At 71.5% G+C, this 57671-nt stretch carries 51 protein-coding genes and 1 pseudogene (2 of these 52 only partly in view); 28 read left to right on the top strand and 24 right to left on the bottom strand.

What is annotated here, in order from left to right:
* Positions 1-422: the 5' end (the start) of an MFS transporter gene (locus JD77_RS14680; RefSeq protein WP_145774898.1), read on the bottom strand. It extends 1183 nt beyond the left edge of the window; the window shows 422 of its 1605 coding nt (coding positions 1-422); the start codon lies at positions 420-422; its stop codon lies off the left edge, out of view.
* Between JD77_RS14680 and JD77_RS14685 the strand changes: the two genes are divergently transcribed.
* Positions 412-1341 (top strand): DUF3027 domain-containing protein, encoded by a 930-nt coding sequence (locus JD77_RS14685; protein ID WP_387226140.1) that lies wholly within the window; start codon positions 412-414, stop codon positions 1339-1341. The two genes, JD77_RS14680 and JD77_RS14685, sit on opposite strands and share 11 nt — an antisense overlap.
* A gap of 45 nt (positions 1342-1386) precedes the next feature.
* Here the strand turns inward: JD77_RS14685 and JD77_RS14690 are convergent, their stop codons facing one another.
* The gene (locus JD77_RS14690) at positions 1387-1635 is read right to left on the bottom strand and encodes a DUF2530 domain-containing protein (RefSeq protein ID WP_145774900.1); all 249 of its coding nucleotides are present in this window, start codon (positions 1633-1635) and stop codon (positions 1387-1389) included.
* Between the two features lie 91 nt (positions 1636-1726).
* Between JD77_RS14690 and JD77_RS14695 the strand changes: the two genes are divergently transcribed.
* From JD77_RS14695 to JD77_RS14715, 5 genes are all read left to right on the top strand, one after another.
* Entirely contained in the window at positions 1727-3205 is a 1479-nt protein-coding gene (locus JD77_RS14695; protein WP_145774901.1) for an NCS2 family permease, read from the top strand.
* Between the two features lie 129 nt (positions 3206-3334).
* On the top strand, positions 3335-3784 hold the full coding sequence (locus tag JD77_RS14700) for a MarR family winged helix-turn-helix transcriptional regulator (protein WP_211372563.1): 450 nt from the start codon (positions 3335-3337) through the stop codon (positions 3782-3784).
* Between the two features lie 67 nt (positions 3785-3851).
* Positions 3852-5132 (top strand): MFS transporter, encoded by a 1281-nt coding sequence (locus JD77_RS14705; RefSeq protein ID WP_145774903.1) that lies wholly within the window; start codon positions 3852-3854, stop codon positions 5130-5132.
* Positions 5133-5473: 341 nt separating this feature from the next.
* Positions 5474-7429: an AfsR/SARP family transcriptional regulator gene (locus JD77_RS14710; protein ID WP_145774904.1), complete on the top strand. Its 1956-nt coding sequence runs from the start codon at positions 5474-5476 to the stop codon at positions 7427-7429.
* On the top strand, positions 7420-8475 hold the full coding sequence (locus JD77_RS14715) for a tetratricopeptide repeat protein (RefSeq protein WP_145774905.1): 1056 nt from the start codon (positions 7420-7422) through the stop codon (positions 8473-8475). Before JD77_RS14710 ends, JD77_RS14715 begins: the two co-directional genes overlap by 10 nt.
* On the opposite strand, the gene JD77_RS14720 is transcribed toward JD77_RS14715, so the two are convergent.
* Positions 8435-9280: a helix-turn-helix transcriptional regulator gene (locus JD77_RS14720; protein WP_145774906.1), complete on the bottom strand. Its 846-nt coding sequence runs from the start codon at positions 9278-9280 to the stop codon at positions 8435-8437. The genes JD77_RS14715 and JD77_RS14720 overlap by 41 nt on opposite strands.
* Before the next feature lie 243 nt (positions 9281-9523).
* On the opposite strand from JD77_RS14720, the gene JD77_RS14725 reads away from it, so the two are divergent.
* The 3 genes from JD77_RS14725 to JD77_RS14735 are packed head-to-tail and all read left to right on the top strand — an operon-like array spanning position 9524 to position 14770.
* Positions 9524-12679, top strand: a complete 3156-nt coding sequence (locus JD77_RS14725) for a non-ribosomal peptide synthetase (protein WP_145774907.1) — start codon at positions 9524-9526, stop codon at positions 12677-12679.
* On the top strand, positions 12669-13496 hold the full coding sequence (locus JD77_RS14730) for a thioesterase domain-containing protein (protein ID WP_145774908.1): 828 nt from the start codon (positions 12669-12671) through the stop codon (positions 13494-13496). Before JD77_RS14725 ends, JD77_RS14730 begins: the two co-directional genes overlap by 11 nt.
* Positions 13493-14770, top strand: a complete 1278-nt coding sequence (locus tag JD77_RS14735) for an MFS transporter (protein WP_211372565.1) — start codon at positions 13493-13495, stop codon at positions 14768-14770. The genes JD77_RS14730 and JD77_RS14735 overlap by 4 nt, the downstream gene beginning before the upstream one ends.
* Positions 14771-14796: 26 nt before the next feature.
* Here JD77_RS14735 and JD77_RS14740 read toward each other — a convergent pair whose 3' ends face one another.
* The 8 genes from JD77_RS14740 to JD77_RS14775 form a co-directional block, all read right to left on the bottom strand.
* Entirely contained in the window at positions 14797-15630 is an 834-nt protein-coding gene (locus JD77_RS14740; RefSeq protein WP_211372566.1) for an SDR family oxidoreductase, read from the bottom strand.
* A gap of 62 nt (positions 15631-15692) precedes the next feature.
* Positions 15693-16130, bottom strand: coding sequence for a DUF2000 domain-containing protein (locus JD77_RS14745; RefSeq protein WP_145774910.1), 438 nt, complete (start codon positions 16128-16130; stop codon positions 15693-15695).
* 168 nt (positions 16131-16298) lie between these two features.
* Positions 16299-17774, bottom strand: a complete 1476-nt coding sequence (locus JD77_RS14750) for a PqqD family protein (RefSeq protein ID WP_145774911.1) — start codon at positions 17772-17774, stop codon at positions 16299-16301.
* A gap of 117 nt (positions 17775-17891) precedes the next feature.
* Positions 17892-18581, bottom strand: coding sequence for a thioesterase II family protein (locus JD77_RS14755; RefSeq protein WP_170286446.1), 690 nt, complete (start codon positions 18579-18581; stop codon positions 17892-17894).
* Between the two features lie 41 nt (positions 18582-18622).
* Entirely contained in the window at positions 18623-20389 is a 1767-nt protein-coding gene (gene asnB / locus JD77_RS14760) for an asparagine synthase (glutamine-hydrolyzing) (protein ID WP_211372567.1), read from the bottom strand.
* Between the two features lie 14 nt (positions 20390-20403).
* Positions 20404-22104 carry a non-ribosomal peptide synthetase gene (locus tag JD77_RS14765; protein WP_211372568.1) on the bottom strand — a complete coding sequence of 567 codons (1701 nt, stop codon included), beginning with the start codon at positions 22102-22104 and terminating at the stop codon, positions 20404-20406.
* 34 nt (positions 22105-22138) lie between these two features.
* The gene (locus tag JD77_RS14770) at positions 22139-22975 is read right to left on the bottom strand and encodes a fumarylacetoacetate hydrolase family protein (protein ID WP_211372569.1); all 837 of its coding nucleotides are present in this window, start codon (positions 22973-22975) and stop codon (positions 22139-22141) included.
* Positions 22972-24027 carry a beta/alpha barrel domain-containing protein gene (locus tag JD77_RS14775; protein ID WP_145777593.1) on the bottom strand — a complete coding sequence of 352 codons (1056 nt, stop codon included), beginning with the start codon at positions 24025-24027 and terminating at the stop codon, positions 22972-22974. Before JD77_RS14775 ends, JD77_RS14770 begins: the two co-directional genes overlap by 4 nt.
* Before the next feature lie 658 nt (positions 24028-24685).
* On the opposite strand from JD77_RS14775, the gene JD77_RS14780 reads away from it, so the two are divergent.
* Together JD77_RS14780 and thpR are read left to right on the top strand one after the other, a co-directional pair.
* A complete protein-coding gene (locus tag JD77_RS14780; protein WP_145774914.1) occupies positions 24686-25195 on the top strand; it encodes a hypothetical protein in 510 nt (169 codons plus the stop codon).
* Positions 25196-25209: 14 nt separating this feature from the next.
* Positions 25210-25788, top strand: a complete 579-nt coding sequence (gene thpR, locus JD77_RS14785; protein WP_145774915.1) for an RNA 2',3'-cyclic phosphodiesterase — start codon at positions 25210-25212, stop codon at positions 25786-25788.
* A gap of 19 nt (positions 25789-25807) precedes the next feature.
* Here the strand turns inward: thpR and JD77_RS14790 are convergent, their stop codons facing one another.
* From JD77_RS14790 to JD77_RS14805, 4 genes are all read right to left on the bottom strand, one after another.
* Positions 25808-26788, bottom strand: a complete 981-nt coding sequence (locus tag JD77_RS14790; RefSeq protein WP_145774916.1) for a hypothetical protein — start codon at positions 26786-26788, stop codon at positions 25808-25810.
* 161 nt (positions 26789-26949) lie between these two features.
* Positions 26950-28032 (bottom strand): septation protein SepH, encoded by a 1083-nt coding sequence (gene sepH / locus JD77_RS14795; RefSeq protein WP_145774917.1) that lies wholly within the window; start codon positions 28030-28032, stop codon positions 26950-26952.
* 186 nt (positions 28033-28218) lie between these two features.
* Positions 28219-29346: a phosphoserine transaminase gene (gene serC / locus JD77_RS14800; RefSeq protein ID WP_145774918.1), complete on the bottom strand. Its 1128-nt coding sequence runs from the start codon at positions 29344-29346 to the stop codon at positions 28219-28221.
* A 170-nt stretch (positions 29347-29516) separates the two neighbouring features.
* Positions 29517-30623: a citrate synthase 2 gene (locus JD77_RS14805; RefSeq protein WP_145774919.1), complete on the bottom strand. Its 1107-nt coding sequence runs from the start codon at positions 30621-30623 to the stop codon at positions 29517-29519.
* A 279-nt stretch (positions 30624-30902) separates the two neighbouring features.
* Between JD77_RS14805 and pdxH the strand changes: the two genes are divergently transcribed.
* The 7 genes from pdxH to JD77_RS14840 all read left to right on the top strand — a co-directional run bounded on the left by pdxH (position 30903) and on the right by JD77_RS14840 (position 36786).
* Positions 30903-31553, top strand: a complete 651-nt coding sequence (gene pdxH / locus JD77_RS14810) for a pyridoxamine 5'-phosphate oxidase (RefSeq protein WP_145777594.1) — start codon at positions 30903-30905, stop codon at positions 31551-31553.
* Complete coding sequence (locus tag JD77_RS14815; protein WP_145774920.1) at positions 31550-32851, top strand: MFS transporter; 1302 nt, start codon at positions 31550-31552, stop codon at positions 32849-32851. The genes pdxH and JD77_RS14815 overlap by 4 nt, the downstream gene beginning before the upstream one ends.
* Positions 32852-32873: 22 nt before the next feature.
* Positions 32874-33803 (top strand): aldose 1-epimerase family protein, encoded by a 930-nt coding sequence (locus tag JD77_RS14820; protein WP_145774921.1) that lies wholly within the window; start codon positions 32874-32876, stop codon positions 33801-33803.
* A 22-nt stretch (positions 33804-33825) separates the two neighbouring features.
* On the top strand, positions 33826-34428 hold the full coding sequence (locus tag JD77_RS14825) for a nitroreductase family protein (RefSeq protein WP_145774922.1): 603 nt from the start codon (positions 33826-33828) through the stop codon (positions 34426-34428).
* A 62-nt stretch (positions 34429-34490) separates the two neighbouring features.
* Positions 34491-34796, top strand: coding sequence for a type II toxin-antitoxin system VapB family antitoxin (locus JD77_RS14830; RefSeq protein ID WP_145774923.1), 306 nt, complete (start codon positions 34491-34493; stop codon positions 34794-34796).
* Between the two features lie 30 nt (positions 34797-34826).
* Positions 34827-35987, top strand: a complete 1161-nt coding sequence (locus JD77_RS14835) for an acyl-CoA dehydrogenase family protein (protein ID WP_145774924.1) — start codon at positions 34827-34829, stop codon at positions 35985-35987.
* 103 nt (positions 35988-36090) lie between these two features.
* The gene (locus tag JD77_RS14840) at positions 36091-36786 is read left to right on the top strand and encodes a DUF4230 domain-containing protein (RefSeq protein ID WP_246140670.1); all 696 of its coding nucleotides are present in this window, start codon (positions 36091-36093) and stop codon (positions 36784-36786) included.
* Between the two features lie 72 nt (positions 36787-36858).
* On the opposite strand, the gene JD77_RS14845 is transcribed toward JD77_RS14840, so the two are convergent.
* Positions 36859-37065 (bottom strand): PspC domain-containing protein, encoded by a 207-nt coding sequence (locus tag JD77_RS14845; protein ID WP_145774926.1) that lies wholly within the window; start codon positions 37063-37065, stop codon positions 36859-36861.
* Positions 37066-37670: 605 nt separating this feature from the next.
* Here JD77_RS14845 and JD77_RS14850 point away from each other — a divergent pair.
* The 9 genes and pseudogenes from JD77_RS14850 (at position 37671) to JD77_RS14890 (ending at position 50051) form a co-directional block, all read left to right on the top strand.
* The gene (locus tag JD77_RS14850; protein WP_145774927.1) at positions 37671-39038 is read left to right on the top strand and encodes an L-serine ammonia-lyase; all 1368 of its coding nucleotides are present in this window, start codon (positions 37671-37673) and stop codon (positions 39036-39038) included.
* Positions 39039-39098: 60 nt separating this feature from the next.
* Positions 39099-39926 carry an ABC transporter permease gene (locus tag JD77_RS14855; protein ID WP_145774928.1) on the top strand — a complete coding sequence of 276 codons (828 nt, stop codon included), beginning with the start codon at positions 39099-39101 and terminating at the stop codon, positions 39924-39926.
* Positions 39926-40672 carry an ABC transporter ATP-binding protein gene (locus JD77_RS14860; RefSeq protein ID WP_145774929.1) on the top strand — a complete coding sequence of 249 codons (747 nt, stop codon included), beginning with the start codon at positions 39926-39928 and terminating at the stop codon, positions 40670-40672. Before JD77_RS14855 ends, JD77_RS14860 begins: the two co-directional genes overlap by 1 nt.
* Positions 40669-42696: a DUF5941 domain-containing protein gene (locus JD77_RS14865; protein ID WP_145774930.1), complete on the top strand. Its 2028-nt coding sequence runs from the start codon at positions 40669-40671 to the stop codon at positions 42694-42696. The genes JD77_RS14860 and JD77_RS14865 overlap by 4 nt, the downstream gene beginning before the upstream one ends.
* A 15-nt stretch (positions 42697-42711) precedes the next feature.
* A complete protein-coding gene (locus tag JD77_RS14870) occupies positions 42712-44901 on the top strand; it encodes a bifunctional glycosyltransferase/CDP-glycerol:glycerophosphate glycerophosphotransferase (protein ID WP_145774931.1) in 2190 nt (729 codons plus the stop codon).
* A 140-nt stretch (positions 44902-45041) separates the two neighbouring features.
* Positions 45042-46342, top strand: a pseudogene (locus tag JD77_RS34735) (ABC transporter ATP-binding protein).
* Positions 46343-46414: 72 nt separating this feature from the next.
* A complete protein-coding gene (locus JD77_RS14880; protein ID WP_145774932.1) occupies positions 46415-46882 on the top strand; it encodes a DUF4442 domain-containing protein in 468 nt (155 codons plus the stop codon).
* Between the two features lie 47 nt (positions 46883-46929).
* Positions 46930-47682, top strand: a complete 753-nt coding sequence (locus JD77_RS14885; protein ID WP_145774933.1) for a beta-phosphoglucomutase family hydrolase — start codon at positions 46930-46932, stop codon at positions 47680-47682.
* Positions 47679-50051: a glycoside hydrolase family 65 protein gene (locus tag JD77_RS14890; protein WP_145774934.1), complete on the top strand. Its 2373-nt coding sequence runs from the start codon at positions 47679-47681 to the stop codon at positions 50049-50051. The genes JD77_RS14885 and JD77_RS14890 overlap by 4 nt, the downstream gene beginning before the upstream one ends.
* 69 nt (positions 50052-50120) lie before the next feature.
* Here the strand turns inward: JD77_RS14890 and JD77_RS14895 are convergent, their stop codons facing one another.
* From JD77_RS14895 to JD77_RS14905, 3 genes are all read right to left on the bottom strand, one after another.
* Entirely contained in the window at positions 50121-50300 is a 180-nt protein-coding gene (locus JD77_RS14895) for a hypothetical protein (protein ID WP_145774935.1), read from the bottom strand.
* Between the two features lie 113 nt (positions 50301-50413).
* Entirely contained in the window at positions 50414-50761 is a 348-nt protein-coding gene (locus JD77_RS14900) for a thioredoxin family protein (RefSeq protein WP_145774936.1), read from the bottom strand.
* Complete coding sequence (locus JD77_RS14905) at positions 50731-51123, bottom strand: MerR family transcriptional regulator (RefSeq protein WP_145774937.1); 393 nt, start codon at positions 51121-51123, stop codon at positions 50731-50733. Before JD77_RS14905 ends, JD77_RS14900 begins: the two co-directional genes overlap by 31 nt.
* A 126-nt stretch (positions 51124-51249) precedes the next feature.
* On the opposite strand from JD77_RS14905, the gene JD77_RS14910 reads away from it, so the two are divergent.
* The gene (locus JD77_RS14910; protein ID WP_145774938.1) at positions 51250-51933 is read left to right on the top strand and encodes a dienelactone hydrolase family protein; all 684 of its coding nucleotides are present in this window, start codon (positions 51250-51252) and stop codon (positions 51931-51933) included.
* 25 nt (positions 51934-51958) lie between these two features.
* On the opposite strand, the gene JD77_RS14915 is transcribed toward JD77_RS14910, so the two are convergent.
* From JD77_RS14915 to JD77_RS14935, 5 genes are all read right to left on the bottom strand, one after another.
* A complete protein-coding gene (locus tag JD77_RS14915; RefSeq protein ID WP_145777595.1) occupies positions 51959-53071 on the bottom strand; it encodes an AI-2E family transporter in 1113 nt (370 codons plus the stop codon).
* Positions 53072-53343: 272 nt separating this feature from the next.
* Complete coding sequence (locus JD77_RS14920; RefSeq protein ID WP_145774939.1) at positions 53344-54276, bottom strand: TniQ family protein; 933 nt, start codon at positions 54274-54276, stop codon at positions 53344-53346.
* Positions 54273-55319 (bottom strand): TniB family NTP-binding protein, encoded by a 1047-nt coding sequence (locus JD77_RS14925; protein ID WP_145777596.1) that lies wholly within the window; start codon positions 55317-55319, stop codon positions 54273-54275. The genes JD77_RS14920 and JD77_RS14925 overlap by 4 nt, the downstream gene beginning before the upstream one ends.
* A complete protein-coding gene (locus JD77_RS14930; protein ID WP_246140672.1) occupies positions 55273-57375 on the bottom strand; it encodes a Mu transposase C-terminal domain-containing protein in 2103 nt (700 codons plus the stop codon). Before JD77_RS14930 ends, JD77_RS14925 begins: the two co-directional genes overlap by 47 nt.
* Positions 57372-57671 carry the final stretch of a TnsA-like heteromeric transposase endonuclease subunit gene (locus JD77_RS14935; protein WP_246140673.1) on the bottom strand. Its footprint extends 429 nt past the window's final position, so the window shows 300 of its 729 coding nt (coding positions 430-729); the start codon falls outside the window, past its right edge; its stop codon occupies positions 57372-57374. Before JD77_RS14935 ends, JD77_RS14930 begins: the two co-directional genes overlap by 4 nt.

Consider the following 57671-nt stretch of genomic DNA (forward strand, 5'->3'; position numbering starts at 1 on the left):
AAGCCGTGGATGTAGTCGGAGATCAGCCAGGCGAGGAAAGCCCGGCCGAGCATGGTGGCCGCGAGCGCGTGGCGGCGGCCGTGCCGGAAGTGGTCCAGCAGCGGGCCGACCACCGGGGCGAGCATGGCGAACGGCACCATCGTGACCAGCAGGTAGAGCGCCACCTTGCTGCGCGCCTCGCCGAGCGGCACGTTGAAGAAGATCGTCCCGGCCAGCCCGATCGCGATCAGCGTGTCGCCCGCACAGGAGACCGCGTGCAGGTCGAACAGGCGCACCATGCCGACCTCGCCGCCGGCCCCCCGCGCCCGGGCCAGCCCGGCCCGGCGGGTCATCCAGCGGCCGCCGCGCGCGGACCCCCGGAGCAGCAGGCGGACGGCTCGGATGCCGGTGCCGACGGCTCGCCCGAGTACCATGTGCACCATCCTCGCCCATCAGGCCCACGCCCGTGTCCCCACCGTCGCAGAACACGCTTCGGGGAGTGCCTGTCGGCCGCCGCCGCGCATGGGGAACAATGGCGGAGTGACCAGGCCCGCCTCCGCCCGCGCCGCCCGCCTCGACCAGGTCTGCGCCGCCGCCGTCGAGGTGGCCCGCGACGCCATCACGGAGGTGGATCCCGCCGAGGTCGGCGACCACGTCCAGGCTGTCGCCGAGGGGGATCGCCTCGTTACGCACTACTTCGAGTGCCGGCTCGGCGGGTACCGGGGCTGGCGGTGGGCCGTCACCGTGACCCGGGTGCCGCGCAGCCGCAAGGTCACCATCTGCGAGACCGTCCTGCTGCCCGGTCCGGACGCGCTGCTCGCCCCGGGCTGGCTGCCGTGGCAGGAGCGGCTCAAGCCGGGCGACCTGGGCCCGGGCGACCTGCTGCCCACCCCGCCCGACGACGAGCGGCTCACCCCCGGCTACCTGCTCTCCGACGACCCCGCGGTCGAGGAGACCGCCTGGGAGTTCGGCCTCGGCCGGCCCCGGGTGCTGTCCCGCGAGGGGCGCAGCGAGGCGGCCCAGCGCTGGTACGACGGCGACCACGGCCCGTCGGCGCCGATCTCCACCGCCGCCCCGGCCGCGGCCCGCTGCGGCACCTGCGGCTTCTACCTCCCGCTCGCCGGCGCGCTGCGGCAGTGCTTCGGCGTCTGCGGCAACTTCTACGCCCCCGACGACGGCCGGGTCGTCAGCGTGGACCACGGCTGCGGCGCGCACTCGGAGACCCTGGCCGAGACGGGCGAGACCCCGGTCGACGAGTTGCCCACGGTCTACGACGACAGCGCCGTGGAGGCGGTGTCGGTGAGCCGAGCCCCGGGCTCGGTGGAGGCGGCGGAGCCGGCCGAGCCGTACGGTCACTCCTGACGCCGACGGCGCCGGCCTGAGCGGGCCGGCGCGGCGCCCGGCGCGTCAGCGCCCGGCGCGGCGGCGACGCCGGTTGGCGTCGTGACGCATCATCACGGCCAGACCGGGAAAGCCCCAGAGGAAACCGGCCAGGCACGTCCAGAGCCAGTCCTGGTGCCCGTGCTCGATGAGCCAGCCACGGAAGAAGATCAGCAGCACCAGACCGGCCACCGCCCAGGCCACCAGCCCGGCGACCGCGAACGGCACCATCGGCGGGTCGAGCGGCTCGGGCCGCGGCGGTTGCTCCTGTCGCACGGGGGCAAGCGTACGCGATCAACTTTTGCCGCGTGGCCCGTGATCTGCGACGATGCGCGCGACAGACGGAAGATCACCTGCGAGGACCCTGATGGCCATTGCGCCGCCCGACAAAGGCACTCCACCCGATCCCGCCCACCCCCGCAACGGGTTCGACCGCTTCTTCGAGATCACCGCCCGCGGTTCGACGACGAGCCGTGAGGTGCGGGGTGGATTCGCGACCTTCTTCACGATGGCGTACATCGTGGTGCTCAACCCGCTCATCCTCGGTGGAGCCGTCGACGGCGACGGAAAGAAGTTGGCCATTCCGGCGATCGCCGCCGCGACCGCGCTGGTCGCCGGCGTGATGACCCTCCTGATGGGGGTCGTCGCCCGGTTCCCGATCGCGCTCGCCGCCGGCCTCGGCGTGAACGCGCTCGTCGCGTACGAGATCGCCCCGCAGATGAGCTGGGCGGACGCGATGGGTCTGGTGGTGATCGAGGGGGTGATCATCGCGATCCTGGTGCTCACCGGCCTGCGTACCGCGGTGTTCCGCTCGGTGCCCACCCAGCTCAAGACCGCGATCGGTGTCGGCATCGGCCTCTTCCTGACGATCATCGGCCTGGTCGACGCCGGCTTCGTCCGGCGCATTCCGGACGTGGCGAACACGACCGTCCCGGTGGGGCTCGGCGTCAACGGCCGGATCGTCAGCTGGCCGATGCTGGTCTTCGTGGTGGGCCTGCTGTTCACCATCGTGCTGGTGGTCCGTCGGGTCCGGGGCGCGATCCTGATCGGCATCCTCGCCTCGACCGTGCTGGCGATCATCGTGGAGGCGGTGGCCAAGGTCGGCCCGTCCTTTGTCGACGGCAAGCCCAACCCGAAGGGCTGGTCGCTGAACGTGCCGGAGTTGCCGAAGACGATCGTGGACGTCCCCGACCTGTCCCTGCTCGGTCAGTTCAACGTGCTGAACTCCTGGAGCCGGGTCGGCTGGCTGATCCCGCTGATGTTCGTGTTCACGCTGCTGATCACGGACTTCTTCGACACGATGGGCACGATGGTCGCCATCGGCCAGGAGGGGAACATGCTCGACGAGCGGGGCACCCCGCCGCGGGCCAAGGAGATCCTGCTGGTCGACTCGATCGCCGCGGCGGCGGGTGGCGCGGCGAGCGTCTCCAGCAACACCTCCTACATCGAGAGCGCGGCCGGGGTCGCGGAGGGCGCGCGTACGGGTGCCGCCAACCTGATCACGGGCGTCCTGTTCCTGCTGGCGATGTTCCTCGCCCCGCTGTCGGTGGTGGTGCCGTTCGAGGCGGCCTCGACGGCGCTGGTGGTGGTCGGCTTCCTGATGATGACCGCCGTGCGGACGATCGACTGGACGGACTACGAGATCGCGATCCCGGCGTTCCTCACCATCGCCCTGATGCCGTTCACGTACTCGATCTCCAACGGCATCGGCGCGGGCGTCATCACGTACGTGGTGGTCAAGCTGGCGAAGGGCAAGGCGCGGGAGATCCACCCCCTGCTGTACGGGGTGGCGGCGCTGTTCGTCGTCTACTTCGCGCGCAGCCCGATCGAGTCCCTGGTCTACTAGCCACCTACCGTGGTCCTGTGGGCCGGCGCGTCGGATCCGGGCACTCCGGCCCCACAGGGCGGAAGTTCCGCAGGTGAGCATGGTCATATCGCATGTCGTTAGCCAGGCTCATTAGTTAGGCTAACTATCGTGACGGAGCGGACGGTGACTGCGAAACGCGTGCCACCGGCGCAGCTGGCCCCCCAGTTGCGTGATGCGATCACCCGGCTCAACCGGCGGGTCCGCCAGGCCCGGCCGGTCGGCGACCTGACGGTCACCCAGCTCTCGGCGCTCACCAGCCTGAATCTGGCGGGCGCACTGACCCCCAGGGAGCTGGCCGACGTCGAGCGGGTGCAACCGCCCACGATGACCAAGATCGTCGCGAAGTTGGAGGAGCGCGGCCTCGTGCAGCGCACCCCCCACCCGACCGACGGCCGGCAGGTCATCCTCGCGGCGACCGAGGGGGGCCGGGCCGTGCTCGACCAGTTCGAGCGGGCCCGTAACGAGTGGCTGGCCCACCGGCTGGCCGAGCTCGGCGAGTCCGACCGGGAGACCCTCCAGCGGGCTGCGGAGATCCTCCAGCAGCTCGCCCGCGCCTGACCGCGCCCGCAGCCGGTCCGTGCCGTCCATCGTCGATGACGCGTACGACCGAGGAGGCGCTACCAGGGTGCAGGCGAAGCTGAACACGATGTTCCAGTCACTGCGTGTCCGTAACTACCGGCTTTTCGCGTCCGGGCAGCTGATCAAACTGATCGGCGTCTGGATGATGTTCATCGCCCAGGACTGGCTCGTCCTTCAGCTCTCGGACGACTCCGCCACCGCGCTCGGCGTCGTCACCGCGCTCCAGTTCACCCCGGTGCTGCTGCTCACCCTGATCTCCGGGCGGCTCGCCGACCGGTACGACAAGCGTCTGCTGCTGTTCGTCGCCAACGCGTTCTGGACCGTGCTCGCGTTCGGGATGAGCCTGCTGGTGCTCACCGGGCTGGTCCAGCTCTGGCACGTGTTCGTCTTCGCCGCCCTGCTGGGCGTGGCCAACGCGGTGGAGACCCCGGTCCGGCAGGCGTTCGTCTCCGAGCTGGTCGGCACCGCCCTGCTGCCCAACGCGCTCTCGCTGAACGCGGCCGTGTTCAACTGCGCCCGGATCGTCGGCCCGGCCTTCGCCGGCCTGGCCATCGCCGCGGTGGACGTCGGCCCGGTCTTCCTGTTCTCGGCGGTCAGCTCGCTGGGCCCGCTGGCCAACGTGGTCCGGATGCGCGCGTCCGAGCTGCACCGCCCGGAGCTCCCGCCGCTCGCCGAGCGGGGCTCGGCCCGGGTGGTCGACGGGCTGCGCTACGTCGCCCGCCGCCCCGACCTGCTGCTGCCGATGGCGGTCATGTCGGTGATCGGGATGAGCCTGTTCAACTTCCAGCTCACCCTCGCCGCGCTGGCCAAGACCGTGTTCAACACCGGTGCGGCGTCGTTCGGCCTGTTCAGCACGGCCCTCGCCGTCGGCGCGCTGGGCGGGGCGCTGGCCGGTACCGGACGCCGCGCCCGCCCGTCGGTCTGGGTGGTGCTCGGCGCCGCGGTCGGTTGCGCCGTCTTCGGCACCCTGGTCGGGCTCGCCCCGGCGTACTGGATGGTGGTGGCGCTGCTGCTGCCCGCCGGCTTCTTCATGGTGTTCTTCGCCCAGGCCGCCAACCAGCGGGTCCAGCTCGGCACGGACGCCGCCTTCCGGGGCCGGGTGATGGCGCTGTGGGTGCTCGTCTTCCTCGGCACCAACCCGGTCGGCGCGCCGCTGATCGGCTGGGTCGCCGAGACGTTCGGCGCCGGGGCGAGCATCTGGATCGGCGGGCTGATCTCCCTGGCCACCGCGCTGCTCGCGCTCACCTGGCAGCTGCGCCGCGCCGGAGCCCGGCTCCGGCTGCGGATGCTCCCGATGCCCCGCTTCTACGTCGTCTCGCCCGAGTGAAGGAGAAGGCCCCTTGTCGCCCGTGCCATTAGGCGATGCATATTGCGGGCGCCGGGAATTCCATTGGACGCCGGCCTGAGGGTGTCCGGCCAGCGGTGATCCGATCAATACGACACCGATCGACGTGTGACATCGAACCGGATCCGCGATAGCCGTCTCTTATACCATCACCGCGGCGCGACCGTAATCCAGGACACGTTACGCATTCCAAGCTCATCCTTTGAGTGGCTCTTGCCGTCGGAACCACGGCGGGACACAATTGGCCGTCGATCTGCGTCGCCAGGGTGGACCGCGTTTGGTTGCAGGAGGGGTGCGGCATATATATCAGGCTGCTCGGACCGATGACTGCAAGCGTGGGGGACCGCCATGTGGAACTCGGTCCAGCACAGCAGCGGGCTGTATTGGCGGCGCTGCTTGTCGATGCCGGCAGGCCGGTCCCGCTGGAGGAGTTGGCGGCCCGGATCTGGGACCGACCGCCAAAGGGGGTGCGCAGCGCGCTGTACGCCCACGTGTCACGGCTTCGCGGGCTGCTGGCCGACACGGCGTCGAAGCAGGTTGGCCTGGAACGGCTGGGGACGGGTTATGCGCTGCACATGCCCCGCGACTGTGTAGACATACTGCGCTTCCAGGACCTCGTCAGGGAGGGCGGCGGAGCGGACGTCCCGCAGCACCGCCGCGCGACGGTCCTCGGCGAGGCGTTGCGCTTGTGGCATGGGACCCCGCTGACCGACCTGGACACCATGTGGGCCGGCAATGTCCGGCACTCCTGGGAAATCCAGCGGACCACCGCTGCGGCGATGTGGGCGGCGACCGAACTCGACCTCGGGCGACCGGAAGCGGTGATCTCCCAGCTGACCATGATGATTCCCTCCCGGCCCCTCGCCGAATCACTCGTCCATGAATTGATGCGCGCCCTTTACATCACCGGCCGTACGGCCGAAGCCCTGGACTGGTTCGATCGCACGCGCAAGCATCTGGCCCAGGAACTGGGCTCCGATCCCGGCAAATCGCTGCAGGACCTGCACATGGCCATTCTGCTGGGCACCGCCGACGGGCGACGCCGACCGGCAGACGACAAGCCGGCCACGCGGCCGCAGGCCGCGTTACCGGCCCAGCTACCCGCCTATGCCCCCGGGTTCACCGGACGCGCCGATCATTTTCGGCGTCTGAACCAGCTTCTCGACTCCGGACAGCGGACAATCGTGATCTCCGGCGCGGCCGGCGCCGGCAAGACGACCCTCGCGGCGCACTGGGCTCAGCACGTCCGGGATCGGTTTCCCGACGGCCAGCTATACGTCAACCTGCACGGCTTCTCCGGCCAGATGCAGTTGCAGCCGGCAGAGGTGCTTGCGCGGTTCCTGCAGGCACTGGGCGTGCCGCAACAGGAGGTGCCGATCGACGTCGACGACGCCGCGGCCCTGTTCCGGTCGATCGCCGCCGACAAGCGGATCCTCGTGTTGTTGGACAACGCAGCCTCCGCCGACCAGGTCAGACCCCTGCTGCTCGGCTCGGCGCGCTGCCTGGTCCTGGTGACCAGTCGCAATCGCCTGAGCCGGCTGGTGGCGCGGGACGGGGCACGGCGGGTCAGTCTCGACATCATGACCGAGCCCGAGGCGGTCGAGCTGCTGTCCGGTCTGCTCGGCGACGACTGCGCGGTCGACGACCAGGCGCTGCGTGACCTCGCAGCCGCCTGCGGCGGCCTTCCGCTCGCGCTGCGGATCAGCGCGGCGCGCTTGTCGGACCGGCCGAACCAGCGGCTTTCCGACTTCGTCAAGGCGCTGTATGCCGGGGACCGGCTGACCGCGCTGGCCGCGACCGACGACGACCAGATCGCCGTGCAGGCGGCGTTCGACCTGTCCTACCAGGCGCTACCCGAGACGGCCCGCCGGCTGTTCAGCCTGGTCGGTTCGTTCGCGGGCCCGGACTTCGCCACCGGCGCTGTCGCGGCGCTCACCGGCCTATCCAACGAGGACGCCGACCGGGTTCTGGACCAACTCGCCGCGATGCACATGATCCAGCCCGTCGCGGACAACCGGTACACGTTCCACGACCTGTTGCGGCTCTACGCACAACGGCGCTGCGCGGCGGAGGTCGGCGAGGTCGAGCGGCGCCAGGCCCTCCGCCGGCTCTGCGACTTCTACCTGACGGTCATCGACGCCGCCGCCAGGATCCTGTATCCGCAGGTCTTTCGGCTGCCGATGCCCCCGATCGCCAGGAGAACGTACCGATCACCTTCACCGACCACCGCCGGGCGAAAGCCTGGCTGGACGAGGAGCGAGGGAACCTGGTGGCCGTAGCGCAACGCGCCATGGCCGACGGCTCGTACGAACCAGCCTGGCTGATCGCGGACTGGCTACGCGGCTATCTCGGGATCCAGCAGCCGTTCCGGGACTGGTTCGTGCTGGCCGAAACGGGCCTGGCCGCGGCGGCGATCAGCGGTGACCTGCTCGGGCAGGCCGCCGCGCACCACAACCTCGCCCAGGCGTGCCACAGCATGAGCCGGTTCGAGGAGGCGCTCGAACACCTGGCCAAGGCCAGAGCCCTGAGCGCGGAGGGCAACTGGCTCGAAGGGCATACCGCGGCGTTGTGCAACCTCGGCGTCGTATACGCCGACGTCGGCAAGCTGGGGGAGGCCCTGGAGAAGTTCACCCAGTCCCTGGAGGACAACCAGCGGGCGGGGAGCCTGGTGGGCACCGCGGTGAACCTGGAGAACCTCGGCGACGTCCACCGGCTGATGCACAGCCTGGACGAGGCCGTCGGCTGTTACAAGGCCGCGCACGCGTTGTACACGGAGATCGGCTCACCACCGGGGCAGGCGAGCACCCTGACGAGCCTGGGCGGTGTCTACCACGCCCTAGGCGACCCGGCCGCTGCGGCCTATCACGCCGAACGCGGTCTGGCGATGCACTGCGAGAGCGGCAACCAACTGGGCCAGGCGACCGCGTTGGCCGAACTGGCGCGGATCCAGTGCGCCGCCGGCCGAGTGGAGGCGGCGACCGAGTCCGCCCGGGCCGCCGTCGACATCAGCCGCGAGTTCGGCGACCACCGTGCCAAGGCCGACGCGCACACTGCGCTCGCTGGCGCCCTCGACGTCGGGATGCGCGGCGACGAGGCGTTGCGGCAGTACGAGATCGCGCACGCGATCGCGTCCGCGGCCCGGATCCCGTACCAGGAGACGCTGGCGGCACTGGGGCTGATCAAGATAAGGGCCGACTGGGGTAGCTCCGCGGAGCGGACACTGGCCGAGAAGTCGCTCCGGACCGCGCGGCAAGCCGGGTTCCGCGGCCTGGAGCACAAGGCGCTCAGTCTGCTGGCGGAGTTCGACGTGGACGAGGTCGAGTAACGCCGTGGCTCAGCCGCGCGAAGTACGCGGGGCTGACCCCCACCAGCTGCTTGAAGTGCCGGCACAGATGCGACTGGTCATAGAATCCGGCCGCCGTCGCCACGTCGGCCGGCGGAATCCCGGCGAGGAGCAGCCGCCGGGCGTGCTCCACCCGGCGGCCTGTGAGGTAACGGTGCGGTGGCAGGCCGTACTCCCTGCGGAACGCCCGGATCAGGTGGACCGGGTGCGCCTGGAGCAGATCGGCGGCCTCGTCGAGCCGTACGCCCTCGGCGGTGTGCTCGTCCAGCAACTCGCGTAAACGACGGGCCAGCCCTGGTTCGCGACGTACGCGCGGTTCGGTGGATCCGCCGCCCAGGTGGGCGCGCAGCCGCTCACCGATCAGGGCCAACCGACAGTGCGCCTCCAGGGTCTCGCCCCCCTCGGCGAGCAGGTCGTGCAACTGACCGACCCGGGTCCGCAACAGTGGATCACGCAGGTCGGGATGGCCGGCGGCCGGACCGACCAGGGTGTCGTCCAGCAGGGTCCGGTCCAGGTACAGCACGCGTTTGCGCAGGCCCTCGGGTGCGGCGACACGCCCGTCGTGCGGCAGGTACGGCGGCAGCAAAGTGATCGTGGCGCCGCAGGCGGTGTGTTCCCGATGGTCCAGCTGGTAACGCACCGCACCCCCGTCGATGATCAACAAAGTCCACGCGTCGTGCGTGTGTACGGGGTATTCGTGCCTGGCATATTCGGCGTGGAAGACCTCGATGATCCCCGCCACCGGCGGCTGCCAGGCCGCGACGGTGGTGTCAGACGGAAGCCTCATCCGCTGGTCCCTGTGTCGTGCCGCCGCAAGGCGCGTACGGCTGTTCAAAGCGTCGACGATACCGGAGCAACGCTTGCAAGGACCCTTCGGCGGCGTGCGAAGCCCCGGCGAGGGAGGCTGGCCGACCAGGTTAGGAACGTCCAATAAGAATCCCCCGCCGGCTGGACATACTCACGGCCAGCCGCCGCAGGATTGGGAGCAAACGCCATGACCATCAACCATGCTTCGATGCCCCCTGGGCGCATGCCGCTGTCCGTGGGCCAGGAACAGTTGTGGTTTCTCGATCAGATGGTGCCTGGCCTGCCGACGTACAACGTCGCGACGGCGCACCGGATCCGGGGACCGCTGGACGTCGTCGCGTTGCAAGCGGCCCTGACGGCGCTCGTCGCCCGTCACGAGGTGCTGCGGGGCAGGGTGTCGGGCGGGGACGGCACGCCGACGATGGTGATCGCGCCGGTGTCGACGGTGCCGCTTCCCGTGGACGACCTGGAGGCCGAGCCCGCGGAGACGCGCGAGGAACGGCTGCGTGAGGCCCTGGCCGCACACGCCGCCGCGCCGTTCGATCTCGCCGCCGGGCCGCTGCACCGCTTCACGCTGTTCCGGCTCGGTTCCCAGGAGCACGTGCTGTCCCAGGTCTTCCACCACATCGTGACCGACGGCTGGTCCACCAGCCTGCTGCTGGCGCAGCTTCCCGACGCCTACGACACCGCGCTGCGCGGCGAGCCGGTGCCCACCGAGACGCCGTACGGCAGTTTCGGGGACTATGCCGCGCGCCAGCGTGACAAGCTGCTCACCGGTGGGCTGGACGACCAGCTGCGGTACTGGGAGAAGCAGCTCGACGGGCTGCCTCCGCTGGAGTTGCCCAGCGACCGGCCGCGACCGGCCGAGCCGAGCTTCTCCGCGGCCTCGCTCAAGATGGACCTGCCCGCGAACGTCCTGATGGCGGCGCGCCAGCTGGCCGAGAACGAGCACGTCTCGCTGTTCATGGTGCTGGCGACCGCGCTCACCGTGGTGCTGTCCTCCTACACCGGTGAGCAGGACGTCCCGATCGGTACGGCCGCGTTGGGCCGCAGCGATCCCGATCTGGAGGATGTGGTCGGCTACTTCACCAACATGGTGGTGCTGCGGGCCAGCCTGGCCGGCGATCCCTCGTTCGACGAACTGCTGGCCCAGCTCGCCGACACGATGCTCGACGCCTACGACAACCAGGACGTCCCGTTCGAGCGGGTGGTCGACCGAGTCCGTCCGCACCGCGACCCGGGCCGTAACCCGTTGTTCGGCGTGTGCGTGCAGCTGTTGAGTGAGCGCACCTCCGGAACCGTCCTCGACCTGCCCCACCTGGACGTCGCACCGATGGACCCCCCGGCGCTCGGTGCGCGCTTCGACCTGTCCCTGACCTTCGTGGAGTCGCAGGACCGGCTGCGGCTCTTCGTCGAGTACGCGACAGACCTCTTCGACGCCTGGCGGATCGAGGCCTTCGTCGGTCACCTGGAGCGGGCCCTCACCGCCGCGTGCGCCCAGCCGAGCCTGCGGGTCTCGGAGCTTCCGATCCTCAGCGACGACGAGTGTGCCGCCCTGCTGGCTGCCGGTACCGGCGAGATGCTGGCCCACCGTGCCGAGCCGGTCCACGCCGCGATCGCCAGACGGGCCCAGGAGCAGCCGGACCACATCGCGGCCGTGTACGGGGGCACGAGCCTGACCTACCTGGAGCTGGACCGTAAGGCGGCCTCGGTGGCCGCCTACCTGCGCGGCCGCGGTGTAACGCACGAGCAGATCGTGGCCGTGGCGATGGAACGCGACCTCAACGCGCTGGTCGCGCTGCTCGGCGTCCTGAAGGCGGGGGCCGCGTTCGCTATCCTGGACCCGACCCACCCGGCCGACCGCCTGGAGTACCTCCTGCGGGACACCGCGGCGTCGATCGTGCTGACGCAGAGCCGGCTGCGGGACCGTATCCCCGAGGCGCAGTCCCGGTCGGTCGTGGAGGTCGACGCGGAGTGGGACGCGATCGCGGCGGCGGGAGTCGATTCCACGTCGTGGGAGGAATGGGCGGGGCGCGACTCGCTCGCGTACGTCATCTACACCTCGGGCTCGACGGGCCAACCCAAGGGTGTCCTGATCGAGCACCGGGCGCTCCAGTCCTTCATCGCCTCCTACCGGCGCGTCTTCGACCTCGGGCCGCACGACCGGATGTTGCAGTTGGCCGCGCTGGCGTTCGACATGTCGCAGGGCGAGATCTTCGCGGGCCTCACCGCCGGTGCCACGTTGATCCTGGTCGACAAGGAAGCCGGGTCTGCGCCCGACGCGCTCGCGGCGCTGATGCGCGCGCAGCAGGTCAGCTACATCTGCATGTCGCCCACCATGCTCGCGCTGGTCGAGAGCGGGCCGTACCCGCATCTGCGCAAGATCATGGCCGGCGGTGAGGCGGTGACCGCCGAGACGGTCAACAAGTGGAACCTGCCCGGCCGCCAGCTGATCAACTGTTACGGACCGACCGAGGCCGCCGTCGGCTGCACCTCATACGAGTGCCCGCACCGCCCGGCTCGCACCGCGCCGCCGATCGGCGCGCCGTTCACCGACCGCCGGATGTACGTGGTCGACGCCGCCGGACGGTTGGCGCCCCGGGGCGTGGCCGGCGAACTTCTGATCGGCGGCGTAGAGGGGCTGGCCCGGGGCTACCTGAACCAGCCGGAGCTGACGGCTGCGGCGTTCGTCGAGGACCCGTTCCACCCCGGTGGCCGGGTCTACCGCAGCGGTGACATCGTCCGGTGGACCCACGACTACCAATTGGAGTTCCTGGGCCGTCGTGACGGCCAGGTGAAGCTGCGCGGACTGCGAATCGAGCTCGAGGAGATCGAATCGGCGCTCATCGCACACCAGGATGTCGGCGTCGCCGCGGTCGCGCTGCGGCCGGACCGTCGTGGCGACAACCAACTCGTCGGCTACGCCTCGCCGGCCGGCAAGCGGATCCCCGACCCGGCCGACCTGCGCGCTCACCTGGCGCAGCAGTTACCCGAGTACATGATTCCCACGGCCTGGGTGATCATGGACCGGCTGCCGATGACCACGGCGCGTAAGGTCGACCGGAAGGCCCTGCCGGATCCGGTGCTGGCCGACCCGGCCGACGAGTACGTCGCTCCGGCGACCGAGACCGAGGAGGCCGTCGCCGGCATCTATGCCGCCGTGCTGGACGTGGAGCGGGTCAGCGCCACCGCGGCGTTCTTCGCGGTCGGTGGCAACTCGTTGCAGGCGATGCGTGTGGTCAGCCGACTGGACAAGGTGTTCGGCGTCAAGGTGCGGCTGCGCACGATGTTCGCGGACGCAACGGTACGGGTGATCGCGGCCGAGGTGGACCGCCTGCTGGCGGCACGCGCCGGGACGGTGCCGGGCAATGCTTCCTGACGTCCTCGTACCGCTTGGTGCCGACGGCGACGGGCCGCCGCTGTACTGCGTACACTCCGCCACCGGGTCCTGCTACACCTACCTGGCTCTCGCCGGGGCGCTCGACCACCGGCCGGTGGTCGGGATCGAAGCCGTCGGCTACGACGGCGACGAGGTGGTGCCGGCCAGCTTGGCCGATCTCGCGGACCACTACGCCCAAGTGGTCGACGCGGACCGCAAGGGTCGGCCGGTGTGCCTGCTCGGCTGGTCGATGGGCGGCGTCGTGGCCCTGGAGATGGCCGAGCGGCTGCGGGCGCTGGGCTGCCTGGTTCCGTTGGTCGTGCTCGTCGACGCCCGGGTGCCGGAAGAGGAGCCCATGCCGGCGGACCGGCTGATACGCGCCCGATTCGTGGCCGCCTTCGCGCCCGGCGCCCTCGGTGACATCAGCGCCCGGAGCACGGAGACGCTGCGGGTCTGGGCGGAGAACGGGTCCGGGGAGGACGGCTGGGAGCCGCTACGTGCCCGCGGCTGGCTCCCGGACGAGTTGGACTCCGAAACGTTGAACCGTCGCTTCGAGGTCTTCCGTAACAACGTGCGGGCGTTGAACCAGCATCGGGTCGCGCCCGGCCATCCGGGCCCCGTGTTGGTGATCAAGGCGAAGGACTCGCCGCCGGAGAGCCGACGGTGGTCGGAGCTGGCCGACGACGTTCGCGAGGTGACGGTGCCGGGCGACCACCACTCGCTGTGGCATGACGCCGGCCTGTCGGAACTCACCCGGAGCATCCGGGACGCGCTGCGGCAGGTGTCCGCGACCCGGGCGCGGGGGTATGCATCGTGACCACGCAGGACACAGCCGTTGCCAGGACCAGACCGAGCCTGTGGCACAACAGCGACTTCCTCAAGTTCTGGTCCGGCGAGACGCTGTCGCTGTTCGGTACCCAGATCACCGTACTCGCGCTGCCGCTGACCGCTGTGATCACGCTGAACGCGCAGCCCGAGGAACTGGGTATCCTGCGCTTCCTGCAGATGGTGCCGTACCTGCTGTTCGGTCCACTGTTCGGGGTGTGGGTCGACCGGCACCGGCGGCTACCAGCGATGATCAGCGCGAACGTCACCCGCATGATCCTGATTGGGCTCGTCCCGCTGCTGGCGGCGTTCGACGCGCTGAACGTCCCGCTGCTCCTGGCGATCACCTTCGGGGTGGGCATGGCGGCCGTGCTGTTCGACGTCAGCTGGATGTCCTTCGTACCCACTCTGGTTCGGGAGCCCGAATACCTGGTCGAGGCGAACGCCAAACTGACCACCACGGCCGCGACGGCCGATGCCGCCGGTCCCGGCGTGGCGGGTTCGCTGGTCAACCTGCTGACGGCTCCGGTCGCGATCGCCGCGAACGCCGTCACCTTCCTCGGCTCGGTGCTGTCCCTCCTGCTGATCCGCACCCGCGAGCCGGTGCCGAGCACACCGGCCAAGCGGCGGCCCGGCACGGAGCTGGTGGAAGGGCTGCGCTTCGTCGTGGGGAACCAGTACGTCCGATGGGTTGCCGTGGTCGGCGGCATGGCGAACTTCTTCATGTCGGCCACCCAACCCATGTTCATCCTCTACGCGGTGCGCATCCGGGACGTTCCACCCTCCGTGCTTGGTCTGATGCTGACGATCGGTGCGTGCGGCGGCATCCTGGGTGGCTTGATGTCCCAGCGTCTGTTGAGCCGGCTGCGACTCGGCTACGTCTACGCCGGTGGCCTGATCATGGCCTTCGTTCCGTCGCTGCTGCTGCCGGCGGCCTCCGGCCCGGCTTGGGTGGTCTACGCACTGTTCACCGCCGCGTGGTTCCTGGCCTTCGTCGGGCTCAGCATCGTCAACATCCTGATCATGAGCCTTCGGCAGACGGTCACACCACCGGCGATAATGGGCCGGATGAACGCCGCGGTGCGTGCCGTCATGTTCGGCCTCGGCGCACTTGGCGGCCCGATCGCCGGGGCGATCGCGGCACAGGCCGGGGTACGGGGCGCGCTGTGGGTGTCCACGTCCGCCAGCGCCCTGTTCGTGCTCAGTGTGCTGGTCTCACCGGTCAGCAGGCTCAGAACGATGCCGCCGCCCGTCGGGACCGACTGACCTGGCCCCGGCGGAGGCCGCCGGCGTCAGAGGCTGCGGACGAGGCCGCCGTCGCAGCGCAGAGCCGTCCCGGTGATGTACGACGCCGGCCCGCTGCAGAGGAACGCGGCGGCCGCGGCGAATTCGGCGGGACGCCCGTAGCGTCCGGCCGGGATCGTCGCGACAGACGCTTGCTCGACCTCGGCGACGCTACGGCCCGAGCGTTCCGCGTTCGCGGCGTCGACCGCGGCGGTCCGATCGGTCCTGATGCGACCCGGCAGCAGGAGGTTCACGGTCACGCCGTCGGCGGCGACCTCCGCGGCCAGCGTCTTCAGGTAACCGGCGAGCGCGGCTCGCCCGAGGTTCGACAGCGCGAGGTTGGGCAGTGGAGCGGTGACGCCGCTGGAGCCGACCGCCAGGATTCGGCCCCAGCCGCCCGCCCGCATGGCCGGCAATGCCTGCGAGACCAGCCGGATGTGCTGGCGCAGCAGCCCCCCGAGCGCGACGTCCACGTCATCGGTATCGATGGCTGTCGCCGGAGCGGGTCGGGGGCCTGGACCGTTGAGCACGAGAATGTCCGGTGGGCCGAAAGCGTCCACCGTTGCCGAGACGAGCTCGGCCGGGCCGTTTTCGCTGAGGAGATCCACGTCGACCCCGATGGCACTGGGAAGACTTGCGGCGATTTCCTTGGCCCGGCCCGCCCGGCGGCCACAGATCACCGTGTTCGCGCCCTCTTCGGCCAGCGTCCGCGCGATCGCCTCACCGAGGCCACCGGTCGACGCGCAGACCAATGCGGTACGCCCCGAAAGACCGAGGTTCATTACCCATCTCCCGAAGAATTCGAGGTACGCGGGCGCGGCCATGATCGGTTGCGCCCGCACCGTTCGACTCGATCAGGGCGCGGCTACGGAAGGCGTCACCGCTGGATGTGACGCCTCGGCCGTCATCGGTACATCGACGCGCCCTTGACCACCTTGTCCACCTGGTTCTTGGGCCCGTAGAGGGCCAGCCCCACCAGGTCCAGCTTCGCGGTGGCCACCGCCCGAACCGCCGCCCGGTTGTCCACGTCGTTACCGGTCGCGAACAGGTCCGCAGTAAAGATCGACAGCGGAATGCCGCGGGTCAGCGCGCGGCCGTGCACGGTGGTGAGCACCTCCGCGCTCCCACCGAGCACCAGTACCGGCTGGCGGAACATCGGCAGGTAGGTCACCCCATCCGCATCGCGGTAGTCCTCCCCGAGGATTTCCGGATTCGCGTGCGGCAGACCGCTGACCAAGAATGCCGTGACATTGACTGCCTGCCAGCTTTCGAGGTTGTCCCGAAGGACCACGACAATCTTGTTCTGGTGCCGTACGGGCGCATCGGCCTGTTCGTTTTCCATGGCCGTCCATCCTACTCGCTTAACCGAGCGCGCCGACATGACGGCCCGAGGTTCGCCCGGCGGTTCCGAGATCCTGAGACAGGACCCACCGGGCAGCCTCGGCGTCATGAACCACATTCACGCTGTGCGTGGTCGACGGTGGTCAAGGTTGTCGCCGACCAACCGGTTCTAGCGGCCGGCGACCCGGTCGATAACCTCGTCCCCCTCGGGATTGCGCTTCGCGGTGATCACCTTTTGGTGCGGGTCGGTGGACATGACCTGCTGGAATACCGGCGCCTGCGCGGAGATATCCGTTCTGGGCGACCACAGCGGGCCGTCATGGAGGATCCGCAGATCGGTGATGCTCAGCCCGCTGATACGTTCCAGGCGGGCGGCCAGTTCCCCGTCCTCCGCGCCCGCCAGGAGTCGGCGGATCCGGTCCTCGTCCAGCAGCAGCCCCGGATGCTCGCCAGCCAGGAAATCGTGCAGGTTGGCCGCGCGTCCGGCAAAGGGGGAGTACACCATGCAGATCATCTGCGTCGTGGTCAGCCCGAACGCGTCCTCCGCGTACTGGGCCGCGATCTTACGCATCGACTCGACACCGGCACTGGTGGCGTAGCGATCCCGCATCTGCTCGATCAGGTGCTGCGGGAAGTGCTTACGCTCCATCAGGCCCAACGCGAAGTCGACGTACTGGGCGATCCCCTCGTCATAGGTCCGCTTGTACGCACGCTCCGTCCGCAGCCCCCGTAGGTGGGCCATGAGCGCCGGGTTCGCGCAGTCGGATTCGGTGAAGTTGAATGCGATCTCGTCGAAGACGAATCCGAGAAAGTCCGTCAGGAGTTGCCAGTGCGCCCCCGAGGCGTAGCTCGTGTAGTCGTAGATCGAGAAGAACTTCAACATGGCGGGGACGTCCACCGTCACCCCGCGTTCCTGGATCCGCTCCACGTTGTCGGTGCCGTGGATCTCCTGGAAGTACGCCCGCGCGAGCCCGTTGAGCGTCTCCAGCGTGCCCTTGAACCCCTTCCCGCCGCCGTCGGCGGGCTTCAGGCCGGCGTCCCGGGCCAGCTTGCGGATCCACAGCGCATAGTCACGCTGTTCGCGGGGAGAGTCCCCCGTGATGATCAGGTCCACGCCGTCGCCGTGCCGGGCCAGTACGCCGAAGGAGTTCGCCACGTTGAGGTTGCATGCGTTGCAGAACGCGGCCCGCCCGTCGCCGTAGGCCCGGTGGCCGGACATCAGCATGTCGATCCGGTTGAACTCGAGGAGCCGGTACGGCATGCTGCGGTCCCGCTCGAAGGGGCGAACCTGGTCGCCCTCCACCAGCAGCAGTTCGACATTCGGATCGTCATAGAGACCGAGCGCCTGATAGGTGCGGTCGATGTTCAGCATCACCTGGTACGGCATGCCACCATGACGCATGGTCGCGATCCGTAACCGGAAGGTCTCGCCGTATCGCTCCGCGAGCGCCAGGTGGACCGCGCGCACGAACGCCACCGCATACGCGCTGTCCTTGCCGCCGCCGTAGGCGACCATCACGAGGTTCTTTCCCAGCTCGTCCTGTCGGGGCAGGGCGTCGTAGAGGGTGGTGGCGCAGCGCTCGACCGCCGGCACATCCTGCTCCGGCAGCGCCTTTCGTAATTCGTCCAGCACAGAAGGGCTCATCTGATACTCCTTGCCTCACGATTTTGACCAGCCGCAGCGAAATTCAGCCGGTCGGGCCGCCTCGATGGGGCCCGCTCCGGGTAGGGCTGGTGTCCGTCAACGGGCGGAACGGACCCGTCACTCTCGGGCGACTTCCACCCCCGAGCCGATCTCACGCAGCCACGAGATGAACTCGGAGCCGTGCAGAACGTGCGAGTGGCCGCCCACGAAGACCCGGTAGGTGAATTCACCGGACGTGGTGGGCCGCCAGGCCCTGATTCCGTCCGTGGTCGCCAGCTGATCCCCGTCGCCGCGGGCGGCGCGGATCGGGGAGCGCAGTCGCGGGTATGTCGATGGCACAAATTCCCTGAGCAGCCGGAGATCCTGCATGGCCAGGTCGAGGGTGGCATCCCGCCAGTCGTCGGAGACATCCGCGTCCGGAGCGAGGTCCGCCAGGTAGACGGCGAGGTCCGACCGGCTCCGCGTGACCGTTTCGGGCACCGCGAGCAGGCTCGGCGCGGTCGCGCCGACGACCACCAGGGAGACGACCCCCGTCCCGACTTCCTCCAGCCGCGCCGCCACCGCGTACGCGACGTACGCGCCGAAACTGTGTCCGACGAGTACGGGCCGATTCGGCTTCCGGCGGACGATCTGGGCAACGCAATACTTGACGACTGCGGTGAACGACTCGGCCGGCTTGCCGAAATCTCGGCCGAACCGACCGGGGTAGTGAGCCAGCCACGCCGAGGGTTGGAACTCTCGGACCACGGCCCGAAGTTCGCCGCCGAACGAACCGGCGCCCGGGAAGACGATGAGGTCGAGGCTCACAGGCGCATCGCTTCCTCCCGCGGTCTGAGCTCGCCGGGGGTTCACAGCCGGAGCCCCAGTTCATCCATCACCATGGCGATGCTGATGGCACTGAGCCGGAAGTCCCATTTCTCCGACTGGGTTGTCCGCGGGTCCGCGTCGAGACAGTCCTCGGCGAAGACGCCCGAGGCGGCGACCAGGTCGCGCCAACTGGCCCACGTCCGCGCGTCCATGCCCGACCGCAGGTCGTACGCGGTGAATCCGTGCTTGCCGCGCCGCAGAACCGATTCGGGGACTATCCCCTGATAGGCCGTTCTCAGGCACGACTTGCCCTCGAAGTCGACCACCTTGGCGTCGTCCTCGGTTCGCAGGGCGAGTGAGACGACCGAGTTCCCGAGGAAGGGGTATCGTCCCTCGATCGAATTGGCCATCAGCATCGAGTCGCCGTGGTCGCCGAGCAGGTGGCCGGACAGTTGGACGTACACGTCGGCGATGGAGCGCAGTTGCATCGCCGAGAGCTGTTCCACCTCCTCGTCGGTGAACGGGATGAGCCGCGACCGCCAGAACTCGTTGCCGGCGACCGCGTCGCGTGCCTCAGGCGTGAGGTACGCGTTCCGCCGTCGCTCCACCCGCCGCCAGTCGACCTCCCAGCCGAACTCTGCCCGTCCCCATGCCTGCTCGTTCTCGGCTCGGGAACTGCGGCTGGACCTTGCCGCGCTGTCGAAGGCGTAGGAGTCGTAGCCGAAGAACAGTTCGTCCGCGCCCTCCCCGGCGACGACCCCCTTGATGCCGTCGGCTCGGACGGCGTCGGCCAGCATCATGGCGGCCACGTTGTACGTCTCACGCTGGGGATAGCAGCAATGCCGGACCATCCGCTCGAACTTCGATGTGATGTCGGTCTGCCGGCAACGGATCCGCTCGTGTTTGCTCCCGACGAGCTCGGCCACTTCGGTCTGGAAGCGGCCCTCGTCCAGTTCCCGTTCGTCGAACACCACGGAGTACGTCCGCACGGGCCGGTCGAGCAACGCGGCCGACTCCATGACGATCGCCGTCGAGTCGAATCCTCCGCTCAGGTACGCGCCGATCTCCACGTCGGCCCTCAGCCGATCGCGGGTCGACTGGCGCAGCCCATCGCGAAGCGCTTCGGCGGACACCGGCTCCGTGCCGGTCCAGAACTCGCCGTAGCGCCAGTAGCGCAGGGTCTCCGGCTCACCGGCGCCAAACCGTACGGCGCAACCGGGCGGAACGGCCGCCACGCCGGCCACGAGGGTCTGCGGGGCGACGACGTTGCCCAGCGAGAGGTACTGGTCGACGCCACCGATGTTCAGCTTCCAGTTGTTCGCGACACAGAGCACGAGCGGCTTGATCTCCGAACAGAAGTGAACCGTCGATCCGGCGACCGTGTAGTACATCGGGCAGATCCCGAATCGGTCCCTGGCCAGATACAGCGCGTTCTCGGCACGGTCGAGGATGACGCTGGCGAACTGCCCATCCACCAGGCCGAGCCCGTCAACGCCGTACTGCGCGACGAGTTCCGGGATCACCGCCACATCGACACCGTTTCGCTGCCGGTCCTGGCCCACCCTCGCCCGCAACGCCCGCGCGTTGTAGACCTCGCCGTTCGTCATCGCCACGTAACGGCCACCGCGGTCCTCCGCCGGCTGCCACCCGTCGACGAGGCCGGTCATGCCGAGGCGACCGAGCTTCGCACAGATCGTCTCGGTGTTCAGTGAATAGGTTTCATCAGGCCCGCGGTGGACCAGCCGGGAATGCATGGCGGCGGCGATGCCGCGATCAAGCCGACCGTCCGGGGCGAACGTGCCACACACACCGCACACCGTGATCACACACCCTGGTCCGGCAGTTGGGCGACGAGCGCCTTCAGGTTTTCCGCGCGCAGGACGTCCCGGACACCGACGTCCATCCAGCCGAGCTGCTTCAACGTGCCCACCAGCTGCACCGTGGAGGCCGAGTCACCGCCGACCTCGAAGAAGTTGTCGTCGAGGCTGACGTCAGCCGTTCCGGTGAGGCGGCGTACCGCGCCGAGAACCCGATCCGCGGGGGAGTCGTCGCGACCCGCCGGCGCCCCGCGACGACGGCTCGCCCGGAGCGCACTCCGGTCGACCTTGCCGTTGCGCGTGTAGGGCATCCTTTCGATCTGCAGGATCACCGAGGGGACCTTGTAGGAGTCCAGGACCCGCTCCAGGTGCGCGCGGACATCACGAGGAGTGGCGGCACCCAGGTAGTAGCAGACCAGGGCATCGGCGTCGGACGTATCCGCGTCTTCGTGGGACTCGGCGGTCACCACGGCCTCCTCGACCCCGCTGAGGCGACAGGCCGCACTCTCGATCTCGCCGGGATCGAGGCGGTAACCACGGACCTTCATCTGCCGATCCAGTCGTTCGACGTAGAAGATCTGCCCGCCACGAAGTTCGACGATGTCACCGGTTCGATAGACACGGTCGCCGTCGTCACCGACGAAGAGTCGGGTGCCATGGGGCGCCAGGTAGCCCAAGGCAACGCAGTCGCCAGTCATCACCAGTTCCCCGCGGGTCCCTGCCGAGCCGATGGGTGTGGCCTCAGCCGCCTCCGGCAACGGGGCGAGCTGGTAACCGCCCTCGCCCACCAACTCGCCGAGCGGGACCGAGTCGGCACAGTCGTCCGGGTCCAGCGCGCCGCTGAGGAAGTTGCAGATCGTGGTTTCGGTTGTCCCGTAGGCGTTGTGGAACGCCGCGACCGACGACCACTTCCGGACCACCGCCTGGCGGCATGCTCCCCCGCCATTGATCACGTGTCGCAAGCTCATGGCTCGGGTCGGCGCGGTCGCCGTCAGTGCGAACGGGGTGGTCTTCACGTGGGTGACATGGAACCTCTCCAGCGTGTTCTGTAGCGCCGGCCCCGGACCGAGGTGTTCCTCGTCCAGGACCACAAGGCACGCGCCGGAGGTCAGCGTCCAGAGGATCTCGGTGATGCAACCATCGAAGGTCAGGCGCGCGAACTGCAACGTGCGGGACGTCGTGTCCAGTGCCAGGCGTTCGGCATGGTCGCGGATCACCCGCCCCAGTGGGTCGACGCGTACCAGCACGCACTTGGGCTCGCCGGTGGAGCCCGACGTGTAGATCGCATAGCCGATCCGGTCGGAGGCGGCGAACGGTTGCTTCCAGGGTGGCCTGATCCGGTCTTCCGCGGCACCCCGCCACTGGGCCGGCACCTCGCCGAGCACCGGCGCGTCCGAGCGTGCCGGGGTCCTGGCCAGCGTGGCGATCCCGAGCATATTGATCTTGACAGAGTACGACGCGCTGTCGCGTGGATCGATGAACAAGAACGGGCGGCCGGCCTTCAGTGCGCCGACCATGGCGACGATCGAGCCCGGCGTCCGCGTAGCCTCGATGCCGATGAACTCACCGGGCGCGGTACTCGATTCGAGTTGTGCGATGAAGTCACTGACCTGCTCGCCGAAGCGCCGGTAGCTGATGACCCCGTTTGCGGTCGCGATGGCATCGCACTCGGGATGGGCGCGTACGGCGTTGTCGATGTCAGACACTACGGAAATGTGATTCATGGACGAGTACCCACCCTTAAGCCACGGTGTGAGAAAGAGTGCCCACGCCTTCGACGACGGCTTCGATCGAGTCGCCGGAGCGGATGACGGCGGCGCCCGGAGTTCCCGTGCAGATGACAGTCCCGGCGGATATGGTCCGCCCTGCGGTGAAATACTCGACCAGGTAGCCCAGGTCGTACTTCATGTCGGACGTGAGTGCGGTGGCGACGACTTCGCCGTTACGGACGGTCGACACACGGATCGACTTCAGGCTCACGTCGTCGAACTCGTCCAGGGTCACCAACTGCGGACCCACGCTGCAGAACGTGTCGAACCCCTTGGCCCAGGGAATGTACCGGGGGTTCTCGCGGATGACGTCTTCCGCGGTCATGTCGAGCACTGCGGTGACCCCCGCGACGACCGACCGCCAGGAGTCGCGCGGCACGTTCTTGCAGTCCCTGCCGATGACCAGGCCCAGCTCGGCCTCGGCGGTCACCCTCCCGCTCTGCGTCGGCAGCTCGATCTGTTGGCCGTTGCCAATGAGGCAGCCACTTGGCCGCAGATACGATCCGGGCCCGGAAACGGGCTGCTCGGCGTCCAGATCCCGAGAATGACCCCAGTAGTTCAGGCCGGCGCCCCAGATGTCGGCGCCGTCGATGACAGTCGCGGCCCCGTCCAGCCGGATGTCGACCTGCCCGGTGGCCGGCAGGCGGTCGACCAGGCGGGCAAGCTCCTCCCTGCGGGAAGAGCCGAGCAGGTCCGCGAACCGGGCCGGTGTCTCGAACCCTTCGACCTCCGACAGCGAGACCCAACTCTCGCCGCGGCTGACGAAGACCTGGTGGCCGTCGGGCGTCAGGAATCTGGCGAGTCTCACTGCGTGCCTCCGAAAAGCGCGTCGGCCATGGGGCTGTTCCCGGTCATCGCGGCGCGCTGTGCGATAAGCTGCGCCGCCGCACGGATGTCGTTCTTGCCGACGCTGTGCTCGGCCAACTCGACAGCAGTCGCCATCAGGTATCCCGGGTCGAGGTAGAACTCCTCGCAGATCTCCTCGATGAGCGGGAAGAACCCGGAGTGCACGCCGATCACGCCGCCGAGGACCTGGAGGTTCCGATTGTCCGGCCGCGCATCCAGACCGCCGCGGGAGAACTCCGCGAGCTTCGCCAACTTCTGGTAGGAGTAGACGTCGTCGCCGACCATGCTCAAGATTCCGGCCAACGACTCGGTCTCCGCATTGCCGGCGCCTCGGCCGATGCCCGCCAAGGTGCCGTCGATGATGGCCGCACCGGAATCGAGCGCGGCCAGACTGTTGGCGTTCGCCATGCCGAGGTTGTCGTGGCCGTGAAATCCAACCACGGAGCAGCACTGCTTGGCGGCTTCGATATAGCGACCAATGTCGCCCGGAAGCATCGAACCGTAGGAGTCAACGATGTACAACCCGGCGATTTCCTGAGGAATGCCGTCCAGCAGGCTGGGCATACGATCGACTGAGGTGGCGCTCGACTTCATCAGGTTGAGATACACCTGGCCGCAGATCTCGATAGCACGCTTGATGTAGTCGAGATTCTCCGGAACCTGCTCGGCGGGCATGCCGATGCGCACGAACGACATTCCCTGATCGCACAGGTCGCGGAGGGTCGAGAGTTGACTGAATTCCGGCTGCGCAAACATGCCCCATTCGGAGGATGCCAACTCCGCGCGCGCGATCTCGCACCATCTCTTGAGATCGATGTTGCAGGGGCGGATTCCTGCCCTTTCAGCCTCGAAGCCGACGCCGTGTCCGATCTCGATCTTCGTGATCGGCGTTTCGTCCATGCGGTTGAGCAGGTCGACGACAAATTTCTCGTCGAGTTGGAAATCGACGACGTATGACCCTTCGCGCAGAGTTGTGTCGAGGACCTCAACTAGTAGGGACCGTGCTGCCAGCATGCTCACTCTCCGAACTTGGACGGCTAGGAACTCGCGGTCGCAACGCTGCTCCGGAGTGCCCAGTTACGGCAGTCAACGTGGATCGGCAACGTCCTGGTGGTCTCAGGGTCGCATCAGGAAATCCATTCCAGAATTCTGGATCTGCCGGGAAATGCGCACCGCTGTAGTCTTGCGGCGTGAGCTTGGCGGAACCTTGTCGCCATCTTGCCCAATGCACTCCTGCTCGGATATCCGTGGCACTGGGCGGACTTGCCGCCCCCATCCTGAATTTTCCTTGTCGATACGCTTTTCGCGTTCATCGCGTTCGATGCCCGTTCCCGGCGTCGGTGGATGCTTCCGCCGCGCCGGGAGCGACAGGCGTTGACGGGCCAGCTCGGCCCAGTGCGGCGGGTGATCCCGCGGGTTGGGATAGGCCGTTGGTGCGGGGTGTCCCGATGGTGATGGTCTGCCAGCGCAGGGGCGGCTGAGCGTGAAGCGGTGTGGCGGTAGGCGGCCGGATGGTCGGCGGTGGAACCTGGTGCGGGTCGGGTCTGATCGCCCGAATGTTTCGCACCTGGTACATGCTGCGTGGTACGTCGTATCCGTTGCTCCGCGAACAGCCGGCATGAATATCGCGGAACGGTGGCGGTGAGGACACGCCAGGGCTTAGCGTCAATGCGTGGAGGTGGGCCGCGGGGTGCTGCTAGCGCTGGCGATCACCGGTGTGGCGAGCCTGCCGGTGCTGTTCGCGCTGGTCTTCTGCGCCGACGAGATCATCGACCGGCTCGCCTGCGGGTACGCCGAGTGGCGCGAGCGGCGCCGCGAACGCCGTACCATCGCCCGGCTGGACCGGGCCGTCGAGGCCGACGCGCTCACCCGGAACGTCGACCTCAGCGAGTTCGACCGGCCCGGCCGCCGCTCCCTCCAGCAGATCGCCGCCGACCTGCGCCGCTTCGGCGGTCACCGGGTCAACCAGGGCGGCCGGGCCGTCATCTGGCACCCGGCCGTCCTCGACGCGTACGACCGGCACCTGCGGGCGGCCTGCCGCTGCCTGGGGCTGGCGGAGCACCTGGGCGAGCTGGAGGGCGTCGATCGGGAGATCGAACGGGTGCGGGTCGAGGGGCTGCTGGATGCGGCCGGGCTCACCCTGCCGGCCGCCCGGGCACCGCGCCGCCAGCGGCACCGCTGAGCGGCGTACCCACGGTGCGGCTCTTCGTCGCGGTCTACCCGCCGCGCCCCGCGGTGGACGACCTGTCCGCGCGGGTGGCGGAGTTGCGCGTCGGCCTGGCCGCGGCGGGTGGCATCAACGTACGGCTGGCCGACCCGGCGAACGCGCACCTCACGCTCGCCTTCCTCGGCGAGGTGGAGACGGATCGGCTGGTCGACGTGGAGAGCGCGCTCGGCCTCGCCGCCGAGACGTTCCGGGGCGGCCGGGACGGCTCGCCGGTGCTGCGGCTGGGCGGCGGCGGGAGCTTCGGGCGGGGCCGGTTCACCGTGCTCTGGGTGGACGTGCGCGGCGACATCGAGGCGTTGGCGGTCCTGGCCCGGCTCGTCCGGCTCCGGCTCCGGCGCGGGCGACTGCCGTACGACGAGAAGCCGTTCCGCCCGCACCTGACGATCGCCCGCCCCGGCGACCGGATCGACCGGGCGGACGTCCTCGCCGACCGGGAGGCCCTGCACGAGTACCTCGGGCCGGAGTGGCCGGCCGCCGAGCTGGTGCTGATGCGCAGCCACCAGGGCCCCCGGCCGACGTACGACCGGCTGGCCGCCTGGCCGATCTAGGGCGGTGGGCCCAGCCGGGTCACCCCGCCCAGGGGGCCACCGGATACCAGGGGATGATCTCGCGGCGGGCGAGCAGCCGCACGTCCCAGTAGAGGAACGTGAACGCGCCGGCGACGATGAACGCCACGGCGGTCAGGGCCGCCAGGCGGCTCGGCCGGGCGGCGAACCACCGTTGCAGGCGCGTGCCGGCGAGCCAGGCCAGCAGCAGGAACAGCGCCGCCATGATGACGATGTTGCCGACGGACTGGAGGGTGAACGCCGCCGCCCCGTAGAGCGGGTTGCCGCTCTCCGCGGCGTCGCGGAACATCGCCCGGAACAGCGGGAAGGGCCGCCCGATCAGGAAGCCGCCGATCAGCGCGCCCATGAAGACCATGGGCGCGTTGGGGTGCCGCCGGGCGATCCGGGCGAAGGGGTCCGGCACGACGCCGAGCGAGGCCAGCCCGAGGTAGATCATCACCAGCCCGATCACCCCGAAGACCACCATGGACTGGACGCTCCGCGACGACAGGCTGCCGGGCTCGGTCGGCGCGGTGGAGAACTGCGGCATCGACGTGCCGACGAGGCCGACGACCGCGCCGTACGTGGCTGACACGGCGACCATGCCCACGGACATCCAACCAAGCGGCTTCAGCGGCTGCACCAGCCTGCCGAACCTGCTGCCGGTGGTGCCGCTCAAGGGGGCGAGGGCGCCGAAGGCGGCGATGTTGCAGGCCGTGAACGTGCCGGCGATCCCCGAGACGAAGGCGAACAGGACGCCGGCCGCGATCCCCTGGATCGGCGTCTCCTTGGCGTCGTGGCCGAGGAGGGTGTTGGCGACGTTGTCGCCGATGGTCTGGTCCACGAACTCCGCTGACCAGACCACCGTCAGCAGGAAGCCGCCGAGGACGCCGAGCAGGACGAGCAGTGCTCGCCGTCGGGGGAAGTGCCCGTTGACGAAGGCCGAAGTTCCGGTCGGGACGGGGGTGCGGGCCCGCCGGGGAGGTCGGTGCGTCTGCGTCACGCTGCGCTCCTCACAGAGGGGAAAAGATCGGTCACCCTCAGTGTGGCGTTTTCGTGGGCGCCCGGGTTCTTCCAGCCTGCGCAATCGGGAGGCCGCCGGCGTGGGCCTGATCCACCCGGGCTGACCGGCCCGCGGGGCGGCGCACGCCGCCCCGCGACGGGTCAGGAGGACTCGCGGGCCGCCGGGCCGCTGCCGAAGAGGACGTCGTCCCAGCTCGGCAACCGCTTGCGCGGCTTGCCGGAGGTGTCGGTCGACTCGCCGCCGGCCGCCGCCGCGGCACCCGTGCGCCGGGGCCGGAGCACGGCCAGCGACGGCACGGCCGGGACCTCCTTCGGCGCGTCCGAGTCGTCGTCGAACGCCGAGCCCTGGCCACCGCCGAGCAGGGCCGCCGCCCCGCCGGCGACCGCCCGCTGCCGGGGCGCCTCGGGGCCGGCCAACGCGGCCGGCGTACGCGGCTCCAGGCCGCGCCCCGACGTGCCGCCGAGCGGCCGGTCGAGCGAGGCCAGCAGGGCGTCCCGCCCCGCCCGGATCGGGTCCCGGCCCGGGCGGCCGGGCTCGCCGGCCGCGGCGGGCAGGCCGTGCCCGCCCCGGCTCGGCTCGGTGCGCGACGGACCGGGCAGCGCGTGGCCGCCCCGCTCCGGCGCCGGCTCCTGGCCGAGGATGGGCGTCGGACGCTCGGCGCACAGGTACTGCGCCATGTCGTCGTGCGGCGTGACGTGCTGCCGGGTCTTGTCCAGATCCCAGATCGCCTGGGCCGTGGCCTTGCCCGACGGCCAGGTGGCGATGATCCGCCAGGTGCCGTCCTCGCGGCGGTACGCGTCCCAGGAGATCTTCTCCGTGTCGATCCCGTGCTGGGCCAGCCGGCCGTTGACCACCTCGGCCAGCGGGGTCGGCTTCTCCGCGCCCTTGAGCCGGGTACGGCGGGCGTGCTGGGCCAGCATCGCCCGCTCCTGCAGGACCGGGCCGGCGTAGCGCAGCACCCGGTCGACCGGTACGCCCGCGATGCGGGCCACGTCCTCGGCGGACTCGCCGGCGCGGATTCGGGCCTGGATGTCCCGGGGGGACAGTGACGGCACCAGGCCGGCGGTCGGCGCCACGACGGCGAGCGGAGTCGCGCCCGGCTCGGCGTGCAGCGCGCCGGCGACGCGCTCGTCGATCGGCAGGGCGAGAAGGCGCCCGACCTCGTCCGTGAGCACCAGGGCCTGGCCGTCCTCGGAGAGGGCGACGAAGCGTACTGGGCGCATCAGTCTGCCTCCGTCCCGCTTCGCTGGCCGCACGCCACGAGTCAGCCACCCGGGCGTCTGAAGGACCACGGTACGCCCATCCGTAATCAGGTGGGGGATCCGACACCCGCATGTCGCGGATGACCTGGGCGTACGGTCACAGTGGGTGGTCGCGGGTGCTACCGTGGCCACCCACCGTGACGGCGTCTAGAGCCGCTCGACCACGTAGTCGATCGACGCGGTCAGCGCCTCGACGTCGGCCGGCTCGACCGCCGGGTAGAGCGCGATCCGCAGCTGGTTGCGGCCCAGCTTCCGGTACGGCTCGGTGTCGACGATCCCGTTGGCCCGCAGGGCCTTCGCGATCGCCGAGGCGTCCACCCCGTCGGCGAAGTCGATGGTGGCGACCACGTTGGACCGCAGCTCCGGGTCGGTGACGAACGGCGTGGCGACGGCCGAGCGCTCCGCCCAGCCGTACACGATGCCGGCGCTCTCGGCGGTGCGCTTGGCCGCCCAGGCCGAGCCGCCCTGGGCGTTCATCCAGTCCGTCTGCTCCGCGGCCAGGAAGATGGTGGCCAACGCCGGGGTGTTGTACGTCTGCTCCAGCCGCGAGTTGTCGATCGCGGTGACCAGGTCGAGGAACGCCGGGATGTAGCGACCCGACGCCTTGATCTCGGCGGCCCGCTCCAGCGCGGCCGGCGACATGAGGGCCAGCCAGAGCCCGCCGTCGGAGGCGAAGCACTTCTGCGGGGCGAAGTAGTAGACGTCGGTCTCGGCCACGTCGACCGCGAGGCCGCCGGCGGCCGAGGTGGCGTCGACCAACAGCAGCGAGCCCGGGTCGGCGCCGGCCACCCGGTTGACCGGCACGGCCACGCCGGTGGAGGTCTCGTTCTGCGGGATGGCGTACGCGTCCACCCCGGCCTCGGCGACCAGCGCCGGGGCGCTGCCCGGCTCGGACTTGCGGACGGTCGGCTCGCCCAGGAACGGCGCCTCCTTGACGGCCTTCGCGAACTTCGCGCCGAACTCGCCGAAGCTGGCGAACTGGGCCCGGTCACGGATCAGCCCGAACGCCGCGACCTCCCAGAAGGCCGTCGTGCCGCCGTTGCCGAGGACCACCTCGTAGCCCTCGGGGAGGGAGTAGAACTCGGCGATGCCGCGCCGCAGCCGGGCGACCTGGTCGCGCACGGTCTTCTGCCGATGTGAGGTGCCCAGGTAGCTCGTCGCCACGTCGGCGAGGGCGGAGACGGCCGCAGGACGGACCTTGGACGGCCCGCAGCCGAACCGCCCGTCGGCGGGCTTGATGTCGTCGGGAATCCGGATGGTCGGTGCGTCAGCCACGATTGTCGAGATCCTTCCGGGTGCGCGAGGGGGGCCCGAGCCCCATCCTCGCACCCGTGGCGGTCCGGACACCCGACGGTCCCACCGCTGGCCCTGAGGCGTGCGACACACCCGCCCCAACAGGCGCGGGGCCCCACCGTCCGGTGGAGCCCCGCGACCTTCCGCACACCTCAGACGCCGTGGGGGATGGCGTCCCAGCCCTCGACCTGCTGCGGCTTGCGCGGGCTGTGGCCGACGTACCGGGCCGACGGGCGGACCAGCCGCTGGAGCTTCTTCTGCTCCAGGATGTGCGCGCTCCAGCCGCCCATCCGGGCGCAGGTGAACATCGAGGTGAACATGTGCGCCGGCACCTCGGCGAAGTCCAGCACCACGGCCGACCAGAACTCGACGTTGGTGGCGAGCACCCGGTCGGGGCGGCGGGCCTGGAGCTCGGCCAGGGCCGACTTCTCCAGCGCCTCGGCGACCTCGAAGCGCGGCGCGCCCAGCTCCTTGGCGGTGCGCCGCAGCACCCGGGCGCGCGGGTCCTCGGCCCGGTAGACCCGGTGGCCGAAGCCCATCAGCCGCTCGCCCCGGTCGAGGACGCCCTTGACGTAGCCCTCGGCGTCGCCGCTGCGCTCGACGGCCTCCAGCATGCTGAGCACCCGGGAGGGGGCGCCGCCGTGCAGCGGGCCCGACAGCGCCCCGATGCCGGAGGAGATGCAGGCCGCCGCGTCCGCGCCGGTGGAGGCGACGATGCGGGCGGTGAAGGTGGAGGCGTTCAGGCCGTGCTCGGCCGCGGAGATGAAGTACGCGTCGACGGCCTTGACGTGCCGGGGGTCGGGCTCGCCGCGCCAGCGCTTCATGAAGCGCTCGACGATCGTCTCCGCCTTGTCGATCTCCTTCTGTGGAACGGCCGGCAGGCCCAGGCCGCGGGCGGACTGGGCGACGAAGGACAGCGCGGTCACCGAGACCCGGGCCAGATCCTCGCGGGCCTGCTCGTCGGAGATGTCCAGCAGCTGGTCGAGCCCCCAGTACGGGGCGAGCATGGCGACCGCGGACTGCACGTCGACGCGGATGTCGCCGGAGTGCACCGGGACCGGGAACGGCTCGGCCGGCGGCAGGCCCGGGCCGAACCGGCCGTCGACCAGCAGGGCCCAGACGTTGCCGAACGAGACCTGGCCGATCAGATCCTCGATGTCGACGCCGCGATAGCGCAGCGCGCCACCCTCCTTGTCCGGTTCGGCGATCTCGGTCTCGAAGGCTACGACGCCCTCCAGTCCGGGTTTGAAGTCGGCCATCGCTCTCTCCTGGCTCAGCTCGGGTGCGCCCGCCCGGGGCCTCCGGCCCCGTCGGCCGAGCGCCTTAGGCGATCCTCAGGGTTGTGTTCGTGACATCTTGCCTGGCGAGTAACCAACCGCGCGACCCACCGCGACTGTGCTGCACGCGACATCCCCGCCGGTGGACATTCGGCCGCACAGGGTGAGACTGGGGCGTACGGGCTGGCCAGCGCCGGGGGCGCGCGCGGCCCGGCGAGGGGGAGAACGACTGTGACGGGTGACACACCCCAGCGGGGCGGCATGCGTAACGAGTACGCGGACGAGCTGGGCCTTTCCGAGGCGGACCTCGCGGCCGACTGGCACGCCCAGTTCGCCCGCTGGTTCGCCGACGCGGTGGCCCTCGGCCTGCCCGAGCCGAACGCGATGGTGGTCGGCACCGCCGACGCCGCGGGCCGGCCCAGCGGCCGCACCGTCCTGCTGAAGGCGTACGACCGGCAGGGCTTCGTCTTCTTCACCAACCACGGCTCCCGCAAGGGCGTCGAGGCGCTGGCCAACCCGTACGCCAGCCTGGTCTTCCCCTGGTTCGCCATGCACCGGCAGGTGGTGGTCGCCGGCCGGATCGAACCGGTCGACCGGTCCGAGACCGAGTCGTACTTCGCCAGCCGGCCGCGCGGCTCGCAGCTCGGCGCCTGGGCCAGCGCCCAGTCCCGGGTGATCCCCGACCGGGCCGCGCTGGAGGCGAGCTACCGGGCGGCGGCCGAGCGGTTCGGCGACGCCGAGCCGATTCCCGCCCCGGCGCACTGGGGCGGGCTGCGGGTGCGGCCGGAGTCCGTCGAGTTCTGGCAGGGCCGGCCCAACCGGCTGCACGACCGGCTCCGGTTCCGCCGCACGGCCGACGCGGGCGGCACGGCCGACGACGGCCACTGGGCCGTGGAGCGGTTGGCGCCGTGACCGCTGTCAAGGAGGCCCGGCCGCGCGCGGCGCGCCGCTGGGCGATCGACCTGCGCCCGCTCGGCGTGCCCGCGTACCGGCGGGTGTGGCTCGGCAACGGCGTGGCCATGTTCGGCTTCCAGTTCACCGCCGTCGCCGTGCCCGTGGAGATGTACGCGCTGACCGGCGGCTCGTTCTGGGTCGGGCTGATCGGTGTGGCCGGCTTCCTGCCCCTGCTGGTCTTCGGGCTGTGGGGCGGGGCCGTCGCCGACGTCCGGGACCGCCGCCGGGTGCTGCTCGCCGCCGGGACGCTGCTCTGGGCGTCGACGCTGGCGCTGCTGGCGCAGGCGCTGCTCCGGGTGGGCAGCCCGGTACTGCTGCTGACCCTGGTGGCGGTGCAGTCCACGGCCTTCGCGATCACCTCGCCCGCCCGCAACGCGATCCTGCCCCGGCTGGTCCCCGCCGAGCTGCTGTCGGCGGCGAGCACGCTGAACTTCACCACCTTCACCGCGGCCTCGGTGTTCGGGCCGCTGGCCGCGGGCCTGATCTTCACGTTCTGGCACCCGGACGTGGGGCTGCCCGTGGCGTACGCGGTGGACGCGCTGCTGTTCACCGTCTCGCTCTGGGCCACCTTCCGGCTGCCCGCGATGCCTCCGGAACCCGACGCGGACGGCGCCGCCGCGCCCCGCCGGGCCGGGCTGGCCAGCATCGCCGACGGCCTCCGCTACCTGGCCACCACGCCGGTGCTGCTGCTCTCCTTCGCCATCGACCTCATCGCGATGGTGCTGGCGATGCCCCGGGCGCTCTTCCCCGAGACGGCCGAGCAGCGGTTCGGCGGCGGCGCCGCCGTCGGCTGGCTGTACGCGGCGATCTCGATCGGTGCGATGCTCGGCGGGCTCACCTCCGGCTGGATCGGCCGGATCCGTCGGCAGGGGCTGGTGCTGGTCCTCGCCGTCGTGGGCTGGGGCGTGGCCGTGGCGGTGGCCGGGCTGGCCCACCAGCTCTGGCTGGTGGTCGGGCTGCTCGCCGTGGCCGGCGCGGCCGACCTGGTCAGCGCGGTCGTCCGGCAGACGATGCTGCTGGTGTACGCGCCGGACCGGATGCGGGGCCGGCTGCAGGGCGTCAACACCGTGGTCATCGCCGGCGGCCCCCGCCTCGGGGACCTGCGGGCCGGCGCGGTGGCCGCCGGGTTCGGCGCCGGTGCCGCCTGGATCAGCGGCGGGCTCGCCGCCGCGGTGCTGGCGGTGCTGCTGGTGGCGGTCTTCCCCGCGCTGGCGCGCTACCGGTCCGCCGTCGCGTCCGGCGGGGACGAGGCGTGAGCGTGCCGATAGGGTCCCGGGCATGGAGAACGCCGCGACCCGTCCGCCGTCAGGTGAACAGTGGAGCATCGCCGCCGCCGGCCACGAGGCCGTGATCGTCGAGGTGGGGGGCGGCCTGCGGGCCTACCGGCACGACGGCGTCGACTACCTCGACGGGTACGGCGTCGACGAGCTGTGCCCCGGCGGGGCCGGGCAGGTGCTGGCGCCCTGGCCGAACCGGATCCGGGACGGGGCGTACGAGTTCGGGGGCCGCCCGTTGCGGCTCACCCTGACCGAGCCGACCCGGCACAACGCCATCCACGGCCTGGTCAACTGGGTGCCGTGGCGCCTCGTCGAGCGGTCCGACGACTCCGTCACCGTCGGGTACGACCTGCCGCCGCACCCCGGCTACCCCTGGGCGCTGCGGCTGCTCACCCGGTGGAGCGTGGGGCCCGGCGGCCTGCGCGTCGAGCCGGAGGCCACCAACGTCGGCCCCGAGCCGTGCCCGTTCGGCTGGTCCACGCACCCGTACCTGCGCCTGCCCGGGGTGGCGGTCGACGACCTCCGCCTGCGCGTGCCGGGCCGGAGCCGGGTGCTGGTGGACGGCCGGCTGCTCCCGATCGGGATCGCGCCGGTCGCCGGCACCGAGTGCGACTACACCACGCCGCGGCGCATCGGCCCCGCAGTGCTCGACACCGCGTTCGGCGACGTGATCCGCGACGCCGACGGCGGTTCGTCGGTCACCCTGACCGCCCCGGACGACTCGGCGGCCGTACGGGTCTGGGCCGACCCGGCGTTCGGCTGGTGGCAGGTCTTCACCGGCGACACCCTCGACGGCGAGCGGCACCGCCGCTCCGTGGCCGTCGAGCCGATGACCTGCCCGCCGGACGCGTTCCGCTCCGGCCGGGACGTGATCACGCTGGAGCCCGGGCAGACCTGGCGGGGTGCCTGGGGCATCCGGCCCGGCGCCTGAGCCCGGAGACGGGGAGCGCGGCATGGAGTTCGCCGAGGTGGTCCGGCGTCGCCGGATGGTCCGCAACTACGACCCGGACCGCCCGGTCCCGCCGGACGTGGTGGAGCGCCTGCTCGACCACGCGGTCCGGGCCCCGTCGGCCGGGTTCGCCCAGGGCTGGGGGTTCCTGGTGCTGGAGGAGCCGGACGACCGGGAGCGGTTCTGGGCGGCGGCCACGCCGGACGGCGGCGGGCGGGACCGCTGGCTGGCCGGGATGCGCCGGGCGCCGCTGATCGTCGTCCCGCACTCGAACCGGTCGGCGTACCTGGACCGGTACGCCGAGCCGGACAAGGGCTGGACGGACCGGTCGACGGAGCGTTGGCCGGTGCCGTACTGGCACATCGACACGGGGTTCGCCGCCCTGCTCATGCTGCTCACCGCCGTGGACGAGGGGCTGGGCGCCTGCTTCTTCGGCATCCCCCCGCAGCGCACCGGGGCGTACCGGGAGGCGTTCGGGGTGCCGGCGGAGTACGAGCCGATCGGCGCGGTCACCGTCGGCTACCGGGCGCCGGACCACCGGTCGCCGTCGCTGCGGCGGGGGCGCCGCACGCTCGACGAGGTGGTCCACCGGGGCCGGTGGAGCTGAGGCGGTGTGGCGGGGGCGGCTACGCTGGCACCGTCACCGATCAGGGGAGGGGAGCTGCCGTCGTGATCTTCAGAGCGGTCCGGGACGGGCGTCCCTACCCGGAGCACAATCTGACGCTCAAGCAGTGGGCCGAGATCCCGCCGCGCCCGCTGCGGCTGGATCAGTTGATCACCACGAAGCGCGAGTTGGCGCTGGACAAGCTCCTCGCCGAGGACTCCACGTTCTACGGCGACCTGTTCCCGCACGTGGTGCAGTGGAACGGCGGGCTGTACCTGGAGGACGGGCTGCACCGCGCGCTGCGCGCCGCCCTCCAGCAGCGCAACCAGATCCACGCCCGGGTGCTGGTGCTCGCCGGCCAGCACGAGTGACCGGTCCTGAGCCTTCGTTAAGGTGACGGCATGACGCCTCTCGACCTGCTGGACCTGGACTCCCTCCTCGACGACGAGGAGCGGCAGATCCGGGACGTCGCGCGCCAGCTCGTCGCCGACCGGGTCCGCCCGCACGTCGCCGACTGGTACGAGGAGGGCCGGGTGCCGGCCCGCGAGCTGGCCCGGGAGTTCGGCAAGCTCGGCCTGCTCGGCATGCACCTGACCGGGTACGGCTGCGCCGGCTCCTCGGCCGTCGCGTACGGGCTGGCCTGCCTGGAGCTGGAGGCCGCCGACTCGGGCGTCCGCTCGCTGGTCTCGGTGCAGGGCTCGCTGGCCATGTACGCCATCTGGCGCTACGGCAGCGAGGAGCAGAAGCAGCGCTGGCTGCCGGCGCTGGCTGCCGGCGAGGCGATCGGCTGCTTCGGCCTGACCGAGCCCGACCACGGCTCCGACCCGGCCTCGATGGCCACCCGGGCGCGCCGCGACGGCGACGACTGGGTGCTGCACGGCGGCAAGATGTGGATCACCAACGCGCCGGTCGCGGACGTCGCCGTGATCTGGGCCCGCGCGGACGAGGGCGTGCGCGGCTTCGCCGTACCGATGGACACGCCCGGGGTGTCGGTGCGCGAGATCCGGCGCAAGCTGTCCCTGCGCGCCTCGGCCACCGGCGAGATCACGCTCGACGAGGTGCGGCTCCCGGCCGCCGCCCGGCTGCCCGAGGCCGTCGGGCTCAAGGCCCCGCTGAGCTGCCTGACCGAGGCCCGGCACGGCATCGTCTGGGGCGCGCTCGGCGCGGCCCGCGACTGCCTGGAGACCACCCTGGCGTACGCGACCACGCGCACCCAGTTCGGCCGGCCGCTGGCCGGCTTCCAGCTCACCCAGGCCAAGCTCGCCGACATGGCGGTCGAGTGGCAGAAGGGCTACCTGCTGGCGCTGCGGCTGGGCCGGCTCGCCGACGCGGGACGGCTGCGCCCCGAGCAGGTCAGCGTGGGCAAGCTGAACAACGTCCGGGAGGCGCTGGACATCGCCCGGCAGTGCCGCACGATCCTCGGCGCGAACGGGATCTCCGGCGAGTACCCGGTGCTGCGGCACGCGAACAACCTGGAGAGCGTGCTCACCTACGAGGGCACCTCGGAGATCCACCAACTGGTGATCGGGCAGCGGCTGACGGGGCTGTCCGCGTTCGCCTGACCAGGGCCTCCGCGCGGGGGTGGCGGCTGGGCGCGCGACTGTCGCACCGGGGACGTACCGTCATCGACAGGGCGACGTGTCCTGATCGAGGATGGTGAGCGCTATGTCCCCTGACGGCAGTTCCCAGGAGCCCGCCCACGAGCCTGCCCGGCCGCCCTCCGGGCCGGCCCGTGGGCTCCTCCTGGCGCTCGGTGCCGCCGCCCTCGCGGTGGTGGTGCTGCTCGGTGCGCAGGCCACCGGGGTCTTCCCCCAGTTCCGCAACCCGTTCGCCAAGGAGCAGACCGACCGGACCCAGCCGCCGCTGCTGAAGTCGATCCAGGACCTCAGCCGGTACGTGGCCGCCGAGGGCAACTTCCAGGTGGTCGTCGACCTGCAGAACGACCGGAACAACATCCCGGAGTTCCTGCTCAACCAGCGCACCCTCTTCGTGGGGGCGGGCAGCGTCGAGGCGTACGTGGACTTCGGCAGGATCTCCGAGGGCGCGGTGGTGGAGTCGGCCGATCGCAAGTCCGTCGAGGTCAAGCTGCCGGCGCCGCAGCTCGGCCAGGTCAACCTCGACATGGAGAAGAGCTACGTCTTCGCGGAGCAGCGGGGGCTGCTCAACCGCATCACCGACCTGGTCAAGGGCGACCCGAACCGGCAGCAGCAGGTGTACCGGATGGCCGAGGAGCGGATCTCCGCCGCCGCCCGGGACAGCGGGCTGGGCGCCCGCGCCGAGGAGAACACCCGCAAGATGCTGGAGGGCCTGCTGCGTTCCCTCGGCTACGAGAAGGTGACCGTCACCTACACCGCGCCCTGACGTCCCGGGCGTGATGCCACTGACGCGAAGCGCCCGCCCCGGCCGTCCGGGGCGGGCGCTTCCGGTCGGGGATCAGTAGCGGGCGGCGGGGTGCCGGTCCTCGTTGGGCATCAGCACCCACAGAACCAGGTAGACGATCACCTGGGTGCCCGGCAGCAGCAGCGACAGCAGGAACAGCAGCCGGACCAGGTTGGCGGAGGTGTTGAACCGACGGGCCAGGCCGACGCAGACGCCGGCGAGCATGCGCCCCTCGCGGGGCCGGACCAGTTTGCGACTCATCGTCGTACTCCCACTCTGCGGCGTTCCGCCGCTTCTGCCACCAACGGTAGAAACGCCCCACCAGTCCGCCCTCCGTCCTGAGGGGGATTTCGGGTACGCCGACCCGTAGGTGCATACCCCGCCGGCTGATCGGCCCTTGCTCGCGGCCGGCGGGGTCCGGCGGCGGGGCCGGAGCTTCTGCGGTGCGGACGCTGTGGAGCTGCCCCGTCCGTGCTACCGCTGCCGACGAGCCCACCCGCCGCCTCACTGCCGCGCTGAGCGGAGGCCCGGCCGTGGCCGCTGTGGGCTGCGCGCGGGTCCGGTCCGGCCGTCACCGCTGCCCCATCCATGCGGGCAGCTCCATAGCGGCGGTGGTGAGGTGTACCGCCCGCCCCGGCGACGTCCCTGCCCTGTCTGTGCGGGCAGTTCCACACCGCGGTCGGTCGGGTGTCGGCATCCTGGCGGGGGAGGGAGAATGGGCTGGTCAGGCCGGGCGACCACGGGTCGGGGCGGGTAGGCTCGCCGGTCGGCTGCCCGCATCCGGGCGGCGGTGGGACGGGCGCCCCGACCGGGCGGCCGCGACCGGGCCGGGCCCGCACCCGGGCACGACGGCGAGGAAGTGCAGGATGATCAGCGTTTTCGACCTCTTCAGCGTGGGCATCGGGCCGTCCAGCTCGCACACCGTGGGCCCGATGCGGGCCGCGCGGACCTTCGTCGCGGGGCTCAAGGCCGACGGGCTGCTCTCCTCGGCCGTACGGGTGCAGGCGGAGCTGTTCGGGTCGCTCGGCGCCACGGGCCATGGCCACGGCAGCGACCGCGCGGTGCTGCTCGGGCTGGAGGGGGAGGCGCCGGAGACGGTCGACACCGACTCCGTCGAGGCCCGGGTCGCCCGGGTACGCGCCGACCGGCGGCTGAGCCTGCTCGGCGCCCACGAGGTCGACTTCGACCCGAACCGGGACCTGGTGCTGCACCGGCGGCGCTCGCTGCCGTACCACCCGAACGGGATGACCTTCGCCGCGTACGACGAGACGGGCGCGGAGCTGCGGGCGCGTACCTACTACTCCGTCGGCGGCGGGTTCGTGGTCGACGAGGCGGCGGCCGGGGCGGACCGGATCAAGCCCGACGACACCCGCGTCCGGTACCCGTTCCTCACCGGCGCCGAGCTGCTGGCGGTGACCACCGGCAACGGGCTGTCGATCAGCCAGGTGATGCTCGCCAACGAGCGGTCCTGGCGTGGCGAGGCGGACGTGCGGGCCGGACTGCTGGGCATCTGGCGGGTGATGCGGGAGTGCGTCGAGCGGGGCTGCGAGCGCGACGGCGTACTCCCCGGCGGGTTGAAGGTCCGGCGGCGCGCGGCGGAGCTGCGGCGCAGCCTGGAGGCGGACGGCACCGCCGACCCGCTGCGGGCGATGGACTGGGTGACACTGTTCGCGCTCGCGGTCAACGAGGAGAACGCGGCCGGCGGCCGGGTGGTCACCGCGCCGACGAACGGCGCGGCCGGCATCATCCCGGCGGTGCTGCACTACTACACCCGGTTCGTGCCCGGGGCGTCGGACGAGGGCGTGGTCCGGTTCCTGCTGGCGGCCGGCGCGATCGGCGTGCTGTTCAAGGAGAACGCCTCGATCTCCGGGGCGGAGGTGGGCTGTCAGGGCGAGGTCGGCTCGGCCTGCTCGATGGCCGCCGCCGGGCTGGCCGAGGCGCTGGGCGGCACCCCCGCGCAGGTGGAGAACGCGGCCGAGATCGGTATGGAGCACAACCTCGGCCTGACCTGCGACCCCGTCGGCGGCCTCGTGCAGATCCCCTGCATCGAGCGGAACGCGGTGGCCGGCATCAAGGCGATCACCGCCGCGCGGCTGGCGCTGCGCGGTGACGGCGTGCACGCCGTCTCGTTGGACAAGGTGATCAAGACGATGCGCGAGACGGGCGCCGACATGAAGATCAAGTACAAGGAGACGGCGCGGGGCGGCCTCGCCGTCAACGTGATCGAGTGCTGAGTCCGGCGGAGCCGGGCGGGCCCGGCTGTTAGCCTGTTGCCCGTTCAGGAGGAGGCGACGGTGACGTCTGGCGTCGGGGCGTTGTGGTCGCACCGCAACTCCCTGCGCATCCTCGTCAAGCGCGACCTCGCGGTGAAGTACCAGCAGTCGCTGCTCGGATACCTCTGGTCACTGATCGAGCCGCTCGGCATGGGCGCGATCTACTTCTTCGTCTTCGGGGTCCTCTACTCCGGTGACACCAGCCGCCACCTCGGGCAGGCCGCCGCGTCGTACCCGCTGTACCTGATCACCGGCATCTTCGCCTGGATGTGGACCAGCTCCGCGCTGAGTGAGGCGACGAACGCGCTCACCGGGCAGGCCCGGCTGATCACCACGATGAACGTCCCGCGCCAGGTCTTCCCGATCGGGCGGATCACCGGCCGGTTCGCCGAGTACGCCGCCGGCCTGCCGATCCTGGCCGCCATCGCCGCGGTGTACGCCGCGCAGGGGAAAATCCACCCCGGCTGGTCGCTGCTGGCCCTGCCGCTCGCCGTCGTCGTGCAGGGAGTGCTGCTGGTCGGGCTGGCGCTGCTGCTGTCGGCGGCGAACGTGCTGATGCGCGACATCGAGCGGTTCATGCGGCTGGTGATCCGGCTGCTCTTCTACGCCACCCCGATCATCTATCCGCTCAGCCTGGTGCGGGAGTCCGCGGCGCCGGGCTGGGTGAAGCTCGCGTACGAGCTGAATCCGCTGGTCGGGATCTTCCAGCTGCACCACGCGATCTGGTACCCGGACCAGTTCCCGGACGCCCGGCTGCTGGCCACCTCGATCACGCTGAGCCTGCTCGTGCTGCTCGCCGGCTGGTGGGCGTTCCGCCGGCTCGAACCCGCCGTGCTCAAGGAGCTGTGATGGCCGAGCCGATCATCGAGGCGGACGGCCTCGGCATCCGGTTCGTCCGCAACCGCCGCCGGCAGCTGCGGCTGCGCGAGTTCTTCATCCACCGCGGCGGCCGGTCCGCCTCGTCCGGCCAGTTCTGGCCGCTGCGGGACGTCTCGTTCCGGATCGCGGCGGGCGAGACCGTCGGCGTGATCGGCCGCAACGGCACCGGCAAGAGCACCCTGCTGCGGCTGATCGCCGGGGTGCTCATCCCCGACGAGGGGCGGATCCGGGTCCGGGAACGGGTGGCGCCGCTGCTGGAGCTGTCGGCCGGCTTCTCCAACGACCTGACCGGACGGGAGAACCTGTATCTCGTCGGCGGGCTGCACGGGCTGTCGTCGGGCTACCTGCGGCGGCACTTCGACGAGATCGTCTCCTTCGCCGGCGAACAGGTGGAGCGGGCCATCGACACGGCGGTCCGGCACTACTCGTCGGGCATGAAGGTTCGGCTGGGCTTCGCCATCATCTCCCACCTGCCGCACCCGATCCTGCTCATGGACGAGGTGACCGCGGTCGGGGACGCGGAGTTCCGGCGGAAGTGCTATGCGACGATCGACCGATTGCTCGGGGAGGGGCGCACACTGGTGCTGGTGTCACACAACGAGAAGGATCTGACCCGGTTCTGCCGTCGAGGGCTGTACCTAGACGCCGGGCGGCTGACCGTCGACGGGACGATCGCCGAGGCGTTGGACGCGTACCACACCGCGGTCCCGCGGTGACGCTCGCGATCGTGCTCGCCGTCGGGGATCCGGCCGCGGGCCTGCCGACGAGCGACGGGCGCGCGCTCGCGGACCGGCTGGCCGACCAGTGGCGCCGGGCCGGGGCGACGCAGGTGCGGCACGCCGCCTGCCTGACGGAGGTGGCCGCCCTCGTGGACGCCGCCACCGGGCCGGTCGTCGTCAGCGGGGCGGACCTGGTGGCGCACACCGCCGTACTGCGGCACCTGGCCACCAGTCCGGTCGGGCCGACGGTGGCGCTCGTGCTGACCGACCCGCCGGCCCCGGGGCAGGCCGCCGTGCGCGAGGAGCGCGGCCAGGTGGTCGAGGCAGGGCCGGCCGGCCGGCTCGACGGCGCGACCGGGGTGTTCGGCGGCGCGCTGCGGGTGGGCGCCGACGACCTCCCGGTGCTCGCCGCCGCCGCCCGGGCCGCCGCCGCCCGGGCCGCCGCCGTGGCCGCCGGGTCGGCCGCCTCGGCCGGTCCGTCGGCCGAGCCGGCAGAGCCCGCCGTGGACCGGCTGTTCGCCGGCCTCGCCGCGCTCGGCACCCTGACCTTCGCCCACCGGGTACGCCTGCTCGTCGCCCACCGGGTCGCCGACCCGGCCGGGCTGGCCGCCGCCGAGGCGGCCCTGGCGGGGGTCGACGAGGACCGGGTCGAGCTGCGGCTGTCGGTCAAGGAGAAGGACGACTTCTTCACGACCTTCTTCGTCAGCACCTGGTCCCCGTACGTGACGAAGGCCGCGGCCCGGCTCGGGCTCGGCCCGACGGCGGTCACCATGATCTCGGTGGCGTTCGCGGTGGCCGCCGCGGCGCTGTTCGCCGTCGGCGGCGGGCGGCCCGCGCTGGTCGCCGGCGCGGTCCTGCTCTACCTCGGCTTCGTGCTGGACTGCGTGGACGGGCAGGTGGCCCGCTACACCCGGCACTTCAGCGCCTGGGGAGGCTGGCTGGACACCATGGCCGACCGGGCCAAGGAATACATGGTCTACGCGGGCCTCGGCTTCGGGGCGACCCACGCCGGGTTCCGGTACGGCTGGGCGCTGGCGATCGCCGCGATCACGCTGCAGACCGTCCGGCACATGACCGACACCTGGTACGGGGTGCTGCACGACGAGGCGGCCCGCCGGCCGAAGACGGTCGGTGCCGGGGGCGGCGGGATCGGCGACCGGCTGAACGCCGCGTCGACCCGGGTGCAGGCGGACACGGGGTCGCTGTCGTACTGGCTGAAGCGGACCGTCGTGTTCCCGATCGGGGAGCGCTGGGCGCTGATCGCGCTGACCGTGGCGCTGTTCGGCCCGCGGGTCAGCCTGATCGCGGTGCTGGTCTGGGGGGTGCTCGCGTTCGCGTACACCGGGGCGCTGCGTACCCTGCGGGCCCGCTGGATGTGGGTGCCGGTGCTGGACACGGTGGACGCGACCCTGCACCGCGACGACGGCCCGCTGGCCGCCCGGCTGCCGGCGCTGCGTCCGATGGGCCCGCTGACGCTGGCGGTCATCGGCGCGCTGGGCCCGGCGGCGCTGCTGGTGGCGGCCCTGCTGCGGGCGAGCGGCGACGGCGACCCGGCCGGACTGCGCTGGTGGCTGCCGGTGGCCCTGCTGGTGCTGCTGCTCGCCGGCCTGGGCGCCGGGGCGGCGCACAACGGGCCGCTGGACTGGCTGGTGCCGGCGGCGCTGCGGGCCGGGGAGTACCTGTTCGCGATCGCGGTCGGCGTGGTCGGCGGCGTCCCGGCCTGGCTGGTCTTCGGGTACGTCCTCGTGCTCACCCTGCACCACTACGACCTGACGGCGCGGCTGGAGAAGCGCCAGGCGGCCCCGCCGCTGCACGGCGCGACGCTCGGCTGGGACGGACGCTCGGTGCTGCTGGCCGTGGCCGCGATCGCCGGTTTCGCGGGGATCGCCACGGCTACACTCGGTGCGTACCTGCTCGTGGTCTTTGTCGGGAGTGTGGTCCTGGCCTGGGTCGTCCTGCCCGCGCGCGCCCGGCGGGCCGCGGGCGCCCCGGCGGTCGGAGGTGTCCGCTCCCCGGGCTGACGGAGGGGCCGGGCGATGCCGCTGATCAGCTTCGTCGTACCGGCCTTCCGGGTGCAGGCGTACCTGCGCGAGTGCCTTGACTCGATCCTCGGGCAGCCGGTCGGCGACGTCGAGGTGATCGGTGTCGACGACCACTCGCCGGACGGCAGCGGCGACATCCTCGCCGAGTACGCGGACCGCGACCACCGGGTCCGCGCCGTCCGGCTGCCGCGCAACGTCGGCCTGGGTCCGGCCCGCAACGCCGGGCTGGACCTGGCCGCCGGCGAGTACGTCTGGTTCGTCGACGGCGACGACTGGCTGGCCCCGGACTGCCTGCCGGAGGTGGCCGCCCGGCTCCGCGCCACCCGCCCCGACGTGCTGCTCGTCGACCACGTGCGGGTGCACTGGGACAACCGGGTCGTGGACAGCGCGCTGGCCGAGGTGTTCCCGGACCCGCCGGGGCCGGAGACGTTCCGGCTGCGCGAGCGGCCGGAGGCGATGCGCCTGCTGCACACGGCGTGGAACCGGCTGGTCCGCCGGCGGTTCCTGGCGGAGCTCGGGCTGCGCTTCCCGCCCGGCTGGTACGAGGACGTGCCGTTCAGCTACCCCGTGCTGATGGCCGCCGAGCGGATCGGGGTGCTGGACCGGGTCTGCCTGAACTACCGGCAGCGCCGGGCGGGGGCGATCACCCGCACCCGGGGGAACCGGCACTTCGAGGTGTTCGCCCAGTGGCACCGGGTGTTCGCGCTGATGGACGAGTGGGGGATCGAGGACCTGCGCCCGGCGGTCTTCGAGCGGATGATCTGGCACTACCTCACGGTGCTCGGCAACGGCGACCGGATCGCCCCCGAGTTGCGGCCCGCGTTCTTCGCCCGGATCACCGCCGACCACGCCCGCTGGCGGCCGCCCGCCGGCTGCCCCGTACCGGACGGGGTGGACGGGCTCAAGCACCGACTGGTCGCCGCCGGCCGGTGGCGTACGTTCAGCGCGTTGCGGGCGGCCGCCCAGGCCGGGGACGCGGCCCGGCGGCAGGCCCGCCGGCTGGCGCCGGTGGCCCGCCGGACCGCCCGGCTGGGCCGGGACGCGGTGCTGCGCGAGTACTACCGGGCCGAACTGGCCCGGCCGATCGACCCGACGCTGGCCGTGTACGCCGCGTACTGGTACCGCGGCTACGCCTGCAACCCCGCCGCCGTCTACGAGGCGGCCCGCCGGCTGGCCCCACAGGTGCGCGGGGTGTGGGTCGTACGGCGGGACCGGCTGGACTCGCTGCCGCCGGGCGTGGAGTACGTGGTGGCCGGCAGCCTGGCGTACCACCGGGCGCTGGCGCGGGCGAGATGGCTGGTCAACAACGTCAACTTCCCGGACTTCGTGCGCAAGCGGCCGGGCTCGGTGCACGTGCAGACCCACCACGGCACCCCGGTCAAGGTGATGGGGCTGGACCAGCAGCGGTACCCCGTCGGCGCGGTCGGCATGGACTTCGCCGACCTGCTGCGCCGGGTGGACCGCTGGGACTTCAGCGTCTCGTCGAACGCCTTCTCCACGCAGATGTGGGAGCGGGCGTACCCGGCCGCGTACACCACGCTGGAGGTCGGGTACCCGCGCAACGACCGGCTGGTCACCGCCGGCCCCGACGAGGTACGCGAGGTGCGGACCCGGCTCGGTCTCGCCCCCGGCGAGCGGGTCGCACTGTACGCCCCGACGCACCGTGAACACCTGCCCGGCTACCGGCCGCCGTTCGACCCAGGGCTGCTGCTGGACGTGCTCGGCCCGGCCGGGCGGCTGCTGGTGCGCAGCCACTACTTCCACGACCGGGGCCGGCGTAGCCGGGGCGTCGGGCCGGTGCTGCGCGCCGGCGGCACGAGGGTGCTGGACGTCAGCGACCACGACCGGGTCGAGGACCTGTACCTCGCCGCCGACCTGCTGATCACCGACTACTCGTCCGCCATGTTCGACTACGCCGTGCTGGACCGGCCGATCGTCGTCTACGCGCCCGACTGGGAGGCGTACCGGCTGGCCCGGGGCGTCTACTTCGACCTGCTCGGCGAGCCGCCGGGCGCGGTGGCGACCAGCTTTCCCGCCCTGCTCGACCTGTTCCGCTCGGGGGCGGTCCACTCCGACGCCGCGGACGCCGCCCGGCGGCGGTTCCGGGCGAGGTTCTGCGGCCTGGACGACGGGTATGCCGCCGAGCGGGTGGTCCGCCGGGTCTTCCTCGGCGAGCCGGCCTGACCTCACGGTCCTCACGGACGGTCAGGGTCGGCGTAATAGGTCCGTTACGGGTTGAACATGGCACGTTCACCCGATGCGCGAGGCGCATGGTACCGGTCACATTCTTTCGGGGTTCGGCCGACGAGCTGTGGGAGGTGACGGTGACCACCGTCGCGCTCAAGGATGTGACCAAGGTGTTTCCGGACGGGACCGTCGCCGTGGACGCCGTCAACCTGGACGTCAACGACGGTGAGTTCTTGGTTCTGCTCGGCCCGTCCGGGTGCGGGAAGTCCACCGTGCTGCGGATGATCGCGGGCCTGGAGGACCCCAGCTCCGGCGCCGTGCTGCTCGACGGCGAGCTGGCGAACGACGTGCCGCCCCGGGACCGGAAGATCGCCATGGTCTTCCAGGACTTCGCGCTGTACCCGCACATGTCGGTGGAGGAGAACCTCGCCTTCCCGCTCCGGCTGGCCGGGGTCGATCCGGCGCCGCGCGGCGAGCGGGTCTCCGACGTGGCCAGCGCGCTGGGCATCGGCGACATGCTGGCCCGCAAGCCCAGCCAGCTCTCCGGCGGGCAGCGGCAGCGGGTGGCCATGGGGCGGGCCATCGTCCGGCGGCCCGGCCTGTTCCTGATGGACGAGCCGCTGTCCAACCTCGACAGCGGCCTGCGCGCGGAGCTGCGGGCGGAGATCTCCGGGCTGACCCGCGAGTTGGGCGTCACCACCATCTACGTCACGCACGACCAGGCCGAGGCGCTGACCATGGCCGACCGGGTGGCCATCATGCGTCGCGGCGTGCTCCAGGACGTCGGCACGCCCACCCAGGTGTACGGGCGCCCGGCCACCCTCTACGTCGCCGCGTTCCTCGGCAGCCCACGGATGAACCTGCTGGAGGCGTCGGTCTACGTCCACCTCGACCGGTACGTCGCGCTCCACCTCGGCGAGCAGGCGCTCTACCTGCCCTGGAACGACATCCGCAGCCGGGCGGTCGCGCACTACCACGGCGAGCGGATCGTGGTCGGCATGCGCGCCGAGGCGCTCACCCCGGTCTCCCCGGAGGCCCCCGGCGACGTGCTCCGCGGCCGTATCCGCTACCTGGAGCACCACGGACACGAGTCGCTGGCCTTCGTCGACATCGGGGCCACCGCCGTCGTGGTCGACGAGATGGCCGGCCCGGTCGACGGGGCCCCGGGCGGGCAGCGCGGCCTGCGGCGCTTCGGCCAGGTCGTGCAGCGGATCACCGGTCGGGGCGCCGACCTGCCCGGCGAGCCGGCCCACGCCAGCCCCGGACGAGCGTGCTCAGCGACCCGGGCCGGCACCACCGACGCGCGGCGGAGCTGGCGGTGCGGCTCGCGCCGTACCCGGCCGTCTCCCCGGGGCACCCGCTGGCCCTCACCGTACGCATGGACGCCCTGCACTTCTTCGACGAGCGCGGGGACCGGATCGACGTCGGCTGGCGCTGAGCCGCGGAGCGGGGTGGCGGGCCCCGGCGACGGCCCCTTGCCCGCCAAGTTACCGAAGAGTAGCGTGCGGGCATGACCATCGACTCGCGTCAGGTCGCGGCCGGCCTGCTGGAGGCCGTGCCCTTCGCCCGTACGCTCGGCTTCGAGATCGTCGAGGTGGCCCCGGAGGCGGAGGGCGGGGTGCGGGCCGTGGTCCGGCTCCCCGACTCGCCCGCCGTCCACAACCACGTCGGCGGCCCGCACGCCGGGGCGATGTTCACCCTCGGCGAGACGGCCTCCGGCACGGTGGTGATGGCCGCCTTCGGGCAGCTGCTCGACCGGGCCGTGCCGCTGGCGGTGCGGGCGGACATCGCGTACCGGAAGCTGGCGATGGGGCCGGTGCGGGCCACCGCGCGCCTGGGCCGGCCGGCGCCCGAGGTGATCGCGGAACTGGAGGCCGGCCAGCGGCCCGAGTTCCCGGTCGAGGTGGAGATCGCCACCGAGGACGGCACGCCGACGGGCGCGATGACCGTGGTCTGGACGCTGCGCCCGAACCGTTGACGCCCGAATCGGGTTTGCCGGGTCCGGGCGGTGGATAGATTCGTACCGTGCTGGGCCTACCCGCTCACGTGACCGCCTGTCTCTTCGACTTGGACGGTGTGCTGACGCAGACCGCCCGGGTGCACAACGCCGCGTGGGCCGAGACGTTCGACGCGTTCCTCCGGCGGCGCGCCGCCGAGACGGGGGAGCCGTTCCGGCCGTACGACCCCGGGGCCGACTACAACCGGTACGTCGACGGCCGGCCCCGGGCCGACGGGGTCCGCTCCTTCCTCGCCTCGCGGGGGATCACCCTGCCCGAGGGCGCGCCGAACGACCCGCCGGACGCGGAGACCGTCCACGGGGTGGGCAACCGCAAGAACGCCACCCTGCTCCGGCGCATCCGCACCGACGGGGTCGAGGTCTACCCCGGTTCGGTGACGTACCTGCGGGCGGCGGCCGAGGCGGGGCTGCGCCGCGCGGTGGTGTCGGCCAGCGCGAACTGCCGGGAGGTGGTCGCGGCGGCCGGGCTGGAACCGCTGCTGGAGGTCCGGGTCGACGGGCTGGTGGCCCGCGCCGAAGGGCTGCGCGGCAAGCCGCACCCGGACACGTTCCTCGCCGGGGCCAGGCTGCTCGGGGTGGCGCCGGAGCACGCCGCCGTCTTCGAGGACGCGCAGGCCGGGGTGGCCGCCGGCCGGGCGGGCGGGTTCGGCCACGTGGTCGGCGTGGACCGGGTGGGCCAGGCCGACGAGCTGCGGGCGCACGGCGCGGACGTCGTGGTGACCGACCTCGCCGAGCTGATCGACGGGGAGGCGCCGGCATGATCCGCGAGCGCGCCTATCCGGTGGAGCCCTGGCACGTCCGGGAGACCCGCCTCGACCTGGACGTGCTGGCTCAGTCGGAGTCGGTGTTCGCGCTGTCCAACGGGCACATCGGCCTGCGCGGCAACCTCGACGAGGGCGAGCCGCACGGCCTGCCCGGCACCTACCTGAACTCCTTCTACGAGCTGCGCCCGCTGCCGTACGCGGAGGCGGGTTTCGGCTTCCCCGAGTCCGGCCAGACCATCGTCAACGTCACCAACGGCAAGCTGATCCGGCTGCTGGTCGACGACGAGCCGCTCGACGTCCGGTACGGCGAACTGCTCGCCCACGAGCGGGTCCTCGACCTGCGGGCCGGCACCCTGCACCGGGAGGTGCACTGGCGCTCCCCGGCCGGGCGGGAGGTGAAGGTCCGCAGCACCCGGCTGGTGTCGTTCACCCAGCGGTCGGCGGCCGCGATCAACTACGAGGTGGAGGCCGTCGACGGGCCGCTGCGGCTGATTCTGCAGTCCGAGCTGGTGGCGAACGAGTCGCTGCCGGCGCAGAGCCGGGACCCCCGGGTGGCGGCCGTCCTGGAGTCGCCGTTGCAGGCCGAGGAGGAGCTGACCACCGACGACGGCGGGCTGCTCATCCACCGGACCAAGGTCAGCGGGCTGCGGGTGGCCGCCGCGATGGACCACGACGTGCACGGCCCGGAGCACACCACGATCGACACCGAGGGGTACGAGGACTGGGTCCGCTACACGGTGGGCTGCGTGCTCGCGCCGGGCCAGGCGCTGCGGGTGGTCAAGTACCTGACGTACGGCTGGTCGAGCAAACGGTCGCTGCCGGCGCTGCGCGACCAGGTCGGCGCGGCCCTCGCCGCGGCCCGGCTGGAGGGCTGGGACGGGCTGCGCCGGGAGCAGCGGGAATACCTCGACGAGTTCTGGGACGCCGCCGACGTGCGGGTCGACGGCGACCCGGAGGTGCAGCAGGCGGTGCGGTTCGGGCTGTTCCACGTGCTCCAGGCGGGCACCCGGGCCGAGCGCCGGCCGATCTCCGCGAAGGGCCTCACCGGCCCCGGGTACGACGGCCACGCGTTCTGGGACACCGAGATGTTCGTGCTGCCCGTGCTCACCTACACCCAGCCCACGGCGGTGCGCGACGCCCTGCACTGGCGGTACTCGACGCTCGAGCAGGCGCACGAGCGGGCCCGGACGCTCAACCTGCGTGGGGCGGCGTTCCCGTGGCGCACCATCGAAGGGCCCGAGTCGTCGGCGTACTGGCCGGCGGGCACCGCCGCGTTCCACATCGCCGCCGGCGTGGCCGACGCGCTGCGCCGGTACGTGCTGGTCACCGGGGACGCCCAGTTGGAACGGGAGATCGGCCTGGAGCTGTTCGTCGAGACGGCCCGGCTGTGGCACTCGCTGGGCCACCACGACCGCAACGGCCGGTTCCACCTCGACGGGGTGACCGGGCCGGACGAGTACACGGCGGTGAAGAACGACAACATCTACACCAACCTGATGGCGCAGCGGAACCTGCTGACCGCGGCGGACTGCGCGATGCGCAACCGGGACCAGGCGCTCGACCTCGGGGTGACCGAGGACGAGGCGGCGGCCTGGCGGGACGCGGCGAACGCCATGACCGTGCCGTACGACGACGAGGTCGGCGTGCACGAGCAGGTGGAGGGCTTCACCCGGCTGCAGGAGTGGGACTTCCCGCACACCCCGGTCGAGAAGTACCCGCTGCTGCTGCACTACCCGTACTTCGACCTGTACCGCAAGCAGGTGGTCAAGCAGGCCGACCTGGTGCTCGCCATGCACTGGCGGGGGGACGCGTTCACGGAGGAGGAGAAGCGGCGCAACTTCCTCTACTACGAGCGGCGTACGGTGCGCGACTCGTCGCTGTCGGCGTGCACCCAGGCGGTGATCGCCGCCGAGGTGGGCTACCTGGAGTTGGCGCACCGGTACCTGCGCGAGGCCGCGCTGATGGACCTGCACGACCTCAACGAGAACACCCGCGACGGGGTGCACATGGCCTCGCTGGCCGGGGCGTGGATCGCTCTGGTCGCCGGCTTCGGCGGGCTGCGCGACCACGAGGGGCAGTTGGCGTTCGCCCCCCGGCTGCCGAGCCGGCTCAACCGGCTGGAGTTCTCGTTGCAGTGGCGCGGCATCCGGCTGCGCGTCGACGTCCGGCCACACCAGACGACGTACGCGCTGCGGCACGGCCACGAGGGCGACATGCTGGAGCTGCGGCACCACGGCGAGAAGGTGCGGGTGACCTTCGCCGAGCCGGTCACCGTGCCGGTGCCATCGGCCGGGCCGCCCGGCCCGGAGCCGGAGCAGCCTCCCGGCCGCGCCCCCCTGCCCCACCTGCCCGAGGAGGGCAGCTGAGCGCCGTCCCGGCCGCCGTGGCGCTGCCGCCCCGGACGGGCGTCGGGCGCCAGCCCGGGGCGACGGCCGTCAGAACTGCCGGCCGTTGGAGGGGCGTCCGGCCGCGTCGTGGGGCGCCATCGTTCGCGGATCGTCCGCGGTGCGCGCCTGGGCCGCCTCGTCCGCCCAGTCCCGGCCGCGCTCCTCGTCCTGTTCCCGCCGCTCCCGCTCGGCGGTCTGCTGCCTGGACCTGTCCTGCTGTCGACCCATGACGATCCTCGCGATCCGTCGGGGCGCGGCTGCGCCGGTGCTGCGGTCACCCCGGGCCTTCCCGATCGGCCCGCCCGCAAACGGGTGGCGCTCCTGGCCACCGCCGGCCGCGCTCACGGCTCCAGGTGGCGGGTGAAGCTCAGCCGCAGGTGGTTCTTCGGCCGGGCGCCGACGATCGAGCCGACCAGCTCGCCGCCGGAGAACACCAGCAGGGTCGGCAGCGACATCACCCCGTACGCCCGGGTGGTCGCCGGGTTCGCGTCCGTGTCGAGCGTGACGACGCGCAGCCGTTCGCCGAACTCGCCGGCAAGCTCGGCGAGGCTCCGCGACACCGCCGCGCAGGGCGGGCACCACTCGGCCCAGAAGTCGACCACCACGGGCCGGTCGGCGGCCAGCACCGCCTCGGCGAACGTGGCGTCGGTGACGGCGGTCAGCGGGCGTGTCCCCGATTCCTGAAGCATGTTTCCTCCCGGTGCGCGATGGCCTGGGCGAGCTGGTCGTGCAGTTGGCGCCGCACCGCGCCGAGCCGGTCGAGGTAGGCGTCCACCTCGGCGAGCTTGCGGCGCAGCACGGCCACGGAGTCGGGGCAGACGTCACCCGAGGGGTGGCCGGCCCGCAGGCAGGCGACGAACGGCCTGATGTCGTCCAGGCCGAAGCCGACCGCCAGCAGCGCCCGGATCTCGTGCACGACCCGCAGCTCCGCCTCGTCGTACACCCGGTAGCCGTTGGCCGAGCGCTGGGGCCGGACCAGCCCCTGGGTCTCGTAGTAGCGCAGCGTCCGGGTGCTGGTTCCGGCGCGTTCGGCCAGTTCACCGATCAGCATGCGACCTCCTTCGCCCGTCCCCGACCGCCACGCTAAACCTTGCCGCCGGTGTCAAGGCAACGCGCGAATCCCGGCCCTCGGGACGGGTATGCAAGCAGCGACCGGACCGGCGGAGAGGGAGGCGGGATGGCGACGCGCGGACGGGCGGGCACGACGACCCGCGGGGGCGAGACCACGATCCCGGCGGGGGAGGCGCGGCTGTCGGCCGACGTCCACGTCCCGGACGGGGCGACGGGCGTGGTGCTCTTCGCGCACGGCAGCGGCAGCTCGCGGCACAGCCCGCGGAACGTCGCCGTCGCCCGGGTGCTGCACCGGCAGGCGCTCGCCACGGTGCTGGTCGACCTGCTCACCCCCGAGGAGGAGCGGGTCGACCTCCGGACCGCCGAGCTGCGGTTCGACATCGGGATGCTCGCGGACCGGTTGGCCGCGATGGTGGACTGGATGGTCGGCGAGCCGACCCTGGGCCGGCTGCCGGCGGGACTGTTCGGGGCCAGCACGGGGGCGGCCGCGGCCCTGGTCGCGGCGGCGGCCCGCCCCGACCGGGTACGCGCGGTGGTCTCCCGCGGCGGGCGCCCGGACCTGGCCGGCGAGGCCCTGTCCCAGGTGCGCGCCCCGACGCTGCTGCTGGTCGGCGGCCTGGACGAGCAGGTGATCACGCTCAACGAGCAGGCCATGGTCGAGCTGGGCGCGGTCGGCGAGCTGCGGATCGTGCCCGGCGCGACCCACCTGTTCGAGGAGCCGGGCACCCTGGAGCAGGTCGCCGACGCCGCGACCGAATGGTTCGCCACCCACCTGCGCCCGTCGGGCTGACCCGTCCGGGGGCCCGACTCGCCGGTCAGCCTGACGGGTCCTCGGCGGCGGCCCGCCGATGCCGCTGCACGGTGTCGACCACCCGGTACGCCACCGCGGTGACCGGCACGGCGACGAACGCCCCCGCGATGCCGGCGATCAGCGTGCCGGCGGTCACCGCCACCAGGATCACCGCCGGGTGCAGCCGCACCTGTCGTTTCATGACCAACGGCTCCAGCAGGTTCCCCTCGATCTGCTGCACCGCGACCACGGCGGCGAGGGTGAGCAGCGCGACGCCGGGCCCCCTGGCCGCGAGCGCCACCAGCACCGCCACCGCCCCGGCGAGCGTGGCCCCGATGATCGGCACGAACCCGCCGAGGAAGGTGATCAGGGCCAGCGGTAGCGCGAGCGGCACGCCGAGCAGTACGAGGGCCAGGCCGATGCCGACGGCGTCGATCGCCGCGATGATCATCGTGCCCCGGCTGTACGCGCCGAGCGTGCGCCAGCCCACCCGGCCGGCCTCGGCGACGACCTCCCGGTTCGGCCCGGTCATCCGGCGCAGCGTCCACTGCCACATCGACCGGCCGTCCTTGAGCAGGAAGAAGAGCAGCACCAGGGCGAACAGGACGAAGCCGGCGGTCTCCGCGGCCGTCCGGACGCCGCCGACCGCGTCGGGCGCGCCCGCGCCGAGCCCCTGCCGGGCCTGCCGGACCAGCCGGTCCAACTGCTCGTCGGTGAGCGGCAGCGTCGACGTGACGAAGTCGCGGGCGCGTTCGAGGCCCTGCCCGAGCTCCTGACGCAGCTCCTCGAACTGGCTCGCCGTCAGGTTCCACACCAGCGCACCGACCCCGACGAGGATCCCGAGCAGCAACAGCACGGTGAGCAGCGCGGCCGGCGCGGGCGGCAGCCGCAGCCGGCGCAGCAGGAGCAGCACCGGATCGAGCAGCGCGGTGAGGAAGAGGGCCGCGGCCAGCGCGACGGCCAGCGGGGCCAACAGCGCGGCTGTCTTCCCGAGCAGGTAGAGCCCCGCGGCGACCACCACCAGGCAGGCGCTCCACACCACCGCCGAGCGGACCAGCCAGGGTAGCGCGGCCCACGTCTGCCGGGGGCCGGCCGCGAGCCGGCTGGGCTCACCGCTCGCTCCGGCGGGCCTCCCCACAGGCGTCGGGCGCGCCGGGACGCTCTTCCCGGCCGGCGTCGTCTCGGGCGTCCGCCCGGCACCGTCCTCGACCACTTCGGCCCTCCTCGATCCGGCCAGGGGTCGGTACCCGCTCCGCGCCGCTCCGACACCACCCGCCGGTCGCCCCCACCCCCCCGTCGCCGTTCGCCGGCGGCGTCGATCCGTGCCCGGGCGGACCGGTTTGTGCGGCGGGTGTCCTTGCCCGACGTAGTTGACATGTGCTCGGCTCCTTGACCTGGGGGATGTCATTTTCATTGGACCGTCCAGGCTGGTCGTGGCCCAGTGATTGTGATGCCGGCAGAAGCGAAGCCGTGTCCGTTGGTGGGGTGCGGGCGGGCATAGATATCGATCCAGTCGGTGAGTGTGCTGCGGCGGCCGGGTTGCCAGGTGTCGCGGGGCATTGACCAGTCGAGGCAGTTGCCGAACTCAGCGTAGGCGTGGACTCGGGTTGCTTGGCCGGTGACTTGAGCCTGCCATTGGTGTCTGACGAAGACGCTCGCTGCGGAGACGATCTCTGGGTAGTTCGCGGCGTGGAACGCCGGATCTTCCTCGTGGTATTGCAGCGCGCCTGGTCGAAGCACGTCCAGGCGCGTGCTTTGGGCGTGCCCGAGGTTGCGGCCGTGTATGTATTCCCAGGATTCGAAGGCCGCTCTGGTGGCGATCAGGACCGCGACCTGGCCGTGGCGGCGAACGAGACGCCGGTGGCGGACCTGCGCTGAGGTGATCTCTGGCAGGTGCTGAATGTCGATGGCGTTGTCGGTGACGGGCCATGCGGTGGCGGCGGGTGCCCGGGTGCCGAGCCAGAGGTTGTGCTTGACGCAGGCCGTGACGTGGTGGGGGTAGTAGCGGTGGACGGGGCCGCCTCGGTGGCGGCGGGCGCAGGGTGGGCAGGCGGGTCGGGGGAACGCTTGGAGCAGCCACCATTGCGGTTCTGGGTGCTGAAGTTCGAGCAGAGCGCGACGGAGCTGGTGGGCTGAATGGCCGGTGAGTGCGCTGAGTTTGTCGAGGCTGAGGGTCCGCGTTTGCCGGTATGAGTGCTTGTCCGGTGAGGCGTTGATGGCTGCTTCGAGGTCGCGGACGGTGGTGTGGTTGACCTTGGCGAGTCGCCGCAGGTAGGAGGTGATGGTCTCCCAGGCGGCCGGGGGCGTGGGGATGGGCAGCCGTCGTGTGGGCGAAGCGCTCATGCGGCGCCTGATCGTTGGCGGGCGTGGCGGGCAGGACTCGGGGCGGGGGTGGCTGTCTCTGCCGCGTGGTCGAGGCGGATCGCGTCGAGGTGGGCCTTGGTGATCTTTTCGGTGCCGTCGAGGATGGTGTCGATCGCCGCGCCGCGGATGAGGTGGGACAGGCTGCCGATCATGCCGCGTGATCGTTGGTAGAGGTATTCGCCGTGGCGGGCGAGGGTGCCGGCCTTGTGGCGGTGCAGTCGTAGGGCCTGTTCGAGGGTGGCGACCAGGGCCTGCCAGTTCTCCCGCTGGCTGTTGGTGCCGTAGGCGAACGGCCGGGTCGCGATGGTGGCGAAGCGGCTGGCGATCTGTTCGCCGCGGGTGCCGGTGAACAGGTTGGCCCGCTCGACGTTGATGCCGGAGTAGACGAACGTGGCGGGGATCCGCTCGGAGAAGTATTTCAGCTGGTCGGAGGCTTCGGCTCCGGCTCGGGTGGCCAGGTTGAGGTTGTGGATCTCGTCGACGAGCACCAGGTCGCAGCCGACGTCGCAAAGCACGGCGCAGACGGCGTTGGTGACGTCGGTGATGTTGGACCGTGCTGCCAGGGGCAGGCCGAGGAAACGGGCGAACTCGACGGCGAGCATGCGGGGTGTCGCCGCTGGCGGAACGGTGACATAGACGACCGGGATCCGTGGGCCGGTCACCGGGTTGCGCAGTGCGACGGACAGTTCGTGGGCGCGGCCGAGCTGGGTGATGGCGGTCGTCTTGCCGGTGCCAGCACCGCCGGTGATGATCAGCCCCCGCCGGGCCGATATCTGCCGGCGGTTGAGGATCAGCAGCCGGCGAACGGTCTTGACGACCTCCTGGATGGTCGGGGTGTTCACCACGATCAGGTCACTGTGGTAGTCCAGGCGGGCGTCGTCGTAGGCAGCCTGTTCGACCGGGCTCAGGTGCGGCCAATCCAGGCGCAGCTCGGGCGGGCGCGGGTCGTGCTGGACCCACCGGGACCAGCCTTCCTTACTGGTCAGCGGCTCGTCGGCCGGCGGGGTGAACGCGGCGGTCATAGCCACCGTTGCGCCTCCTCGCGGGCGTCGAAGATGCCGAAGGGGATGACGTTGTCCACCTGCCCGTCCTCGGGCTCGTCGACGTCGTCCTCGGGGCGGGCTCGGGAGCGACGCGGGGGCGGTGCGAGGCGGCGGCGGCCCGGGTCCTGGCCGCCACCCGCCGGTCGGTTTCATCTGGCGGGGCCTGGGGTGCGGGGCCCTCGCCGGCGCGGCGCAGCAGGTCGGCCAGCACCCGGGCGGTCGCGGTCTCATCCGGTTCGCCAGCCGGGCCCGAGGTGGCCTGTTGCCGGGCGTGGCGCCAGGTGAAGTCCGCGAACGGCGCAGCCACCATCGGCAGGTGGGTCCACCCGGCGCGGATCCACCCGCCGTCGCGGTGGTTGCGCACCCAGACGTGGGTCAGGTCGTAAGGGTCGTGGCGGACCTCCCACAAACCCTGCTCGGCCGCGACCCCGGAGTGCTGGCGCCGGTGGGGATTGAGCGCCTTGCTGTCGTAGGTGCGCCCGTCGAGGCGGACGCCGTAGTCGTTGATCGTGCGCCACGAGCCTGGCAGCAACTCGACGTAGTCGTCGCCGGTGAGCATCAGCGGGACGTAACCGGCCGCGGTGACCAACACCGCGAACATCTCGTTCGGTGACAACACCCGCCCGGTGTCCGGGCTGAGCAGACCCTCGTGCGGGCGCTGCTGCCACCCGGCGATGATCCACTCATCGAGCAGGTCCTGCATCTGAGCCATCGACCACACCGCTTCGGTCTGCACCCGGCTGCCCCGGTGAGCGACGTCCCGACCGGTGTAGCCGGCGACGTACTGACAGAACAGGGTGTTGATCGACCCGAAGGTGCGCTCGACGATGCCCTTGTCCGTGGGGCTGCGGGGATGCGCCGGCTGCACCGAGATCCCCAACGTCTGGCAGGCCCGCAAGAACGTGTCGGACAGATAGACCTTTCCCCGGTCGCAGACGATCGTCTCCGGGACCACGACCGGTTTCGCGGCGGCCTGCTCCATCCGCGCGTCGATGTCGGCCAGCCGCCGGTGCGGCAGCCTGGAAGCCGCCATCCGCAGCGACTCGTCCCAACCCGGCCGCATCGGCTCGGGAACCAGCATCCGCGCCAACAACAGGGACGCGTCCACGGCCTTCGTGCCCACCGGCCGCAGCACCGCGGCGCAGATCGTGCGGGTGGCGACATCCACCGCCGCGGTCAGCTCGACCCGACGGGCCTGACCGTCGTCGAAAACCACCATCACGTCCAACACGGTGGTGTCGATCTGCACCTGCTGACCCGGCCGCGTCGCCCACGTCACCGTGAACGGCCCGCCCGGCCGGTTCGCCGTCGACCGGCGGGTCGTCGCCGCCCCGAAAGCATGCTGGCCCACCGACAACGCGTTGACCAGGCGACCGAAGGTGGTCTTCGGCGGCAGCGGCACCACCCCTGCCCCGTGCCGCTGCGTCAGGATGCTCTCCACCCGATGCCGCAGCCGATCCCGGGTGCCCGTCGACTGGACGAGCTGGTCGGCCAGCGCATCGCGGATCGCGGCGACCACACGCTCGTCGGCCCGACCGACCGACGACACCGGTCGCTGTGACCGGCCGTCGACCAGTGCCCGCAGACCGCCCGATCGGTAGCGTCGCCGCATCCGCTGGACCGTGGCCACGCTCGCAGGTATTCCGGAGGCGGACAGCTCCTCCGCCTTCGCCGCCACCCGCTGTTGCAGGCCCCACAGGCTCGGGTCGTACTCGGTTCGCGGCGCCGTCCCGGGCTCCGCGCCAGGGGGGAGGCCGGTCTCGACCTCGATGATGTGCCGCTCCCACTCCCGGGCCCGTCGCGCGACGTCCTCACCGACGTCAGCGAGAACATGATCCGCGAGAACCGTCCGCGGTTCACCGGGATCTGCGCCCACGATGTCGAAGTCCGGCGAGCCGACCAGGTGCGTCAGCATCACCGCCCTCGGCGTGCCGTCCGGACCAACCAGCCGCACCCACGATCCCGACAACACCGACACCTGGTGCTCCGCACCGTCGAAGACGACGCGGTCGCCCACCCGCAGCAGCCGCGTCACCAACCCGCCTCCACGATCGACGTCGCCTCCAGCCGAACCGCCATGTCGACGGTCAACAACTGCGACCACAGCAGGTGAAACAGCACCGGCAAGACCGCCATCGGATCACCAACGCGCGTAGCCGCCTGCATCAGTGGCATCGGCGAGGCGAACAGGTCGAGCAGCCGTTGCGCGACCGGCTCGGCGAGATGACGCGGGTGCCGATACCCAGCCAGCCACCGCACGTTCGCCAACCACACCGCGTCGTGCCCGCTCACCAGCCGGTAGTCCCAACCCACCCACTCACACGCCTGGGC

The sequence above is a fragment of the Micromonospora olivasterospora genome (genome assembly GCF_007830265.1).
Taxonomy (GTDB): domain Bacteria; phylum Actinomycetota; class Actinomycetes; order Mycobacteriales; family Micromonosporaceae; genus Micromonospora; species Micromonospora olivasterospora.

Excerpts from the sequence above, each read along its gene's own strand:
- JD77_RS14685 (WP_387226140.1), top strand. The coding sequence starts at position 412 with ATGTGCACCATCCTCGCCCATCAGGCCCACGCCCGTGTCCCCACCGTC.
- JD77_RS14695 (WP_145774901.1), top strand. The coding sequence starts at position 1,727 with ATGGCCATTGCGCCGCCCGACAAAGGCACTCCACCCGATCCCGCCCAC.
- JD77_RS14710 (WP_145774904.1), top strand. The coding sequence starts at position 5,474 with ATGACTGCAAGCGTGGGGGACCGCCATGTGGAACTCGGTCCAGCACAG.
- JD77_RS14720 (WP_145774906.1), bottom strand. The coding sequence starts at position 9,280 with ATGAGGCTTCCGTCTGACACCACCGTCGCGGCCTGGCAGCCGCCGGTG.
- JD77_RS14725 (WP_145774907.1), top strand. The coding sequence starts at position 9,524 with ATGCCGCTGTCCGTGGGCCAGGAACAGTTGTGGTTTCTCGATCAGATG.
- JD77_RS14730 (WP_145774908.1), top strand. The coding sequence starts at position 12,669 with ATGCTTCCTGACGTCCTCGTACCGCTTGGTGCCGACGGCGACGGGCCG.
- JD77_RS14745 (WP_145774910.1), bottom strand. The coding sequence starts at position 16,130 with ATGGAAAACGAACAGGCCGATGCGCCCGTACGGCACCAGAACAAGATT.
- JD77_RS14750 (WP_145774911.1), bottom strand. The coding sequence starts at position 17,774 with ATGAGCCCTTCTGTGCTGGACGAATTACGAAAGGCGCTGCCGGAGCAG.
- JD77_RS14775 (WP_145777593.1), bottom strand. The coding sequence starts at position 24,027 with ATGCTGGCAGCACGGTCCCTACTAGTTGAGGTCCTCGACACAACTCTG.
- sepH (WP_145774917.1), bottom strand. The coding sequence starts at position 28,032 with ATGCGCCCAGTACGCTTCGTCGCCCTCTCCGAGGACGGCCAGGCCCTG.
- JD77_RS14805 (WP_145774919.1), bottom strand. The coding sequence starts at position 30,623 with ATGGCCGACTTCAAACCCGGACTGGAGGGCGTCGTAGCCTTCGAGACC.
- pdxH (WP_145777594.1), top strand. The coding sequence starts at position 30,903 with ATGCGTAACGAGTACGCGGACGAGCTGGGCCTTTCCGAGGCGGACCTC.
- JD77_RS14820 (WP_145774921.1), top strand. The coding sequence starts at position 32,874 with ATGGAGAACGCCGCGACCCGTCCGCCGTCAGGTGAACAGTGGAGCATC.
- JD77_RS14825 (WP_145774922.1), top strand. The coding sequence starts at position 33,826 with ATGGAGTTCGCCGAGGTGGTCCGGCGTCGCCGGATGGTCCGCAACTAC.
- JD77_RS14835 (WP_145774924.1), top strand. The coding sequence starts at position 34,827 with ATGACGCCTCTCGACCTGCTGGACCTGGACTCCCTCCTCGACGACGAG.
- JD77_RS14840 (WP_246140670.1), top strand. The coding sequence starts at position 36,091 with ATGTCCCCTGACGGCAGTTCCCAGGAGCCCGCCCACGAGCCTGCCCGG.
- JD77_RS14845 (WP_145774926.1), bottom strand. The coding sequence starts at position 37,065 with ATGAGTCGCAAACTGGTCCGGCCCCGCGAGGGGCGCATGCTCGCCGGC.
- JD77_RS14850 (WP_145774927.1), top strand. The coding sequence starts at position 37,671 with ATGATCAGCGTTTTCGACCTCTTCAGCGTGGGCATCGGGCCGTCCAGC.
- JD77_RS14860 (WP_145774929.1), top strand. The coding sequence starts at position 39,926 with ATGGCCGAGCCGATCATCGAGGCGGACGGCCTCGGCATCCGGTTCGTC.
- JD77_RS14870 (WP_145774931.1), top strand. The coding sequence starts at position 42,712 with ATGCCGCTGATCAGCTTCGTCGTACCGGCCTTCCGGGTGCAGGCGTAC.
- JD77_RS14880 (WP_145774932.1), top strand. The coding sequence starts at position 46,415 with ATGACCATCGACTCGCGTCAGGTCGCGGCCGGCCTGCTGGAGGCCGTG.
- JD77_RS14890 (WP_145774934.1), top strand. The coding sequence starts at position 47,679 with ATGATCCGCGAGCGCGCCTATCCGGTGGAGCCCTGGCACGTCCGGGAG.
- JD77_RS14895 (WP_145774935.1), bottom strand. The coding sequence starts at position 50,300 with ATGGGTCGACAGCAGGACAGGTCCAGGCAGCAGACCGCCGAGCGGGAG.
- JD77_RS14900 (WP_145774936.1), bottom strand. The coding sequence starts at position 50,761 with ATGCTTCAGGAATCGGGGACACGCCCGCTGACCGCCGTCACCGACGCC.
- JD77_RS14905 (WP_145774937.1), bottom strand. The coding sequence starts at position 51,123 with ATGCTGATCGGTGAACTGGCCGAACGCGCCGGAACCAGCACCCGGACG.
- JD77_RS14910 (WP_145774938.1), top strand. The coding sequence starts at position 51,250 with ATGGCGACGCGCGGACGGGCGGGCACGACGACCCGCGGGGGCGAGACC.
- JD77_RS14920 (WP_145774939.1), bottom strand. The coding sequence starts at position 54,276 with ATGAGCGCTTCGCCCACACGACGGCTGCCCATCCCCACGCCCCCGGCC.
- JD77_RS14925 (WP_145777596.1), bottom strand. The coding sequence starts at position 55,319 with ATGACCGCCGCGTTCACCCCGCCGGCCGACGAGCCGCTGACCAGTAAG.